Annotated in this window: 61 protein-coding genes, 3 tRNA genes, 1 other RNA gene and 1 pseudogene (1 of these 66 cut by a window edge); 36 read left to right on the top strand and 30 right to left on the bottom strand. The window is 71.9% G+C overall.

All coding sequences use genetic code 11. The annotated features are described in order from the left end of the window. The first annotated feature begins 170 nt into the window (after positions 1 to 170). Positions 171 to 554 (top strand): nuclear transport factor 2 family protein, encoded by a 384-nt coding sequence (locus CHF16_RS32370; protein WP_245869630.1) that lies wholly within the window; start codon positions 171 to 173, stop codon positions 552 to 554. On the opposite strand, the gene CHF16_RS32375 is transcribed toward CHF16_RS32370, so the two are convergent. Continuing rightward, complete coding sequence (locus tag CHF16_RS32375) at positions 551 to 1,339, bottom strand: SDR family NAD(P)-dependent oxidoreductase (protein WP_089329974.1); 789 nt, start codon at positions 1,337 to 1,339, stop codon at positions 551 to 553. The two genes, CHF16_RS32370 and CHF16_RS32375, sit on opposite strands and share 4 nt — an antisense overlap. Before the next feature lie 29 nt (positions 1,340 to 1,368). Continuing rightward, positions 1,369 to 2,145: an alpha/beta fold hydrolase gene (locus CHF16_RS32380; RefSeq protein WP_089329975.1), complete on the bottom strand. Its 777-nt coding sequence runs from the start codon at positions 2,143 to 2,145 to the stop codon at positions 1,369 to 1,371. Between the two features lie 102 nt (positions 2,146 to 2,247). Between CHF16_RS32380 and CHF16_RS32385 the strand changes: the two genes are divergently transcribed. Beyond that, complete coding sequence (locus tag CHF16_RS32385) at positions 2,248 to 3,102, top strand: helix-turn-helix transcriptional regulator (protein WP_089329976.1); 855 nt, start codon at positions 2,248 to 2,250, stop codon at positions 3,100 to 3,102. On the opposite strand, the gene CHF16_RS32390 is transcribed toward CHF16_RS32385, so the two are convergent. Beyond that, positions 3,103 to 4,245 (bottom strand): methyltransferase, encoded by a 1,143-nt coding sequence (locus CHF16_RS32390; protein ID WP_089329977.1) that lies wholly within the window; start codon positions 4,243 to 4,245, stop codon positions 3,103 to 3,105. 18 nt (positions 4,246 to 4,263) lie between these two features. On the opposite strand from CHF16_RS32390, the gene CHF16_RS32395 reads away from it, so the two are divergent. Next, positions 4,264 to 4,635, top strand: coding sequence for a YrdB family protein (locus CHF16_RS32395; RefSeq protein WP_245869631.1), 372 nt, complete (start codon positions 4,264 to 4,266; stop codon positions 4,633 to 4,635). Here CHF16_RS32395 and CHF16_RS32400 read toward each other — a convergent pair. Next, complete coding sequence (locus CHF16_RS32400; protein ID WP_089329979.1) at positions 4,632 to 5,501, bottom strand: helix-turn-helix domain-containing protein; 870 nt, start codon at positions 5,499 to 5,501, stop codon at positions 4,632 to 4,634. The genes CHF16_RS32395 and CHF16_RS32400 overlap by 4 nt on opposite strands. Before the next feature lie 115 nt (positions 5,502 to 5,616). On the opposite strand from CHF16_RS32400, the gene CHF16_RS32405 reads away from it, so the two are divergent. Continuing rightward, positions 5,617 to 7,011, top strand: a complete 1,395-nt coding sequence (locus CHF16_RS32405; protein ID WP_089329980.1) for an MFS transporter — start codon at positions 5,617 to 5,619, stop codon at positions 7,009 to 7,011. A gap of 11 nt (positions 7,012 to 7,022) precedes the next feature. Next, positions 7,023 to 7,778, top strand: coding sequence for an SDR family NAD(P)-dependent oxidoreductase (locus CHF16_RS32410; RefSeq protein WP_089329981.1), 756 nt, complete (start codon positions 7,023 to 7,025; stop codon positions 7,776 to 7,778). 56 nt (positions 7,779 to 7,834) lie between these two features. On the opposite strand, the gene CHF16_RS32415 is transcribed toward CHF16_RS32410, so the two are convergent. After that, entirely contained in the window at positions 7,835 to 8,197 is a 363-nt protein-coding gene (locus CHF16_RS32415) for a nuclear transport factor 2 family protein (protein ID WP_089329982.1), read from the bottom strand. Between the two features lie 213 nt (positions 8,198 to 8,410). Between CHF16_RS32415 and CHF16_RS32420 the strand changes: the two genes are divergently transcribed. From CHF16_RS32420 to dnaN, 3 genes are all read left to right on the top strand, one after another. Next, entirely contained in the window at positions 8,411 to 9,883 is a 1,473-nt protein-coding gene (locus tag CHF16_RS32420; protein WP_089329983.1) for an AlkA N-terminal domain-containing protein, read from the top strand. A 20-nt stretch (positions 9,884 to 9,903) separates the two neighbouring features. After that, on the top strand, positions 9,904 to 10,416 hold the full coding sequence (locus tag CHF16_RS32425; protein WP_089329984.1) for a methylated-DNA--[protein]-cysteine S-methyltransferase: 513 nt from the start codon (positions 9,904 to 9,906) through the stop codon (positions 10,414 to 10,416). Positions 10,417 to 10,483: 67 nt separating this feature from the next. Further along, on the top strand, positions 10,484 to 11,635 hold the full coding sequence (gene dnaN / locus CHF16_RS32430) for a DNA polymerase III subunit beta (RefSeq protein ID WP_089329985.1): 1,152 nt from the start codon (positions 10,484 to 10,486) through the stop codon (positions 11,633 to 11,635). Here dnaN and CHF16_RS32435 read toward each other — a convergent pair. Both CHF16_RS32435 and CHF16_RS32440 read right to left on the bottom strand, forming a co-directional pair. Then, complete coding sequence (locus CHF16_RS32435; protein ID WP_218826948.1) at positions 11,602 to 12,558, bottom strand: hypothetical protein; 957 nt, start codon at positions 12,556 to 12,558, stop codon at positions 11,602 to 11,604. The genes dnaN and CHF16_RS32435 overlap by 34 nt on opposite strands. A gap of 181 nt (positions 12,559 to 12,739) precedes the next feature. Beyond that, positions 12,740 to 13,303: a helix-turn-helix domain-containing protein gene (locus CHF16_RS32440; RefSeq protein WP_089329987.1), complete on the bottom strand. Its 564-nt coding sequence runs from the start codon at positions 13,301 to 13,303 to the stop codon at positions 12,740 to 12,742. A 214-nt stretch (positions 13,304 to 13,517) separates the two neighbouring features. Between CHF16_RS32440 and CHF16_RS32445 the strand changes: the two genes are divergently transcribed. Beyond that, positions 13,518 to 14,183, top strand: coding sequence for a B3/B4 domain-containing protein (locus CHF16_RS32445; protein ID WP_089329988.1), 666 nt, complete (start codon positions 13,518 to 13,520; stop codon positions 14,181 to 14,183). Continuing rightward, complete coding sequence (locus tag CHF16_RS32450; RefSeq protein ID WP_089329989.1) at positions 14,183 to 15,046, top strand: EamA family transporter; 864 nt, start codon at positions 14,183 to 14,185, stop codon at positions 15,044 to 15,046. The genes CHF16_RS32445 and CHF16_RS32450 overlap by 1 nt, the downstream gene beginning before the upstream one ends. Before the next feature lie 87 nt (positions 15,047 to 15,133). Here CHF16_RS32450 and CHF16_RS40580 read toward each other — a convergent pair. Then, positions 15,134 to 15,210: transfer RNA gene (locus tag CHF16_RS40580), tRNA-Ser, on the bottom strand. Positions 15,211 to 15,843: 633 nt separating this feature from the next. Between CHF16_RS40580 and CHF16_RS39800 the strand changes: the two genes are divergently transcribed. Beyond that, positions 15,844 to 17,073: a hypothetical protein gene (locus CHF16_RS39800; protein ID WP_143228202.1), complete on the top strand. Its 1,230-nt coding sequence runs from the start codon at positions 15,844 to 15,846 to the stop codon at positions 17,071 to 17,073. A gap of 302 nt (positions 17,074 to 17,375) precedes the next feature. On the opposite strand, the gene CHF16_RS32455 is transcribed toward CHF16_RS39800, so the two are convergent. Beyond that, complete coding sequence (locus CHF16_RS32455) at positions 17,376 to 18,212, bottom strand: hypothetical protein (RefSeq protein WP_089329990.1); 837 nt, start codon at positions 18,210 to 18,212, stop codon at positions 17,376 to 17,378. A 344-nt stretch (positions 18,213 to 18,556) separates the two neighbouring features. Then, on the bottom strand, positions 18,557 to 19,222 hold the full coding sequence (locus CHF16_RS39805; RefSeq protein ID WP_143228203.1) for a hypothetical protein: 666 nt from the start codon (positions 19,220 to 19,222) through the stop codon (positions 18,557 to 18,559). Between the two features lie 20 nt (positions 19,223 to 19,242). Between CHF16_RS39805 and CHF16_RS32460 the strand changes: the two genes are divergently transcribed. Continuing rightward, positions 19,243 to 19,764 carry a tyrosine-type recombinase/integrase gene (locus CHF16_RS32460; protein ID WP_089329991.1) on the top strand — a complete coding sequence of 174 codons (522 nt, stop codon included), beginning with the start codon at positions 19,243 to 19,245 and terminating at the stop codon, positions 19,762 to 19,764. Between the two features lie 87 nt (positions 19,765 to 19,851). Here CHF16_RS32460 and CHF16_RS32465 read toward each other — a convergent pair. The 3 genes from CHF16_RS32465 to CHF16_RS32475 all read right to left on the bottom strand — a co-directional run bounded on the left by CHF16_RS32465 (position 19,852) and on the right by CHF16_RS32475 (position 20,919). Beyond that, positions 19,852 to 19,939: transfer RNA gene (locus CHF16_RS32465), tRNA-Ser, on the bottom strand. A 10-nt stretch (positions 19,940 to 19,949) separates the two neighbouring features. Then, complete coding sequence (gene tadA, locus CHF16_RS32470) at positions 19,950 to 20,387, bottom strand: tRNA adenosine(34) deaminase TadA (RefSeq protein WP_089330043.1); 438 nt, start codon at positions 20,385 to 20,387, stop codon at positions 19,950 to 19,952. A gap of 94 nt (positions 20,388 to 20,481) precedes the next feature. Continuing rightward, entirely contained in the window at positions 20,482 to 20,919 is a 438-nt protein-coding gene (locus tag CHF16_RS32475; protein ID WP_089329992.1) for a tRNA adenosine deaminase-associated protein, read from the bottom strand. Between the two features lie 185 nt (positions 20,920 to 21,104). Between CHF16_RS32475 and CHF16_RS32480 the strand changes: the two genes are divergently transcribed. Next, positions 21,105 to 22,430: an alkaline phosphatase family protein gene (locus CHF16_RS32480; protein ID WP_089329993.1), complete on the top strand. Its 1,326-nt coding sequence runs from the start codon at positions 21,105 to 21,107 to the stop codon at positions 22,428 to 22,430. 30 nt (positions 22,431 to 22,460) lie between these two features. On the opposite strand, the gene CHF16_RS32485 is transcribed toward CHF16_RS32480, so the two are convergent. Next, on the bottom strand, positions 22,461 to 22,946 hold the full coding sequence (locus CHF16_RS32485; protein WP_089329994.1) for a tRNA adenosine deaminase-associated protein: 486 nt from the start codon (positions 22,944 to 22,946) through the stop codon (positions 22,461 to 22,463). Between the two features lie 155 nt (positions 22,947 to 23,101). Then, complete coding sequence (locus CHF16_RS32490; RefSeq protein ID WP_089329995.1) at positions 23,102 to 23,314, bottom strand: hypothetical protein; 213 nt, start codon at positions 23,312 to 23,314, stop codon at positions 23,102 to 23,104. A gap of 324 nt (positions 23,315 to 23,638) precedes the next feature. Between CHF16_RS32490 and upp the strand changes: the two genes are divergently transcribed. From upp to CHF16_RS32520, 7 genes and pseudogenes are all read left to right on the top strand, one after another. After that, a complete protein-coding gene (upp, locus tag CHF16_RS32495) occupies positions 23,639 to 24,277 on the top strand; it encodes a uracil phosphoribosyltransferase (RefSeq protein ID WP_089329996.1) in 639 nt (212 codons plus the stop codon). A 198-nt stretch (positions 24,278 to 24,475) separates the two neighbouring features. Next, complete coding sequence (locus tag CHF16_RS32500; RefSeq protein WP_089329997.1) at positions 24,476 to 24,730, top strand: hypothetical protein; 255 nt, start codon at positions 24,476 to 24,478, stop codon at positions 24,728 to 24,730. Positions 24,731 to 24,834: 104 nt separating this feature from the next. Continuing rightward, a complete protein-coding gene (locus tag CHF16_RS40585) occupies positions 24,835 to 24,993 on the top strand; it encodes a hypothetical protein (protein ID WP_179271812.1) in 159 nt (52 codons plus the stop codon). A 7-nt stretch (positions 24,994 to 25,000) separates the two neighbouring features. After that, positions 25,001 to 25,507: pseudogene (locus CHF16_RS32505) on the top strand (PH domain-containing protein); the annotation flags it as partial. A gap of 480 nt (positions 25,508 to 25,987) precedes the next feature. Beyond that, entirely contained in the window at positions 25,988 to 27,469 is a 1,482-nt protein-coding gene (locus CHF16_RS32510; RefSeq protein WP_089329999.1) for a helix-turn-helix domain-containing protein, read from the top strand. Positions 27,470 to 27,596: 127 nt separating this feature from the next. After that, entirely contained in the window at positions 27,597 to 28,304 is a 708-nt protein-coding gene (locus tag CHF16_RS32515; protein WP_089330000.1) for a FadR/GntR family transcriptional regulator, read from the top strand. Between the two features lie 222 nt (positions 28,305 to 28,526). After that, entirely contained in the window at positions 28,527 to 29,783 is a 1,257-nt protein-coding gene (locus CHF16_RS32520) for a CynX/NimT family MFS transporter (RefSeq protein ID WP_089330001.1), read from the top strand. 7 nt (positions 29,784 to 29,790) lie between these two features. Here the strand turns inward: CHF16_RS32520 and CHF16_RS32525 are convergent, their stop codons facing one another. After that, on the bottom strand, positions 29,791 to 30,099 hold the full coding sequence (locus CHF16_RS32525) for a type II toxin-antitoxin system VapB family antitoxin (protein ID WP_089330002.1): 309 nt from the start codon (positions 30,097 to 30,099) through the stop codon (positions 29,791 to 29,793). A gap of 110 nt (positions 30,100 to 30,209) precedes the next feature. Further along, on the bottom strand, positions 30,210 to 30,680 hold the full coding sequence (locus tag CHF16_RS32530) for a pyridoxamine 5'-phosphate oxidase family protein (RefSeq protein ID WP_089330003.1): 471 nt from the start codon (positions 30,678 to 30,680) through the stop codon (positions 30,210 to 30,212). Between CHF16_RS32530 and CHF16_RS32535 the strand changes: the two genes are divergently transcribed. Next, positions 30,679 to 31,161, top strand: coding sequence for a MarR family winged helix-turn-helix transcriptional regulator (locus tag CHF16_RS32535; protein ID WP_089330004.1), 483 nt, complete (start codon positions 30,679 to 30,681; stop codon positions 31,159 to 31,161). The two genes, CHF16_RS32530 and CHF16_RS32535, sit on opposite strands and share 2 nt — an antisense overlap. Before the next feature lie 106 nt (positions 31,162 to 31,267). Here CHF16_RS32535 and CHF16_RS32540 read toward each other — a convergent pair. Together CHF16_RS32540 and CHF16_RS32545 are read right to left on the bottom strand one after the other, a co-directional pair. Beyond that, positions 31,268 to 31,352: transfer RNA gene (locus tag CHF16_RS32540), tRNA-Ser, on the bottom strand. Positions 31,353 to 31,362: 10 nt separating this feature from the next. Beyond that, a complete protein-coding gene (locus tag CHF16_RS32545; RefSeq protein WP_089330005.1) occupies positions 31,363 to 31,707 on the bottom strand; it encodes a DUF952 domain-containing protein in 345 nt (114 codons plus the stop codon). A 59-nt stretch (positions 31,708 to 31,766) separates the two neighbouring features. Between CHF16_RS32545 and ffs the strand changes: the two genes are divergently transcribed. The 5 genes from ffs to CHF16_RS32570 all read left to right on the top strand — a co-directional run bounded on the left by ffs (position 31,767) and on the right by CHF16_RS32570 (position 36,015). Beyond that, an RNA gene (gene ffs / locus CHF16_RS32550) (signal recognition particle sRNA small type) lies at positions 31,767 to 31,862 on the top strand. Positions 31,863 to 31,900: 38 nt separating this feature from the next. Further along, complete coding sequence (locus tag CHF16_RS32555) at positions 31,901 to 34,084, top strand: DNA polymerase III subunit gamma and tau (RefSeq protein WP_089330006.1); 2,184 nt, start codon at positions 31,901 to 31,903, stop codon at positions 34,082 to 34,084. A gap of 285 nt (positions 34,085 to 34,369) precedes the next feature. Further along, positions 34,370 to 34,753 (top strand): YbaB/EbfC family nucleoid-associated protein, encoded by a 384-nt coding sequence (locus tag CHF16_RS32560; protein WP_245869637.1) that lies wholly within the window; start codon positions 34,370 to 34,372, stop codon positions 34,751 to 34,753. A 100-nt stretch (positions 34,754 to 34,853) separates the two neighbouring features. Beyond that, positions 34,854 to 35,453, top strand: a complete 600-nt coding sequence (gene recR / locus CHF16_RS32565) for a recombination mediator RecR (protein ID WP_089330008.1) — start codon at positions 34,854 to 34,856, stop codon at positions 35,451 to 35,453. Continuing rightward, the gene (locus CHF16_RS32570) at positions 35,446 to 36,015 is read left to right on the top strand and encodes a DUF5063 domain-containing protein (RefSeq protein WP_089330009.1); all 570 of its coding nucleotides are present in this window, start codon (positions 35,446 to 35,448) and stop codon (positions 36,013 to 36,015) included. Before recR ends, CHF16_RS32570 begins: the two co-directional genes overlap by 8 nt. A gap of 26 nt (positions 36,016 to 36,041) precedes the next feature. Here CHF16_RS32570 and CHF16_RS32575 read toward each other — a convergent pair whose 3' ends face one another. From CHF16_RS32575 to CHF16_RS32600, 6 genes are all read right to left on the bottom strand, one after another. Then, positions 36,042 to 36,359, bottom strand: a complete 318-nt coding sequence (locus CHF16_RS32575; RefSeq protein ID WP_143228204.1) for a hypothetical protein — start codon at positions 36,357 to 36,359, stop codon at positions 36,042 to 36,044. 436 nt (positions 36,360 to 36,795) lie between these two features. Next, a complete protein-coding gene (locus tag CHF16_RS32580; RefSeq protein ID WP_179271813.1) occupies positions 36,796 to 37,602 on the bottom strand; it encodes a mannitol dehydrogenase family protein in 807 nt (268 codons plus the stop codon). Beyond that, the gene (locus tag CHF16_RS32585) at positions 37,499 to 38,407 is read right to left on the bottom strand and encodes an ATP-grasp domain-containing protein (protein WP_089330012.1); all 909 of its coding nucleotides are present in this window, start codon (positions 38,405 to 38,407) and stop codon (positions 37,499 to 37,501) included. Before CHF16_RS32585 ends, CHF16_RS32580 begins: the two co-directional genes overlap by 104 nt. Continuing rightward, entirely contained in the window at positions 38,404 to 38,667 is a 264-nt protein-coding gene (locus CHF16_RS32590) for an ATP-grasp domain-containing protein (RefSeq protein ID WP_143228206.1), read from the bottom strand. Before CHF16_RS32590 ends, CHF16_RS32585 begins: the two co-directional genes overlap by 4 nt. A gap of 24 nt (positions 38,668 to 38,691) precedes the next feature. Next, positions 38,692 to 39,315: an ATP-grasp domain-containing protein gene (locus CHF16_RS32595; protein WP_089330014.1), complete on the bottom strand. Its 624-nt coding sequence runs from the start codon at positions 39,313 to 39,315 to the stop codon at positions 38,692 to 38,694. Between the two features lie 211 nt (positions 39,316 to 39,526). Next, complete coding sequence (locus tag CHF16_RS32600) at positions 39,527 to 40,192, bottom strand: response regulator transcription factor (RefSeq protein ID WP_089330015.1); 666 nt, start codon at positions 40,190 to 40,192, stop codon at positions 39,527 to 39,529. Between the two features lie 113 nt (positions 40,193 to 40,305). Here CHF16_RS32600 and CHF16_RS41985 point away from each other — a divergent pair, with 113 nt between their 5' ends. From CHF16_RS41985 to CHF16_RS32625, 6 genes are all read left to right on the top strand, one after another. After that, positions 40,306 to 40,428: a hypothetical protein gene (locus tag CHF16_RS41985; RefSeq protein WP_281259426.1), complete on the top strand. Its 123-nt coding sequence runs from the start codon at positions 40,306 to 40,308 to the stop codon at positions 40,426 to 40,428. Positions 40,429 to 40,491: 63 nt separating this feature from the next. Continuing rightward, positions 40,492 to 40,833, top strand: coding sequence for an ArsR/SmtB family transcription factor (locus CHF16_RS32605; RefSeq protein WP_089330044.1), 342 nt, complete (start codon positions 40,492 to 40,494; stop codon positions 40,831 to 40,833). Between the two features lie 95 nt (positions 40,834 to 40,928). Continuing rightward, positions 40,929 to 41,819, top strand: a complete 891-nt coding sequence (locus tag CHF16_RS32610; protein ID WP_218826949.1) for a TIGR03620 family F420-dependent LLM class oxidoreductase — start codon at positions 40,929 to 40,931, stop codon at positions 41,817 to 41,819. Positions 41,820 to 41,925: 106 nt separating this feature from the next. Further along, the gene (locus tag CHF16_RS32615; RefSeq protein WP_089330016.1) at positions 41,926 to 43,200 is read left to right on the top strand and encodes an aspartate kinase; all 1,275 of its coding nucleotides are present in this window, start codon (positions 41,926 to 41,928) and stop codon (positions 43,198 to 43,200) included. Between the two features lie 186 nt (positions 43,201 to 43,386). Further along, entirely contained in the window at positions 43,387 to 44,463 is a 1,077-nt protein-coding gene (locus CHF16_RS32620; RefSeq protein ID WP_089330017.1) for an aspartate-semialdehyde dehydrogenase, read from the top strand. Between the two features lie 138 nt (positions 44,464 to 44,601). Further along, a complete protein-coding gene (locus CHF16_RS32625) occupies positions 44,602 to 45,270 on the top strand; it encodes a TetR/AcrR family transcriptional regulator (protein WP_089330018.1) in 669 nt (222 codons plus the stop codon). A gap of 57 nt (positions 45,271 to 45,327) precedes the next feature. On the opposite strand, the gene CHF16_RS41045 is transcribed toward CHF16_RS32625, so the two are convergent. From CHF16_RS41045 to CHF16_RS32640, 3 genes are all read right to left on the bottom strand, one after another. Then, the gene (locus CHF16_RS41045; protein WP_218826950.1) at positions 45,328 to 46,131 is read right to left on the bottom strand and encodes a hypothetical protein; all 804 of its coding nucleotides are present in this window, start codon (positions 46,129 to 46,131) and stop codon (positions 45,328 to 45,330) included. Positions 46,132 to 46,276: 145 nt separating this feature from the next. Next, a complete protein-coding gene (locus CHF16_RS32635; RefSeq protein ID WP_089330019.1) occupies positions 46,277 to 48,040 on the bottom strand; it encodes a S9 family peptidase in 1,764 nt (587 codons plus the stop codon). 91 nt (positions 48,041 to 48,131) lie between these two features. Continuing rightward, positions 48,132 to 48,884, bottom strand: a complete 753-nt coding sequence (locus CHF16_RS32640) for a MerR family transcriptional regulator (protein ID WP_089330020.1) — start codon at positions 48,882 to 48,884, stop codon at positions 48,132 to 48,134. A 125-nt stretch (positions 48,885 to 49,009) separates the two neighbouring features. Here CHF16_RS32640 and CHF16_RS32645 point away from each other — a divergent pair, with 125 nt between their 5' ends. Next, positions 49,010 to 49,234, top strand: coding sequence for a hypothetical protein (locus CHF16_RS32645; protein WP_089330021.1), 225 nt, complete (start codon positions 49,010 to 49,012; stop codon positions 49,232 to 49,234). Between the two features lie 164 nt (positions 49,235 to 49,398). On the opposite strand, the gene CHF16_RS32650 is transcribed toward CHF16_RS32645, so the two are convergent. Beyond that, complete coding sequence (locus tag CHF16_RS32650) at positions 49,399 to 50,331, bottom strand: LysR substrate-binding domain-containing protein (RefSeq protein WP_089330022.1); 933 nt, start codon at positions 50,329 to 50,331, stop codon at positions 49,399 to 49,401. A gap of 88 nt (positions 50,332 to 50,419) precedes the next feature. Here CHF16_RS32650 and CHF16_RS32655 point away from each other — a divergent pair, with 88 nt between their 5' ends. The 3 genes from CHF16_RS32655 (at position 50,420) to CHF16_RS32665 (ending at position 52,957) form a co-directional block, all read left to right on the top strand. Continuing rightward, positions 50,420 to 51,523, top strand: coding sequence for a pyridoxal-phosphate dependent enzyme (locus tag CHF16_RS32655; protein WP_089330023.1), 1,104 nt, complete (start codon positions 50,420 to 50,422; stop codon positions 51,521 to 51,523). Positions 51,524 to 51,627: 104 nt separating this feature from the next. Continuing rightward, positions 51,628 to 52,398: a MerR family transcriptional regulator gene (locus CHF16_RS32660; protein ID WP_089330024.1), complete on the top strand. Its 771-nt coding sequence runs from the start codon at positions 51,628 to 51,630 to the stop codon at positions 52,396 to 52,398. 88 nt (positions 52,399 to 52,486) lie between these two features. Continuing rightward, positions 52,487 to 52,957 carry a PucR-like N-terminal domain-containing protein gene (locus tag CHF16_RS32665; protein ID WP_089330025.1) on the top strand — a complete coding sequence of 157 codons (471 nt, stop codon included), beginning with the start codon at positions 52,487 to 52,489 and terminating at the stop codon, positions 52,955 to 52,957. 91 nt (positions 52,958 to 53,048) lie between these two features. Here CHF16_RS32665 and CHF16_RS32670 read toward each other — a convergent pair whose 3' ends face one another. Beyond that, positions 53,049 to 54,145 carry the 3' portion of a catalase gene (locus CHF16_RS32670; RefSeq protein WP_089330026.1) on the bottom strand. The gene runs 559 nt beyond the window's last position, so 1,097 of the gene's 1,656 nt are visible here — the last part of the coding sequence; the start codon falls outside the window, past its right edge; its stop codon occupies positions 53,049 to 53,051.

Consider the following 54,145-nt stretch of genomic DNA (forward strand, 5'->3'; position numbering starts at 1 on the left):
AGGTTCTTCTTCGTCGATGAACCCATCTACCGGAGACCTCACTACTTAGAGATCACGACACACCGTCACACACCCGACTTCGAGACACGCCCTAGTGGGTTGTTGGCGCCGCCAACGGTATGTAGTGTTGGTTGTGCCAATGTTGGACAAGCCAATGAATGAGGTTCGCCGTGGACGATCGTCAGCAGCTTTCCGTGCTGGTCAGCCGCCTGGGGCGGTGGCTGGACGACAAGAGCCCCGGCGACGGGCGCGCTCTATTCACCGAGGACGCGGAGGTGCACACCCCCGGCGGCGTGTCCAAGGGTGTGGACGCTCTCGTCGCGCAGGCGCGCCGCAACCACCAGGTGCCGACCCAGCACTTCATCACCAACCCCCTAGTTGAGGTGGACGGCGACCGAGCCGAGGTCAGCGCGAACCTTTTCGTCGTCTTCGTCCATGAGGGCGGGCCGCGGCTGCTGGGTGAGCGCTACGAGCTGAAGGCCGTCCGTACGCCGGACGGCTGGCGCGTCTCCCGGGTCGAGGCCCGCCCTGTGTGGGACGTAGCGCTCGCCTAAGGGGAGGTGAGTTCGTCCGAGAGCGCGCGCAGGCGGGCACGGGCTTCGAGGTCGTATGCCTGGTCGTTCGCACGGGCTTCCTTGAGGACGTCGAAGAAGCGGCCGGAGACGTCGTCCAGTGCCGGGTCGGTGACGAGGCGATGCGTCGCCTCCAGGCCCTCCTCCAGGGTGCTGACCGGCGACGAGACCATCTTGGTCGGCATGAGCGTGGCCGGGTGCAGGGCGTTCGCGGTGACGCCCGTCCCGGCCAGCTCGCCGGCGAGGTCGAACGTGAACATGATCTGGGCGAGCTTGCTCTGGCAGTACGCCCCGAAGCTCCGGTAGTGGCGGGTGAGCATGACGTCGTCGAAGTCGATCGCCTGCTGGCCGATGCTGCTGACGTTCACGATGCGGGCCGGCGCCGACGAGACCAGGGTCGGCAGCAGCAGGCGGGTCAGCAGGTAGCCGGACAGGTAGTTCACCGCGAACGTCAGCTCGTGGCCGTCCGCGCTCGGCTGCCACGAGTCGGGTCCGCCGATGCCCGCGTTGTTGACCAGCACGTCCAGGCGGGGATGGTCGGCGCGGACGGCCTCGGCGAGCGCCCGCGTCTGGGCGAGCGACGACAGGTCGGCCCGGTACCAGGACGCCCGGCCGCCGATCTCCCGCAGGGTCGCCTCGCCGCGCCGGTCGTCCCGCCCGTGGACGAGCACCGTCGCGCCGTCGGCGGCCAGCCGGGCGGCGAGGGCGCGACCGAGGCCGTCGGTCGCGCCCGTGATGAGGATGGTCTGCTGCTCGATGGGACGCATGCTCCCCATCGTGCCCGGCGGTCCTCCTGCTAAGGGCGGTCGAGGAAGTCCCGGACGAGCCGCACGAACTCGTCCGGCTGCTCCATCATCACGACGTGCCCGGCGTCCAGTTCGGTGTATTCGCTGTCCGTGATGCCTTTCGCCAGCTCCCGGTGGTTCTCGACCGGGACGGTCTGGTCGGCGGTGCAGCCGATCACCAGCGTCGGCGCCTCGATCTTCGTCAGCAGGTTCCGGATGTCGACGCGCCGGACCAGGTCGAGCTGGCGCAGCATCCCGTCCGTGGGGCGCATGAAGCCGTGGAGCTGCTCGGCGCCGTCCTCCCCGATCCGGTTCAGGAACGCCGGGCTGGCGGAGGTGACCGTCCCGAGCCTGGCGAACCCCTCGGGGCTGCCGGTGAGCGTCAGCCACAGGGACATGAGCTGGCGGAGGTACACGTCCTCGCTGTTCGCGAACCCCGCGACGGGGATCAGGCGCCGGACGAGGTCGGGGCGCAGCGCGGCCGCCGCGGTGGCGGTCGGCGCGCCCAGCGAGAAGCCGAGCAGGTCGACCGGGGCGGGGCCGAGGTCCTCGATCACGGCGATGACCTGGTTCGCGAGCGCCTCGATGGTCAGCGGCGCGCCGTCGTCACTGGCGGGATCGGATCCCGCCAGGTCGGGCAGGACCACGGTGCGCCGGTCGGTGAAGCGGTCGGTGATCGCGTCCCACATGACCGAACCGGGGCCGACCCCGTGGACGAGGACGAGGGGAGGGCCGGAGCCCTCCGTCCGGTAGGCGATGGTGGCGTTTCCAACGGTCAGGTTCGTCATGCCTCTGACACTGCCCCCGCGCGCGGCGGATGAGGAGCGGACCGCCCTGGCTAGGACAAGCGGTCCCAGGCTCGGACGGGTGGGAGCGTGGACCATGGAGGCATGGACATGAACCGCCGCGACCTCGCCGACTTCCTCCGCCGCTCGCGGGAGCGGCTGCGGCCGCGGGACGTCGGCCTGGCGGAGGGCCCGCGGCGGCGCACGCCGGGGCTGCGCCGCGAGGAGGTGTCGCAGCTCGCGGGCATGTCCGCGGACTACTACATGCGCCTTGAGCAGGCCCGCAGCCCGCAGCCGTCCGCCCAGCTCCTCGGCGCGCTCGCCCGCGCGCTGCGGCTCACCGCGGACGAGCGCGACCACCTGTACGTCCTCGCAGGTCACCGGCCGCCCGCCGGGCCCTTCGCCGGCGACCACGTCCGGCCGGGCCTGCTGTACCTCCTCGACCGGCTGACCGAGACGCCCGCGCAGATCCTCGGCGACCTCGGCGACCTGCTCGCGCAGAACGCCCTGGCGGAGGCCCTGTTCGGCTGCGTCTGCACCGTGAAGGGATCCGACCGCAACATCGTCTGGCGGTGGTTCACCGACCCGTTCGTCCGAGAGGCGTACCCGCCGGAGGAACGCGACCGCTACAGCCGCCTGCACGTCGCCGACCTGCGCGCGGCCGTCGCGCGGCGCGGTTCCGACGAGGCGGCGCGGGCGCTCGTCCGGCGGCTCCGCGAGGCGAGCGGCGAGTTCGCCGAGCTGTGGGACCTGCACGAGGTCGCCGTCCGCCGCACGAGCCGGATGAGGGTGGTGCACCCGCAGGTCGGGCCGATCGAGTTCGACGCGGAGGTCCTGCTCACGCCGGCCGAGGACCAGCGCCTCGTCGCCTACACCCCGCCGCCGGGCAGTTCGACGCCGGACGCCCTCGCCCTGCTGCGCGTCATCGGCCCCGAGACCGCCCACCGCAGCCACATCTAGCTAGGCGGATGGCTGGGCGGAGGTGCTCCGCAGGCGCCAGAGGGACGTCGTCTCGGCGGCGCGGGCCGCGTGGAGCGGGTCATCCGGGTCGGCGGCGCGCGGGTGGACGGGCCGGGTGTCGAGCCTGCCCGCCACCTCCAGGTCGGACGCGCCGAACAGCGCGCGGAGCTCGTCGCGGGTGCGGAGCCCGAGGTGCTCGGCCAGGTCCGAAAGGATCAGCCAGCCTTCGCCGCCGGGTTCGAGATGGTCGGCGAGGCCGGTGAGGAAGCCGCGCAGCATCCGCCCGCCCGGGTCGTAGACGGCGTGTTCGAGGGGCGAGCTGGGCTTGGCGGGCACCCACGGCGGGTTGCACACGATGAGCCCGGCCCGTCCCGGCGGGAACAGGTCGGCTCGGACGACCTCGACCTGCTTCCCGACCTCCAGCCGGTCGACGTTCTCCTGGGCGCAGGCAAGCGCGCGCGGGTCGAGGTCGGTGGCGACGACGCGTTCCGCGCCGCGACGAGCCAGGACCGCCGCCAGTACGCCCGTACCGGTGCCGATGTCGAACGCCGTCGTCGTGGACGGGAGCGGCGCCTCGTTGACCAGATCGACGTACTCCCCTCTCACCGGGGAGAAGACGCCGTAGTGCGGGTGTATCCGGTCACCGCCCAGCGCAGGGACGGGCACGCCCTTCGTACGCCATTCGTGTGCGCCGATCAGCCCGAGCAACTCGCGCAGTGACGTCACGTAGGGCTGGTCATCCGGCCCGTACGCCTCCGTACAGGCGTCCTGGACGGACGGTGCTCGACGCAGCGGGATCACATGCCCCGGGTCGAGCGGTATGAGCAGCATGCCGAGCGTCCGCGCGCGCTGGGCCCGTGCCTGGCGGTGGAGGTGGAACGCCTGCACCTGGGAGGGTTCCGGCTTGCGCCTGGGACGGCGCGGCGGCCGGTCGATCCGGCGCGCCATCGCACCGAGGAGCTGCCGCGCGTTCTGGAAGTCGCCGCGCCACAGCAGGGCGGTGCCTTCGCAGGCCAGCCGGTAGGCGTCGTCGGCGCGGGTCTCGTCGTCGGCGACCACGACGCGGCGGGGCGGCGCCGCGCTCTCCGAACGCCAGCGGACGCGATGGTCCCGGCCGTCCTCCCGCCAGGAGATCTCGTCCACCCCTGTACCGTATCCGGCGTGCGTCTACCTGGGCCATTGCATGTGCTGAACGAGGGGCTCGCCTTCGTTCTGGAGGTCGCGGCCATCGTCGCGCTGGCCTGGTGGGGCTTCACCACGGGCGGCAACGTCGTCGTCGACATCGTCCTCGGCATCGGGACACCGGTGGCCGCGATGGTCCTGTGGGGTCTGTTCGCCGCGCCGCGCGCCCGGTTCAAGGTCGCGTTGCCGTTCGTCCTCTTGGCCAAGGCCGTCGTCTTCAGCGCGGGTGCACTGGCGTTCTACGGCGTGGGCCATACGACGGTGGCCATCGTGTTCGCCGTTGTGGCTTTCCTCAACACCGCACTGGCCACGTTGGACCGCGAAGCCCACTTTCGTTCGGCCGCCGATTAGGGCTCTTCCGTGGCCAGGTCGGCGCTGGAGCGGCAGGTGGTCGTCTCGGCCAGCTTGCGCAGGGCGGCCTCGGACGACGACCCCGGCTCGGCGGCGTAGAGCATCAGGCGGCTCAGGTCCGGGTCGCCGGGCAGGTGCAGGGTCTCGAACGGCAGGACGAGCCGTCCGGCCTCCGGGTGGTCGATGCGGGCCTCGCCGTGCGTCAGGTCCGACACGTGGTGCGCCGACCACATCCGGTGGAAGTCGGGGCTGCGCTCGCGCAGGCAGTCGATGACCGCGCGCAGGTTCGGGTCGTCCGGGTCCTGGCCGGAGCGGTACCGCAGGTAGGCGGCGTTGCGCCGGGCCACCGTCGGCCAGTTGTCGCCCAGCCGCGCCTTGTAGTCGGGGTTGAGATGGATCTGGTGCGACCAGGTCCGCTCGTCCGGCGGGACGTTCGCCAGGTCGACGAACACGGCGGCGGTGAGCCGGTTCCACGCGACCACGTTCGTGTAGTGCCCGACCACGTACGCGGGCGCGTGTGTGAACGAGTCCAGCAGGTGCTGGAGGGGCGCCCGTAGGCGCGGCTGCGCGGTGAGGGGCGCGCGGCGCGGTGGGTGCGCGAGCCGGTGCAGGTGGGCGTGCTCGTCGCCGTCCAGCCGCAGCGCCCGCGAGATCGCGTCCAGGACGTCGGCGGACACACCGTCCGCAGTCCCCTGCTCCAGCCGGATGTAGTACGCGACGCTGACTCCGGCGAGCTGCGCCAGCTCCTCCCGCCGCAGGCCGGGGACGCGGCGCCGCGTCCCGTAGGTGGGCAGGCCGGCGTCCTCGGGCCGCAGCCGCGCCCTGCGCGACTTGAGGAACTCTCCCAGCTCGCCGTTCCGTGCCATGCCGCAGAGGCTATCCAGCCCGGGGAAGCCCGATTCGGCCTGGAGCCTGCTACTGGGAGTGGTACGAACGAGCGGGGTCTGGGTAGGCGCGCCCGCCGCAGCGAGGGTCTCTTGCATGACCGCATTGACCACCGCCGTGTCCGCCCCTTCGGGGCGGATGTCGTCGCGGCACAAGCTGGTACTGACCCTTCTTCTGGGCGCGCAGTTCATGCTCGCCATCGACTTCTCCATCCTCAACGTGGCGCTGCCGGTCGTCGGCAGTGGCCTGGGCTTCGGGCTGGACGAGCTGCAGTGGATCGCCACGGCGTTCGCCCTTCCCGCCGCCGGGTTCACGCTGCTGTTCGGCCGGGTGGCCGACCTGTTCGGACGGCGCCGAATGCTGCTCGCGGGCATGGCCCTCCTGGCCGGAGGGTCGCTGATCGGCGGGATGGCCGCGTCGCCGGCGATGCTGCTGACCGGCCGGGTCCTGCAGGGGCTCGCCACGGCGATCGCCACACCGGCGGCCCTGTCGCTGATCACGACGTCGTTCCCGGAGGGCCCGCTCCGGACGCGCGCGCTCGGGCTGAGCGGCGCCCTCATGTCCGCCGGGTTCACGGTCGGCGCGATCCTCGGCGGCGTCCTCACCGACCTGCTGAGCTGGCGCTGGGCGTTCCTGATCAACGTGCCGGTCGCGGTGCTGATCCTCGCCGTGACGCCCGCCGTCATCGCGGAGAGCCGGTCCCGGGACGGGGCCAGGCTGGACGTCCCGGGGGCGGTGACCGTGACCGGCGGGCTGCTCGCCCTCGTCTACGGGATCACCTCCGCCGGCTCGTCCGGCTGGGGCTCGCCGCCCGCGCTCGGCGCCCTCGCCGCCGCCGCGCTGCTGCTCGTCGCGTTCGTCCTAGTCGAGCGGCGCGCGACGGCTCCGCTCGCGCCGCTGCGGGTGCTGACCCGCCGGACGGTCGCCTGGGGCAACGTGGCCGGGTTCGTCGCCTTCGCCACCGAGACGTCGCTGGTGTTCCTGATGACCCTCTACCTCCAGAAGGTCCTGGACTTCTCGCCGCTCGCGACCGGGCTCGCGCTCGGCGTGCTCGGCGCCGGGACGTTCGCCGGCGGCGTCGCCGCTCCCCGGATCATGGGCCGGCTCGGCGGCCGGGCGACGCTGGTCGCCGGGCTCGTCCTGCAGGCCGCCGCGACCGCCGCGCTGCTCGGCCTCGGCGAGTCGCGCGGCTCCCTCGGCCTGCTGCTCGCCGCGACCGCGATAGGCGGGTTCGGGAACCTCGTCGCGATCGTCGCGTTCATGGGAACCGCGACGTCCGGGCTGCCGGACGCCGAGCAGGGCCTCGCGACCGGCCTCGCCACGATGACGCAGCAGGTCGCCATCACCCTCGGCATCCCGGTGATGAGCGCGGTCGCCACGGCGCACGCGTCCGTCCTCGGCGGCCTGCGCCTCGCTACCGCCGTGAACGCCCTGATCGCCCTCGCGGGCGCGGCCCTCGTCGGGTCGTTCCTGCGCCGCCCCGCCCGGTGAAGGAGACCGCCATGGACCTCGAACTCGACGGCAGGGTCTACCTCGTCACCGGTGCGTCCGCCGGGATCGGCGCGGCCACCGCCCGGCTGCTCGCGAGCGAGGGCGCCCGCGTCGTCGGCATCGCCCGCTCGTCCGCCGACGTGGCCGCCGACCTCACCGACCCCGCCGCCGCGCAGCGGGCCGTGGACGCGGCCCTGGAGCGGCACGGGCGGCTGGACGGCCTGGTCAACAACGCGGGCGCCCTCGAATCCCGGATCGGCTTCCTGGACGTGACCGATGAGCAGTGGCACGCGACGTTCGAGCTGAACTTCCACGCCGCCGTGCGCATGGCCCGCGCCGCGCTGCCCGCCCTGATCGACCAGGGAGCGGGGAGCATCGTGCACGTCTCCAGCGAAGCCGGGAGATTTCCCGACACTCCGCTGGTCGACTATGCCGCGTCCAAGACGGCGCTTCTGTCGGTGTCCAAGACGCTGGCGGGGGAGTTCGGCCGCTGCGGCATCCGCTCCAACGTTGTCACGCCCGGCCCCACGCGCACGAGGCTCTGGGACGAGCCAGGAGGGTTCGCCGACCAACTGGCCGCCCAGTACGGCCTTCCGGTGGAGGAGGCGATCGAAAGGTTCGTCCAGGAGGAACGGAGGCTTCCAACAGGACGCCTTGGCACGCCCCAGGACGTCGCCCGTGTCATCGCCTATCTGCTCTCACCGCTGGCCGCTCAGGTAACGGGCGCTGAATGGACGGTAGACGGCGGAGCACTACGCCAACTCTGAGGAACGGTGACGACAGTGTGCCGGACGCCGTGCGGGCGTCCGGCACACTCCCTCGTTCAGGCCGGGACCTTGTCGAGGAACCCCGTCACCCGGTCGAACCGGCCGTCGTCCCCGAAGACGGCCACATCGAAGCCGGCGGCGATCGCCTCCCCGCCCTCCGGGCCGAGCTCCCAGGTGAAGCGGGCCACGTTGTGGTGCGCGTCCACCGGGCCCGCCGGACGGAACACCAGCCCGGGGAACTGCTGCTGCGCGGCGCCGATGAACGCGTCGATGGCGTCCCGCCCCTCGGCCACCCCGAGCGGGTCGACATAGGCCGGGTTCTCCGTCCACAGTTCGTCGATCGCGGCGCGGCGCGCGGCCGGGTCCTTCTCGTTCCAGATCGCCAGGTAGCGCTCGACCCGCTGCTGAACATCGCTCATGTCATGACTCCCGTCTGATCGACCGGGTTCGTTCCCCCGGCGACCCTCACGCTGCCAGCGCGCGAGCGGAAGATCGATTACGTGGGAGGTCATGTACCCGCGACGTCATGCCCGCCCTCACCCGACCGCGACCGCGGCGACCGCGGCCCGCCGGTGACCATGATGTCGTTTTCTCGCTAGTGGAGGGCCATCGCCATCGTCGATGCTGGAGGCATGCACGATGACGTGGAGAGGTGCGTGCGGGCCGTCCAGTCGAAGGACGCCCGCTTCGACGGGTGGTTCTTCACCGGGGTGGTGACGACCGGTATCTACTGCCGTCCCAGCTGCCCGGTGGTCCCGCCCAAGCCGGAGAACATGCGCTTCTACCCCAGTGCCGCCGCCGCGCAGCAGGCGGGCTTCCGGGCCTGCAAGCGCTGCCGGCCCGACACCTCCCCCGGCTCGCCCGAGTGGAACCACAGGGCGGACGTCGTCGCGCGGGCCATGCGCCTCATCGCGGACGGTGTCGTCGACCGGGAGGGCGTACCGGGCCTCGCCGGACGCCTCGGCTACAGCACGCGCCAGATCGAGCGGCAGCTCAACGCCGAACTGGGCGCGGGCCCGCTCGCCCTGGCACGGGCCCAGCGCGCGCAGACGGCGCGGCTCCTCATCGAAACGACGTCCCTGCCGATGGGGGACGTCGCGTTCGCGGCGGGGTTCGCGAGCATCCGGGCCTTCAACGACACCGTCCGGGAAGTGTTCGCGCTCACGCCCACCGCACTGCGCGACCGTGTCGCCAAGGGGCATCCCCCGGCCGGGTCCGGGGTCCTCGCCCTGCGGCTGCCGTTCCGTGCACCGCTCTGCCCGGACAACCTCTTCGGCCACCTCACCGCCACCGCGGTCCCGGGCGTGGAGGAGTGGCGCGACGGCGCGTTCCGCCGCGCCATGCGGCTGCCCCACGGGCACGGCATCGCGACCCTGCGGCCCCAGCCCGACCACGTCGCCTGCACGCTCAGCCTCAGCGACCTGCGCGACCTGACCATCGCGATCAGCCGCTGCCGCTGGATGCTCGACCTGGACGCCGACCCCGTCGCCGTGGACGACCTGCTCCGCACCGACCCCGTCCTGGCACCGCTGGTCGACAAGGCCCCCGGACGGCGCGTCCCCCGCACCGTGGACGGGCCCGAGTTCGCCGTGCGGGCCGTCCTGGGGCAGCAGGTCTCCACTGCCGCCGCCCGCACCCATGCTGGACGCCTGGTCACCGCCTATGGCGACCCCATAGACGACCCGGGCGGCGGTCTCACGCACCTGTTCCCGACACCGTCCGCACTGGCGGGGCTCGACCCGGAGACGCTCGCCTTCCCCAAGACCCGGCGCACCACCCTCACCACCCTGGTCAGCGCACTCGCGGACGGCGACATCGACCTCGGTGTGGGGAGCGACTGGGAGGAGGCCCGCGCGCGCCTGGCCGCCCTACCCGGCTTCGGCCCGTGGACCGTCGAGACCATCGCGATGCGCGCCCTCGGTGACCCGGACGCGTTCATCCCGAGCGACCTGGGGATCAGAGCCGCCGCCAAGTACCTGGACCTCCCCTCGACCCCCGCCGCCCTCGCCAGGCGCGCCGCTCCATGGCGCCCTTGGCGCGCGTATGCCGTCCAGTACCTGTGGGCGACGAGCGACCATCCCATCAACCTGCTTCCCGCGCACTGAACAGCACATTGAGGAACCTCATGACTTCACACATCGTCCTGGACAGCCCCGTCGGCCCCCTCACCCTGGTGGCCGAGGACGGTGGCCTGTCCGGGCTCTACATGGAGAAGCAGCGGCACCTTCCGTCCGAGGGGACCTTCGGCGCGCCCGGCGACCCGGACACCGAACCCTTCGCGACCGCCGCCAGGCAGCTCGACGCGTACTTCGCCGGAGAACTCACCGAGTTCGACGTCCCGCTCAACCTGCGCGGGACGCCTTTCCAGCAGCGCGTCTGGGCGGCGCTCCAGGAGATCCCCTACGGCCGGACCACGACGTACGGCGAACTCGCCGCCGAGATCGGCAGCCCGACGGCGTCCCGCGCGGTCGGCCTCGCGAACGGGCGCAACCCGGTCAGCGTGATCGTCCCCTGCCACCGCGTCGTCGGCTCCACCGGCTCCCTGACCGGCTACGGGGGCGGCCTCGACCGCAAGCGCCACCTCCTCGACTTCGAACTCAGGACGCGCACCGCCGCGAGCGAGGCGACCCTCTTCTGACGTGTCCTGTCAGACCCGCGGGTTACGGTGCGAGACGTACACGCTCACCGTGGGAAGGCTGATCGAGGTGGAGTTCCGAGTCGAACGGCAGACGCTCGCCGACGCCGTGGCGTGGGCGGCGCGGACGCTCCCGACGCGTCCCGCCCTCCCCGTCCTGGCGGGCATGCTCATCGAGGTGACCGACAAGGGCGAGCTCACCCTCGCCGGGTTCGACTACGAGGTGTCGGCGCACGCGCGCGAGGACGCCGACGTCGCCGAGCCGGGCAGGGTGCTCGTCCCCGGCAGGCTGCTGTCGGACATCGTCCGCAACCTCCCGCCGCACCCCGTGGAGGTGTTCACCAAGGGCTCGGAGGTCGTGGTCCGCTGCGGCCCCGCAGAGTTCGGCCTGCTGACGCTGCCCGTCGAGGACTACCCCACCCTGCCCGAGGCGCCCGCGCGCGCCGGCACCCTCCCGGGCGACCTGTTCGCCGCCGCGGTCGCCCAGGTCACCCCGGCCGCCGGGCGCGACGACACGCTGCCCATGCTCACCGGCGTCCGCATCGACATCGAGGGCGACACGATGTGGCTGGCCTGCACCGACCGCTACCGCATCGCCGCACGCGAGCTCACCTGGTCGCCCGACGACCCCGCCTTCACCGCGGGCGTCGTCGTGCCCGCCCGCACCCTCGCCGACACCGCCAAGGCGATCAGGCGCGGCGCGGAGGTCGCGATCAGCCTCGGCGGCTCGGGCGACAGCCTCATCGGCGTCTCCGGCGGCGGCCGCAGCATGACCAGCCGCCTGCTGGACGACCAGTACATCAACTACCGGTCCCGGCTCACCGGCACCTGGACGTCCGTCGCCGAGATCCGCGTCGCGCCGTTCGTCGAGGCGATCAAGCGCGCCGCCCTGGTGACCGAGCGCGGTACCCCGATCCGGCTGGCCTTCACCGCCGACGAGGTCCGCATCCGCGCCGCCACCGGCGACTCCGCCCGCGCCAACGAGGCCCTGCCCGCGTCCCTCACCGGCGACGACATCGACATCGCGTTCGCCCCGCAGTTCCTCCTGGACGGCCTCGCGGGCATCGACACCGAGTACGCCCGCCTCGAATGCGCGGGCCCCACCAAGGCCGCCCTGCTCACCGCCATCCCCGACAAGAAGGACGACGAGGACGCCCCCGCCGAGACCGGGGCCGACACCGGGTACCGCTACCTGGCCATGCCCGTCCGCCTGACCTCCTGACCCGGCTCACCCTTCCCCTCCGGCACGGACCGCAGGACGGCGGCCATCAGCGCCACGCCTACGACGATGCCCACCAGGTGCTCGACGACCGCCACCGGCATGTACTCGGCGCTGATGAAGCCGCCGGGCCGGAGGATCACCATCGGCAGCTTCCAGGCGCTCCACGCGAACAGCGACCCCGAAGCCGCGAAGGCCAAGGCCATCGGGATCCATCGCGGCAGCCGGGCGGGCCGGCCGCGCGTGAGCGCCCGGACGCTCCACGCGCCGAGCAGCGCCCACAGCGCCGAGCTGCCGTTCAGCAGCCGCCCGTTCAGATCCCAGTGATCGCGGTGGGCGGGGTCGAGACCGGTCGTCCCGCCCAGCGCCCAGTACGACCAGAGCAACCCCAGCGCGCAGGCCGCCGCGCCCGCCACCACGACCACCGGCGACGGACGACCGGGCCTGTCACCCACCCATCCGGTGAAGGCCCTCGGCCACCGCTCCCGCAGATAGACCGGCACCGCCACGGCCAGCCCGGCGGCCATTCCGGTGAAGCCGACCGTGAGGAAGACCGTCTCCCACTGCGGGACCGAGGCGGAGTCGCCCGAGTCCGACCCGCCCCCGCCCGAGTCGGCCCCGAACGCGCCGAGCACCCCGCTGAGCAGCGCGTACGGGAGCATCGGAACCAGGAAGCCCGACCCCACCCAGGAGAAGAAGACGACCGGAACTGCCGGGAGCCGCCGCCCCCACGGCTGAGCCAACGCCAGCCCCAGCGCGATGCCGGTCACCGCCATCACCACGGTGACGGTGTTCAGCGCCACCCAGCCGGAGGTACCGAAGTCGTCCGGACGGTGCCCCAGCAAGGCCGCCGCGACCCACACCACCTTGACGACGAGATACAGCGCCATGCTGGTGGCCGCGCCGTAGCCGGCGAGCCTGCCCACCGTGCTCCACCGCGTGCCCGCCCGAAAATCTGCCGCACCGTGCATCCGGACTCCCCGCTCAGACCCGACCGTTAACGGCGAGCCTTCAGGAGCCGCCCGTCCCGCAGGACCCGCCACGGGACGAAATGCAGCGGATCCGCTCCCCCGCCCGGGGGAGGCGAGCCGGGGCCGTGCCCGGGGGCTAAAGGTCCAGGACGGCGAGGATGAAGCGCACCTCGCCATCTCCCGCGTTGCCGTACGAGTGGGGACGGTCGCCGACGAACACGGCCGCCGCCCCCTCCTCGACGAGGTCCGTACGGCCGTCCACCCCGAGCGTCAGCGTGCCCTGCCGCACGTAGACGATCTCCTTGGTGCCGGGCACGTGCGCGTCGCTCTCGCGTGTCTCGCCGGGTTGCAGCACCCAGTCCCACAGCTCCAGCGACGGCCTCGGGTCGCTCCCGGCCAGCAGCGTCCCCGTCCCGCCGTGCTCGCCCTGCCACAGGACGACATGCCGCTCCGGCCGGAACATCCGCACCGGCGGCTCCTCCTCCACCTGCACGAGCCGCGTCAGCGGGACGCCGAGCGCGTCCGAGATGCGGATGAGCGTGCCCAGGTTCGGGTTGCCGCGCCCCTGCTCCAGCCCGACCAGAACGCCCTTGCTGACCCCGGCGCGTCCGGCCAGCTCGTCCAGGCTCCACCCGTGACCGGCCCGCAGCGCGCGCACGGTCCGCGCGACGGCCTCCCCGATCGCCTCCTGCTCGCTCAAGCGTCCTCCCGGCCCGGTCCGCATCGTCTTCGCCCCACCGCGCCCCAGTCTCCCGCAGAGCCGCTCCAATGCCGTCCCCGCCGGCCGGGCGCGCATCACGTCCACAGGGGCTCGACCGCAGCCTGACGGCGCCGCGCGTTAGTTGGGCGAGGCACCGGCCGGTCGGTATAGTGGTATGGCTGTTTCATTAAAGTGACCGCATGGGGGTTCGAGGATGTTGGAGCAGGTCGTCGTCGACGAAGCCGTGCGGGAGTTGCGTCCCGACTTCGCCGTGCTCGTGATGACCGCCGAAGGGCTGGTGAACGGGCCCGGGGACGCGGAGTCGGAGGGGTGGCTGGCCGAGGCGGCGGCGAAGGCCGACCCCGCGGACCCGCACGTCGAGGCGTGGCGCGAGGCGTACCGGGCGTTCGGCGCCAAGCCGCAGCGGACGCGCCCGTCGGTGGACGCCCTGCTCCGCCGGGCGGACGCGCTCCCGTCCATCAACAAGGTCGTGGACGCCTACAACGCCGTGAGCGTCGAGTACGCGCTGCCGATCGGCGGCGAGGACCTCGACGCCTACCGGGGCCCGGCGCGGCTGGTCCGGGCGGCGGGCGACGAGCCGTTCGACGTGGTCGCGGGCGGGGAGCCCGCCGTGGAGCACCCGAACGCGGGCGAGGTCGTGTGGCGCGACGACGCCGGCGTGACGTGCCGCCGGTGGAACTGGCGCCAGTGCGTCCGGACGCGCCTGACCGAGGACACCAAGAACGGCCTGTTCCTCCTGGAGAGTCTGGCGCCGTACCCGATGGACCGGCTGGCCGAGGCGGGCGACCGGCTCGCGGGGCTGCTCCGCACGATCTCACCGGACGTGCGGATCGGAAGCCGGCTGCTCGGCGGGCGGTGATGGTCACCGTCCTCGCACTGAGCGCGGCGCTCGCCTACGGGGTCGCCGACTTCCTCGGCGGCGCCGTCGCGCGCAAGTCCACGGCGCTGAAGGCGCTGATCTGGTGCGTCCCGGTCGGGCTCGCGGTGGTGCTGGCCGCCGCCCTGCTCACCGGCGGCGGCGCGAGCCCCGGGCCGCTGGCGTGGGGCTTCGCGGCCGGGATCAGCGGCGGCGCCGGCCTGATCGCGTTCTACCGCGCCCTGGCGCGCGGCCCGATGAGCGTGGTGGCGCCGGTGTCGGCCCTCGCGGCGGCGGTGCTGCCGGTCGCGGTCGGCATCGCGAAGGGCGAGCGGCTCGACGCGTCCGTCCTCGCCGGGGTCCTGCTGTGCCTCATCGCGATCGGGCTGGTCAGCATGGAGGCCGGGGACGGCCGGGAGACCGCCTCGGGCAGCCTGCTGGACTCCGGCCCCATCATGGCCGCCGTCTCCGGAACCTGCTTCGGCGTGTTCTTCGTCCTGCTGGAGACGGCGGGGGACGGCAGCGGCCTGTGGCCCATCGTCGGCGCCCGGGTCGGCAACCTGGTCATCGTGGCCGCGGCGGTGCTGTTCCTGGTCGGACGCGGCCGTGACCTCGGGCCGCGCGTGTCCGGGCGCACACTGATCGGGCTGGCGATGCTGTCCGGGAGCCTGGACGCGGGCGCGAACGTCCTGTACTTCCTCGCGGTGCACGAGGGCATGCTGAGCCTGGCCGCCGTCCTCACCTCGCTCTACCCGGCGATCACGGTGCTGCTGGCGCGGATCGCCTACAGCGAGCGGCTGCGCGCCGTCCAGCGCGTGGGCCTCCTCGTCGCCGCGGCCGGCGTGGCCCTGGTCACGGCCGGCTGACCCACCAGAACGGGCACGACGCCACGAGAAGCACGAGAACACGAGAAAGGGCCGCGACGCCATGTCGCGGCCCTTCGTTGCGAGCGGTGGTGGTGGGATTCGAACCCACGGAAGGTTGCCCTTCACACGCTTTCGAGGTCTGCGGTTCTCCGTCCACCTAAGATCGCCGGAGTACTCCCGCACCCACCCAAGCCCTGGTCAACCCCACGCAGAACCAACCGCCGCCCGTGGCCAGACGCCCATGAACGTCCCCGAACGGACCCCCAGTCGGCGACCAACTGAGACTAGATCTGAGACTGATCGACACCCGCTCCGGCTCCAGATGAGCTAAGCCAACGGATCTACAGTCAGCACCGCTGAACTCTCCTGACCTGCATCCTCCCGCGTTCTGACCAATGCCCCCGCCTGCCCGCTATACCGAGACGCTCTCCACCTGCTCAGGACGAATTGGCCGGGTGGACCGCGTCCCGCTGGGGCTAGGAGACTCCTTGGAAGACATGCCGCCGGACGGATGCGCTGACCTGTGTCTTCAACGAGTTCGGCCAGGAAAGCGGCTACCTGCTGGTATTTCGCTATAGGTGCTTTCGTCCCCCTTCAGGGAGATCCATCAGTGTCCTGTGGTCGCAGTGTCTCGCTAACCAGCCAGTCAAGTTCGGTAGATCGATAGGCACTGGCTGATTTCGCAATAGTCGGAAAACGGCAGCCAGTTTCTCAACGGAAGCGGAGCGGTTCTTCAGGTGTCGCCTAAAGGTAGAGCCTCGCGGCGGTCCAGCCCTCCCCTCCGGTAACGTAAAGGCATGAGCGACGAAGTGCCGGCTACTACCTCCAGCGACGCGAGCAACTCACAGCCGGCGGCCATACGAGGCCCCCATGCCTGGCTGAACTGGCAGGCATGGCGCGTCGGGCAACCGCGCCGTGTCAACTCACGCACGCATACCTCGGAAGTTCGACCGCTCTGGGAGGAGTTCGGCCTCTACTCTGACGTCCGGATCAGCGGCGCCCTTCGTCTCGGCCCATATGAGATTCTCCAGGGGTTTCCACCTGAACACGGCGTGCCTGGTGCCCGACTGATGCTTGTTCTGCGGGCTCATGATCACTTGCTCGACGCCATGCCTGAGGCACGAGGGTACGAAGAGCAGGAAATCACGGTTTATGCAGGCGGAGACTTGGGCGAACAGATTGCCTCACTTTTGGCGCTGGCACTCGCACGGCGCGTTCGGTCTGGCGGCGTCACTCGGATCGCCTTTGAAGATGACCCTCACGGACAGCCTATGGCGATCCATCACTACGCCCCGACCCTCGAAGCGCGCCGTCTTCGGCAGATGCTCCCGGCTGCATGTGATGATACGCGGTTGGCGGATGCCGAGTGCTACCTCAACACCTTCGCGGGCGTGGCATCTCCTGATGCGGTGGCCATCATGCGCGCAGCTCGTCAATACGCCGATGCGCTGTGGTGGGCCGACCTGGACCCTCGAATCAGCTGGATCAAGTTGTTCGGGGCGCTGGAAGCCGCCGCTGACCGCTGGGACGTAGGAGTTCGGCCCGACTCAATAGTGCAGCTGGAGCGGCGGCACAAGGGTATGTATAACAGGCTGTCGAAGAAGGTGCCCGATGCGCTGCCGCTTGTAGCAAAGTCGATCTCAGGTACCCTCGGCGCCGAGGGCAAGCTTATTGATTTTGCCCTCACTTACGCGCCTCCTCCACCTGCAACGCGTCCCGAGTTTGGACTTATGGATTGGGACAATCTCGAAGTCGCGCTCCGCGTGCTTTACGATCACCGCTCTCGCGATTTGCATGGCGGCATCCCATTTCCGGAGCCACTGTGCAGCCCGCCCCTCACCGATAGCAACGACTACGCCGCTGAAGCCTTTCCGGGGATGGGTGCCACTAGTGGGGGAGGCAGTTGGCCAGCTGATCGACTGCCGATGTACCTGCACACCTTCGCCTACATCACCGGTGAAGTCCTGCGTAGTTGGTGGCTTGGCTTGCCGACTGACACGAAGCCGGAACAGGTCCACACCCGCTGACGACCGGCCAAGGGCTACTCCCGACGATCTTCCGTTCGCCCTCCGGTAGCATTCAAGATGCGTTGAAAATGGCAGTCGTTAACGCAATGCGCGTGCCGAATGCCTAGAAGTGCTTTCCGGCGTTTCGAGAACCACTCTCGAAGGTCCAGACGTTGAGGACCCCGAACCAGCAGAACCGTCGTGGGCGCCTTGCCTCGCTGATCACTTGCGAAATCCTCCTCCTTTGAACGGAAAGGGTCCCGTCCTGTGCTTTCCAAAAGCCTTGTGAGACTTGGGTGCCGTGAACGCCTGGGATTAGATTCTCATGGCTGATTCGCCCATTGGAGTAGGCGAGCAAACCATCCAGGGCGGCGGACGCGACCCTCGCACACGGCCATCTCATCTTCGAAGCAATTAATGACCGGAATTGGATAGTGAAAGAACTGTGACCGGCTCTGAAAGCCGTCTTCGCGCCACTCGTAGCGAACTCCGATTGAACCAACGTATGCTGCCATCGCATAACGGACGAACCGGCTGACATCTCTGTCGAGTTCCACGTAATCTGGACTGATCGACAGGCCGCTTTTGTAGAGCTTATGGATCGTGTCGGTTGTGATCAGAGCCATGTGTGCGTCTGGCATATCCGTGGCGCCGTTCAGAAAATTACGGAGAGAGATGGGCACCGGAAGGCCTGCACGCACCATGCGGCAACCGAAGTGCTTACCGTAGTACCGCGCGAGGTTGAGTGCGGACTCCTCCCATTCAGATCCGAATACCTGTTGAAGCTCAATTCCCGGCATTGGGCGCAGCCAGGTTTCGCCGACATAGCGCGAGTAGACATCGTATGCCTTGTCGAAGGGCTTGGACTGACTGGTATTACATGGTTCACACAGAGACTTCGGGAATTTGATCACTCCATAGCGATCCCGTTTTACTCCGCTCTTTCCTCTAATTTCTCGCGTGTTACCGTCCCCGGTCCCCCAGAGAAGAAGACTTCCGTCACCCATGAGACGGGTCAGATCGGTGCGCTTGAACTTGTGTTCACCTGTAGTGGCCGGTTGTTCTTGACACCACCAACACATCTCGGGTGCCGGGACTTGGAGATGCGCGAGCGCATCGGGCCCCAGCAGGGGGCGCCGCTCGGAGGTCCGGTCTGACATGTCTCCATTGAACACCTTCGGCAGGAGCGCGTCCCAATGATTATTGGGACGCGAGCCGAACCACCCTGCGGGGGAAAGAGAACCTCGTGTGCGCCCGGTAGTCGCTGCCAGTGGTCGTAAGCCTGTGTTGCGGCACTCCCTGCTGGACTTCCGGACCACGACCAGGATGTCCAGCCTCCAACGGTCGGGCAACCACTTGCCCGGCCACCCAACGATGGGAGCCCAACCGATCCGAGGACAAGCCGACCCGGAGCGCAGTGAAACGACCACCGTAAGTGGCGCGTCAGTAACTTAACCCTGGCCCCGCATGGCACGCAGCCATACGCAGTAATCGTCACCCATAGCTAGCTCTCGTCCAGCGCAGTCTTCCTATGCAGTGAGGCGAGATGCCCAAGGATCTCCCTGATCTCCCGTGCGGTCTCGACATAAGTCAGAGCTTCACCCGGTGTCGGGGTGTGTTGGCCATGTGCTACGGAGTTTCTAAGTGCGCGCAGTTCTCTGATCGGCTTGAGGATACTGCCTGGGATTATGCGACGTTCGACCATCAAGAGGACCATGTTGGTAGGCTGCACTCTTGCGCTACGCCCCATGCGTTCAGGAGCATCGGCTCGGCTTATATTTTCCAGATCGTGGAGTTGGAAGAGAACATGTATCGAACGTTCAACCTCCGACCACGCTTGCATCACTGCGCCTGAAGGGGCCTCCTGCACCAACAGAAGAAGCCCTGCATCAGGATTGGCCTGGAGTTGCTGCTCGTCCGCTGGTCTGGCGGGCTCTAGTCCTCGTGGTTTCTGGCTTGCATCTTCCGGAGCGGCGAGACCTTCGACCTGTTCTTCAACCTCAGCAAGCTGCTCGCCGAACGTGAGAGTGCCGCCGAGGCCTTCATAAGACGTCAACCTGCTGATGGCTGCCCTAATGGGACGGCGAAACATCAGCACCGCGATCAGTCCGAAGAGTGGCCAATCAAGCAACTCTCCCATGACTTTGATGACGAACTCTTGCCACGGCATGACCACAAGGATGCCGCAACATGGGCACCTGGGGAGGGGGTTCGCCCGTATTGCGCGTTCTTGACCAGGAGGTCCGGGCGGAGACCGGGCGAACCAAGTCGAAGGCCGGACGCCGAATGATCGGGCCACCCGCGCCGCTCCTGGAGCTTCTCAAGGCGCACAAGGCTCAGCAGGACGCCGAGCGTGAGCACGCGCGGCAACTCTGGGCCGACAAGGGATACGTCTTCACCAAGCCAGACGGGGAGCCGCTCAACCCCTTCACGGACTATCACGAATGGAAAGACCTCCTCGTGACGGCTGGCCTCCGCGAGGCTCGGTTGCACGACGCTCGGCACACGGCCGCGACGGTCCTCCTCATCCTGGGAGTGCCGACGCCGACCGCGATGGCCATCATGGGATGGTCGAGCGCCTCCATGGCCAAGCGGTACCAGCACATGAGCGACGTCATCCGGAGCGACGTCGCGGAGCGCGTGGCGGGGCTCCTCTGGGAGCCGACCGAGGACCAGGACGACGACCCTGAAGGGGGCCAGGAGACGGCCTAGCGGCATCAACTGAGACTAGAAAGCGCAGAGGGCGGGACCGTCGGTCCCGCCCTCTAGACGTTTGGCCAGATGAACAGCCATCTGGGGTGGCGGTGGTGGTGGGATTCGAACCCACGGAAGGTTGCCCTTCACACGCTTTCGAGGCGTGCGCCCTCGTCCACTAGGCGACACCACCGCGGGAGAGCCTACCCGACTCTGCGGCGCGCGAAGAACTCGATAAGCGGTGCGGCGCACTCCTCGGCCATCAGTTCGGCGATCACCTCGGGCCGGTGGTTGAGGCGGCGGTCCCGGACGACGTCCCACAGCGAGCCGATCGCGCCCGCCTTCGCGTCGACCGCCCCGTACACGATCCGGTCGACGCGCGCCTGGACGGACGCCCCCGCGCACATCGTGCAGGGCTCCAGCGTGACGACCAGCGTGCAGCCGGACAGCCGCCACGTCCCGAGGGACGCCGCCGCCTCCCGCATGGCGACGATCTCCGCGTGCCCGGTCGGGTCGGCGGACGCCTCGCGGTCGTTGCGGCCGGTGCCGATGACCTCGCGGGACGCGTCGAGCACGACCGCGCCGACGGGGATCTCCCCGGCCTCGCCCGCGGCGCGCGCCTCGTCCAGCGCCCGCAGCATCGCCGGGACGTACCGCGCGAGCACGGGGTCGGTCACCCCGCCCGCCGGCTCGGTCGCGTTCGGCTCGGTCGCGTTCGGCTCTGAGGCGCTCGGCTCAGTCACGGAGGCGGTCGAATTCCTCGCCGAAGCCGGCCTGCTCGGCGACCGCGAGGAGCGCGTCGCCGGGCAGCGCGCGCTCGCCGAGGTCGGCGAGCCGCTTGGCCTCGACGCCGAGGTCCTCCAGCAGTTCCGGGTCGCCGCCGGAGTCGCCGTCGGGGACCTCACCGACGAGCTGCTGGAACAGCGAGCCGAGCCCGTCCTCGCGGACGGTGGACACGTAGGCGCGGGGCTCGTCCTGCCCGTCCAGCCGGACGACCGCGAACCAGTCGTCGTCCTGCTCGATCAGCAGCAGCACCGGGTCGCCGTAGGACTCGACGGCCGCCTCGCGCATCAGGTCGGCGATGTCGTCGACATGGTCCGCCTCGGCGAGCGCGGCCTCGGCGCCGACCCAGCCCTGCGGGGTGCGCGCGAAAACGGCGGCGAAGTAGGACACGTGCTCATTGTGACCCACGGGGATGTCGCGGTCACACCCTCGTGCGCGGTCGGATCCGGACACCGGTCCCCGCGGACGGTTGTGAATAAACTTCGGGTTCTGTCCGGTGGCGGACGGCCGCCGTCCTTCCCGCGCGTCCCGGAAGTCCGGATACTGCACAGCGGTCCCCATCCGGGAGGAACGCCATGAGCGCGGACGAACTGAGCAGGCGCGGGTTTCTGGCGGGAACGGCGGGCGCCGCGGCGATCCTGGCGGCGGGCGCCGCCGGAGGCTCCTCCACCGAGGCCCATGCCGCCCAGCTCGCCGCGGCGAAACGGGCACCCGTCGGCGAACTCCCCGACCCGGAGGAGTCCGGCATCGACCACATCGTGGTCGTGATGATGGAGAACCGGTCCTTCGACCACTACATGGGCTGGCTCCCGGGCGCGGACGGCCGCCAGGCCGGGCTCACCTTCACCGACGCCGACGGCAACGAGCACGCCACCCACCACCTGAAGGCGCCGTGGGGCTGCGGGTTCCAGGACCCCGACCACTCCTACGCGGGCGGACGCGTCGAGTACAACGACGGCAAATGCGACGGATGGCTGCGGGCCGGGAACAACGACGTGTTCTCCATCGGCTACTACGAGGCCCCCGACCTCGGCTTCCACGGCCGCGCCGCCCTCGACTGGACGGTCTGCGACCGCTACTTCCCCGCGATCATGTCGTCCACGTTCCCCAACCGGATCTACCAGCACGCGGCGCAGACCGACCGGATCTCCAACGCGCTGACGATCTCCGAGACCACCACCATCTGGGACAGGCTGAAGGCCAAGGGCGTCTCGTGCCGCTACTACTTCAGCGACGTCCCGTTCACCGCGCTCTGGGGGCTCCGCCACCTCGACATCAGCCGGAGCATCTGGGAATTCCGCGCCGACGCCCGCGCCGGGCGGCTGCCCGCGGTCAGCTTCGTCGAGCCCGGCTTCCTCGGCGAGATCTTCCTGCCGGGCATGTCCGAGGACGAGCACCCGCTCGCCGACATCCGGTTCGGACAGGCGTTCCTCAACGAGGTCTACACCGCGCTCGTCACCTCGCCGAACTGGCCGCGCACCCTCTTCGTGATCAACTACGACGAGTGGGGCGGGTTCTTCGACCACGTCCCGCCGCCCACCGGCCCCGACCCGCGGCCCGACCTCGGCACCGGGCTGCGCGGCTTCCGCGTCCCGTGCCTGCTGATCTCGCCGCGCGCGCGGCGCGGCGCCATCGCGCACGAGGTGTACGACCACACGTCCGTGCTGAAGGCGATCGAGTGGCGCTGGGGCCTGGAGCCGCTGACCGTGCGGGACGCCGCCGCCCGCAACATCGCCGAGGTGCTCGACTTCACCAGCCCGCCCGACACGCGCGCGCCCCGCTACGACGCCAAGCGCCCCATCAGCCTCGGCTGCCTGGACCCGGGCCACAGCCACACGGGCGACGACTGGGCCGGCCTGTACGACTACGCCCGCACCCACGGCTTCCCGGCGTCCGCCTGACCGCGCACGCACCGGGCCGGCCGCGGGGGATCAGGGGACGGCGTCGAGGGCGCGCTCGAAGGCCTGGGCGAAGCCGATCCGGCCCGCGATGCTGAGCAGCATCTCGTCCGGGTACAGCTCCAGGTCGCCGGAGATCGCGCCGAGCTCCATCTCGTCCAGCCCCAGGTCGGCGAAGATCGACATGTCGCCGACCGGGAGGACCTGGTCGAGCTCCTCGTCGTCGGGGATCGGGATGTCCAGGTAGTCGAGCACCTGGCCGGCCAGCGGCCAGTCGACCGAGGCCGTGACGTCCGACAGGAACACCATGACGTCATCGCCGAGGAGCCGGATCGCGACGAAGAAGTCGTCGCCGACCGAGACCAGCCCGACCGTGCCGCCGAGGCTCGGCTGCTGCCGCAGGGCGTGGATCAGCCCCGCGAGGTCCTCGGTCAGCGCCACCGGGAGGATCTCGGCCTCCCAGCGCTCGTCTTCCCGGTACACCACGACGGCGAAGTCCGTCGCGTCCACATCCGTCATTTCCACCCCACCGGCGCGTCTCCTGCCAGGGCATGGTCGCAGATGCGGCGCGCAGACGCGTGCCCCACCGTCAAACTCGGCGCCGTCCCCGGCGGTCAAACCGGGAGCAGACGCCACGTACTGGTACCTGGCGCCAAGAACCTATCCAATCCGCATCAATTGATGCGGAAGGTGCGCCGGCGCAGGGCCGCGTGGATCCGCGCGCGGCGGGACCGGTGCGGCGTCACCCGGGCGCGCAGCTCGCGGGCCTCCGCCAGCTCGCGCAGGAACACGGCGCGGCGCCGCAGATGCTCGCGCACCTGCTCGGGGGAGATGTCGCCCTGCGGGCCGGGGCGCGCGGGGGGCTCCTTGCCTGTGACTTCGGTCACCGCGGCGTCCGATGCGGGGGAAGCGGCCTTGGGGGCGGCCTCAGAGGCGCTCTCGCAGGAGGCGGTGCCGGGAGCGGGGGCGGCGGGTTCGGAGGGTCGGGGAGCGGTGGGGGCGGGCGGGGGCGCGGCCTCCTGCGACGGGCCCGGCGGTCCGGCCGGACGGCGGGAGGCGGGCGCGCCGGACGCGGATTCGCGCGGTCCCGCGGGTCCCCTCGGCTGGTGCTCGCTCTCGCTGTTCATACCGCCATACTGCCCAGCTCAGCGGCGTCCTATCCTAGATCGGCAGGGTCCGGCCGACTCGTCCGGGTGGGCTACGGTGACCCCATGCAGACCCTCGCCGTCGACCACCCCCTCGTCGCGCACAAGCTCACCACGCTGCGGGACGTCCGCACCGACTCCCCCACCTTCCGGCGCCTGGCGGACGAGCTGGTCACCCTGCTCGCCTACGAGGCCACCCGCGACGTCCGCGTGGCCGAGGCCACCGTCCGGACCCCGCTCGTCGAGACGCACGGCGTCCAGCTGGCGAGCCCGAAGCCGCTCGTCGTGCCGATCCTGCGCGCCGGGCTCGGGATGCTGGACGGGATGACCCGGCTGCTCCCCACCGCCGAGGTCGGGTTCCTCGGCATGATCCGCGACGAGGGCACGCTGCAGGCCCAGACGTACGCGACCCGCCTGCCCGACGACCTGTCCGGGCGGCAGTGCTACGTCCTGGACCCGATGCTCGCCACCGGCGGGACGCTCGCCGCCGCGATCCGGCTGCTGATCGACCGCGGCGCCGACCACGTCACCGCGATCTGCCTGCTCGCCGCGCCCGAGGGCCTGCGGTACCTGGAGGAGGCGTTCGCCGACATCTCCGCGCCGATCCGGGTGGTCACCGCCGCGATCGACTCGCACCTCGACGAGCAGGGCTTCATCATGCCCGGCCTCGGGGACGCGGGGGACCGCCTGTACGGCGTCGTCTGACCCGCCCCGGCCGGGCGCGGCCGCCCGCGCCGGAACCCCGCCGGCACCGGCGAAGCCGACGTGACCTGCGATGTTCGATCCCCCGCGCAGGGGGTACCACTCGGAGGACGGAACGCGTGCGCGTTCCCTCCGCCGTCCCGGCACAGGGGACCGTCAACGGACCGGGCGGCGCGAGCTAGTTCGAGTCGAGGTCACACGATGGCTCACCACGGGGACGATCTGCCGCGCTACGCCGCGATCGGCGAGCGGCTCACCGAGGAGTTCGACGGGGTGCACGGCGCCGACACGGTGGAGAGGTGCGTCTCCGCCGCCCGCTACGGCGCCGAAGAGGTGACGGGGTCGGCGCCGACCGACCTCGTGGAGCGCATCGCGCGCCGCCACCTGGAGGTGCTCGCGACCGTCGCGGCCGAGAAGCGCCGCAAGGCGAGGTCATCGCTGGACAACGCGCCATAGCCGAAGTCCGGTGGCGGCAACGCGCCACTTCCCTTGCTTTGCCGGTCGGACACGCTGTGCGAAACTGAACCGGGGTCCGTGGGTCGACGCTCCGGGAGGCAGCCGTGCCCGCAAAGAAGTACATGACATGGGCCGCCGTGGCCTTCGTGGCGTTCTACGTCATCCAGCAGCCGGACGGCGCGGCGCGGTCGGTCGAGACGGCGGCCAACGGCATCGCGTCCGCCGCAGGTTCCCTGGCCACCTTCGTCAACGCACTCGCCTGAGGCCCGGATGAGACTCGTCACCCCCGGAGACTCCGCCCCCGCGTCCGTCAACAAGTACCTCCTCCCGCACGAGAACCAGGTGATCACGGTGCGCCGGCATCCGGCCGTGCTGATGGTCCCGGTCGGGCTCCTCCTCGGCGGCCTGATCGTCGCGGGCGTGCTGAGCAACACCGTCGCCGACGCCGGGGCGGTGATCAGCTGGATCTGGTGGGGCTGGCTGATCCTGCTCGCCTGGTTCGTGTGGCGCGTCGCGGAGTGGTCGGTCGACTACTTCGTCATCACCAACCAGCGGATGCTGCTGACCACCGGGCTCATCACCCGCAAGGTCGCGATGATGCCGCTGGCCAAGGTCACCGACATGAGCTTCAAGCGGACGATCGCGGGCCGCATGCTCGGCTACGGCGAGTTCATCCTGGAGTCCGCCGGCCAGGACCAGGCGCTCACCAATGTCGACTACCTGCCCTACCCCGAGCAGCTGTACCTCGAAGTCTGCGAGATGATCTTCCCCAACAAGAACCCGGAGCCGGTGGAGAAGACCCTCCCGCCGCCCCCGCCGCCGCGCCGGCCGAAGAAGACCGAGGACGTCCCCGCGGCGCCCGGCCCCCAGGACGGCCCCGAGCCCGAGGCGTGACCCCGTCGCCGGCGCATGCGGGACGGCCCTGAGACGGCCTGGTGACGGCCGTGGGGCGGCCCTGGGATCGGCCGTCGGGATGGCCGGAAAGCGCGGCGGACTGGTCAATATCGGCGGTGGCCGAGATCTTGTCGGCCCGTTCGGATACCGTCGGAGAGGTGACAGACGTCGCGACCGCCGGACGACCGGCCGGTACGAACCGGCGCCCCACCGCGTCCCCGCGGCGTGCGCCCGACGGCCGGACGGGTCCGCACCGGCGGCCCCCTTTTCGCACCGCTTCCTTGCTCTCGATGTGCGATAACGCGCAATGTGCAATCATGTCGGCACCCCAGCCGCCTGTTTACTTCCGCTAAGTGAGTCCACATGCCGGGTCCAGGCAATGTCGGCGAACGTGTCCGCAACCTGCGGCTGACCAGACGCTTGTCGCAGGCACAGCTCGCCGGTCACGACCTTTCCGACAGCTACATCTCGTTGATCGAGTCGGGCAAGCGCACGCCGACCCCGACGGTGCTGCGCATGCTGGCCGAGCGCCTCGGCTGCACCCCGGAGTACCTCGCCGAGGGGGTGGAGCCCGAGCAGCGCGCCCATCTGGAGGTCCGGGAGCGGCACGCGCACCTCGCGCTGCTGCGCGGCGACGCTGCCACCGCCGAGGCCGGCTTCGACGAGGTGATCGCCCGCAGCGACGACCCGGACCTCACGTCCCGCGCCCGCTGGGGGCGCGCCCGCGCCCTGGAGGAGCTGGGCCGGACGGACGCGGCGATCGCGCTGTTCGAGGAGCTGCGCGAGCAGGCCGAACGCGACCCGGGCCGGGCCAGCTGGCTGCCGCCCGTGATCGCGCTCGCCCGGTGCTACCACACCGTCGGCGACCTGGGGCAGGCCATCGCGCTCGGCGAGCGCGCCATCGAGCGGCTCGGGCAGCTCGGGCTCGGCGTGGGCACCGAGTTCACCGAGGCCGGGCGCATCCTGCTGCTCGCCTATGTGGACCGCTCTGATCCGGCGCGCGCGCACGACCTCGGCCGCCGCCTGCTCCACCCGGACGACTCGGTCGAGTCCGAGCCGGTCAGCGTCCACTACCAGCGGGCCAGCATGCGCGCGCTGGAACAGGGCACCGTCGGCGACTCCCTGTACTTCGCCGACCAGGCGCTGGCGGCGCGTACCGACGCCACGCCCGTGCAGAGCCAGGCCCGTCTCGCCCTTGCCGGGGCCAAGGCCCTGCTCCGGGGCGTCGAGCCGTTCTCGGCCGTCGTCGCGCCCGGTGCCATGCCGCCCGCCGGGTTCGGCGTCGAACGTCCGCGCGCCGAAGGCTCGTGCGAGGCCGCGCAGGAGGCCCTGACCCTCCTCCAGGCGACGACGGATCTCGAAGGTGACGAGTTCACCGAGAGCACCATTGCCAAGGCGCGCGCGCTGGTCCTCGTCGGCGAGCTGGACGAAGCGATCGCCACGCTGGAGCAGTTCCTCAACACCGGCCTCGCCCTCGCCCCTCCGTCGAGCAGCCACAGCGTGACCCCGCAGCCCGGCAGCGACCTCGCGGGCCGCACGCAGAAGAGCGTGCTGGCCAGGCTCGTCCTCGCGCGCGCACGCGTGGCCCAGGGCGACCACACGGCCGCGCAGGTGGTGCTGCGCGCCGCGTCCGAGCAGCTCGCGATGCTGGCCCCGGGCCGTCCGGCGGCGCATCTCTACCGGGAACTGGGCGAACTGTTCGAGCTCGTCCAGGACAGCGAGAGCGCGGCGGGCGCCTACCGCCAGGCCCTCCAGGCCGCGGGGCTCTCCGCGTCGCAGCTCGTCCCGGCGCCCGGCACCCGTGCTCCGTCCCTCCACGGCCAGCACGAGGACCCGGGCCGCTGACGGCGGACATCCCGAGGGCGTCGACCGCGCGACGGTTGTGACGGATCTCCCGTCGAACGGGAACACACACGGCCTGATCTCCCTTTACCCTTAAACGTAGGATGACTGGGCGACCGGAGGTGGGGCGATGACGTTGCGCACGGCTCGGCGGTCCTCCCTGGTCGACCAGGTGATCGCGCAGCTCCGGGATGAGATCGTCGGCGGGAGCTGGCCGGTCGGCGCCAAGATCCCGCCGGAGCCGGTGCTCGCGGAATCGCTGGGCGTCGGCCGCAACACCGTCCGCGAGGCCGTCCGCGCGCTCACCCACGCGGGCCTCCTGGAGAGCAGGCAGGGCGACGGGACGTACGTGCGCGCGACGAGCGAGCTGTCCGGGGCCGTCCGGCGGCGCCTGGAGCGGGCGGAGCTCATCGAGATCCTGGAGGTCCGGCGCGGGCTGGAGGTGGAGGCCGCGCGGCTCGCCGCGACCCGCCGCACCGAGGCCGACATCGCCGCCATCGCGGTCGCCCTGGCCCGCCGCGACGCCGCGCTGGCCGCCGGAGCGCACGAGACGTTCGTCGAGGCGGACCTCGCCTTCCACACGGCCGTGGTCGAGGCCACCCACAACCGCGTCCTGACGGACCTGTACCGCGACTTCAGCGCCGCGCTGCGGGCCAGCATCGGGACCGCCGGCGCCCTCCTGGAGCACACGGACGTCCCGCACGGCCCCATCGCCGCCGCCGTCGAGCGCGGCGACGCGGACGCCGCGACCCGCGCCACCCACGCCTGCCTCGACCAGATCCTCGCCACCGCGCTCTCCGGCCACCGGCCGGGCCGCGAGGCCGTGCATGAGCCCTGACCCCCGTGATCCGGACCGCCGCGGCGGCGCCATGACGCGGCCGGTGTGTCCGGGGCACCGCGAAGCCTCCACCTGACGAGCGCCCGACCGGGCGGTTCCACCGTGCGTCGGCATGCGCACGCCCGGGCGCGCCCACCCCGAGACGCCCACCCCGAGACGAACGACGACGAAGACGTGCCCGGCGCCCCGCGCCGGCGCGGAGATGACGATGAGCAAGGTGAGATGAACGGTTCTGCGACGACTCCGGTTTCCCGGGCCACGGCCGTCTGGTCGCTGGTCGGGCTGGTCCTGCTGACGGTCAACCTGCGGGCGGCGATCACCGGGATCGCCCCCGTGCTCGGCGAGCTGCGGGACGCCTTCGGGCTGTCGGGCACCGAGGTGGGCGTCCTCACCACGCTGCCGGTGCTGTGCCTGGGCGTCTTCGCGGCGGCGGCGCCGCTCGTGGCGCGCCGGTTCGGCGCCGAGACCGCCATCGCCGGGTCCCTCGTGCTGATCACCGCGGGGATCGTGCTGCGCGTGGTGCAGTCCCCGGTGCCGCTGTTCGTGGGAACGGTCCTGGCGGGTGCGGGGATCGCGATGGGCAACGTCCTCATGCCGGCCGTCATCAAGCGCGCGTTCCCGACCCGCGTGGGCTCGCTCACTGGCCTCGCCATGATGCTGATGGCGGCCAGCGGCGCCGTCGCGGCAGGGCTCGCGGTGCCGCTCGCCGACGCCGGCGGATGGCGGCTCGCGCTCGCCGTCTGGGCCGTCCCGTCCCTGGTCGCCGTGCTGGTCTGGGGGCCGCTCGCGCTCCGCGTCCGCCGCGGGCCGGCCGCCGCGGCACCGCCCGCCGCCGCCCCGCGCGGCGAGGGCTCGCTGCTGCGCTCTCCGACCGCCTGGCACGTCGCGGCCTTCATGGGGCTGGCCTCGCTGATGTTCTACGTCCTGATGTCGTGGCTGCCGGAGATCATGCAGGACGCCGGGGTCGCGCCCGCCGCCGCCGGGATGATGGTCTCCACGATGCTGATCGTCGGGATCCCGCTCGGCTTCGTCGTCCCGGTGTTCGCGGCGCGGCTGCGCGACCAGCGGCCCCTGGTCGTCGCCGTCGCGGCCACCATGGTGGTGGGCATCGGCGGGCTGATGCTCGTCCCGTCCGCGGGCTGGACGTGGGTGATCGTCCTCGGCCTCGGCACCGGCAGCGCGTTCCCGCTGGCGTACACGCTGCTCAGCCTGCGCTCGCCGAGCCCGTCCGTGGCGGCGGCGCTGTCCGGGATGGCGCAGACGGGCGGCTACCTCCTCGCGGCCGCCGGCCCGCTCGCGGTCGGTGTGCTGCACGACGCCACGGGCGGCTGGAACGTTCCCCTCGCCCTCCTGCTCGCGCTGGTCGTGCCGGAGATCGTGTTCGGGCTGCTGGCGGCGCGCCCGGGGTTCGTCCGTCCGGCGCGCCCGCGCCCCGCCCCGAAGCACGCCCGCGTTCTGGAGCCCGCCCGTACCCGCTGACCGGGCGTCAGCCGATGTCGACGGCGTCCAGGTCGAGGACGCGCGCGTGCAGGACGAGCCGCTGGTGCAGCGCGGCCCGCAGCGCCCGGTGCAGGCCGTCCTCCAGGTACAGCTCGCCGTGCCACTGGACGACGTGCGGGAACAGGTCGCCGTAGAACGTGGAGTCCTTGGAGAGCAGCGACTGGAGGTCCATCTCCCGCTTGGTGCTGACGAGCTGGTCGAGGCGGACCTGGCGGGGCGGGATCTTGGCCCAGTCCCGGGACGAGAGCCCGTGGTCCGGATAGGGCCTTCCGTCGCCGACCGCCTTGAAGATCACCCTTCGAGTCTACGGCGTCCACCCCACCCGGAGAAGGCGGCTCAACAACATGCGTCACTCGACTTACGGCATCTGTAAACCAGTTACCGCGCAGGTCAACCGACCCGTGACTAAGTTCCGTACGCGCGCCTCCATGATCCTTTCAGCGTGCTCAGGCGCCATGGGGCCATCCTCAGGACGGTGATCTGCGGGTCCATGAAGTCGGCGGCGCCGAGCATGCGGGGGTCGTAGCCGAGCGGGTGCTCGGCCGCCTCGAACAGCTTCCACACCGTGCGGCGGGTCTCCGCATCGTCGGCGAACTCGGCCTCACATTCGGCGACCGCGACCTCCTGTGCGGGGTCCCAGTACGAGCACGACGCGTACGGGCGGTGGCGGATGTGCGCGGCCTTGGGCGAGGCCGGACGCGTGAAGGCCCACCCGGCGAGAGCGCCGTCGCGGAGTTCCCAGTACGGGTGGACGACGCGCGAGCGCGGGCGGTCCCGGCGGTCGACGGTCGCCAGCGAGCACCACACGATCCGGTGCGCGATGGAGATGAACTCCTGGACCAGCGCGGCCGGCGGCCTGCTAGATTCCACAACCATGGTTGTGCATATTAGGGCGGAAGACCTGGAGTTGTCACTCCTCGCCCTCTTCGCCGGCTGGGCCATGGCCGACCGGATACAGCGGAGCCTCGCCGCGGAGGGCTTCGGCGACCTGCGGACGAACGACGGCGTGGTGATCCAGCACGTGGTCGCCGGGCCGCTCTCGATCACGGCGCTCGCCGAGCGGATGGGGATCACCCAGCAGGCCGCCTCGAAGGCCGTCGCCGATCTGGAGGCCCGCGGCGTCCTCGAACGGCGGCGCTCCCCCGGCGACGCGCGGACCAAGCACCTGCACCTCACCGAGCGCGGCGAGGCCGCGGTGCGCGCGGCCCGGACCCTGCGCGCCGACCTCGACGCCGAGCTGGCGGCGGAGTTCGGTGAGGAGCGCATCGCGGACGCGCGGGCACTGCTGGTCGCGATCCTCGGGCATCTCGACGCGGGCGAGGCCATCCGGCGCCGCCGCGTCCGCCCTCCGACCTAGCCACCGGCCGCCGGGCGCACACTGGGGCGGGACCGGGTGGACGCGAAACGACGAAGGCTCCGGCCGCAGTGCGGTCGGAGCCTTCGGTCGTCCTTACGGACCGGTGCGGAGGATGCGAGATTCGAACTCGCGAGCGCTTGCACGCAACACGCTTTCCAAGCGTGCGCCCTAGGCCACTAGGCGAATCCTCCACGGGAAAGCCTACCGGGTTCCGGGGAGTGACCTGACATCAATAACGGCGGAGACCGGGATCGGTCCGTAGACGTGCGGGAAGACCGCGTCCCCGACGGGCTCGTAGCGGACGGGCGCGTCCAGGCGGGACACGTCGATGACCAGCAGAACCAGGTCGTCCCGGTCGATACCGGAGTAGAAGCGGGCGAGGACGCCGTCCACCTGGGACATGTCGGACGAGCAGTGGATGAAGCCCTCCTCGTCCAGCGTCCGGCCCACCGTGGACATGGTGTACGACACACCGGCGGCGCGGGCGGATTCCCAGTGGGTGCGTTCGGCGATGTGCAGGAGGGTGTCCTGGGATGCGGCGGGCATGCGGCGGAGACTACGCCGGAAGCGTGGCAATCCACGGCCGGGGATGCCATAGACTCTGAGGAGACCCCTCGCATGGCGTCACCCTGTGAACCTCCCCAGGGCCGGAAGGCAGCAAGGATAAACAGGCTCTGGCGGGTGTGCGGGGGGTCCTTTCGCTTCTGACGCTCTGCTTCTCCAGGAGGGCGGACCCCCGATGAGTCTGGCGCTGTACCGCAAGTACCGGCCAGCGACGTTCGCCGAGCTGAAGGGACAGGAGCACGTCGCGGAGCCGTTGCAGCAGGCCCTGCGCAACGGCCGGATCAACCACGCGTACCTGTTCAGCGGTCCGCGCGGGTGCGGGAAGACCTCCAGCGCCCGGATCCTCGCCCGCTCCCTGAACTGCGAACAGGGTCCGACGCCCGATCCGTGCGGGAAGTGCGACTCGTGCGTCGCCCTCGGCCCGTCCGGGACGGGCCACATCGACGTCATCGAGATCGACGCCGCGTCCCACGGCGGTGTCGACGACGCCCGCGACCTGCGGGAGCGCGCGTTCTTCGCGCCGGTGTCGGCGCGCTTCAAGGTGTACATCATCGACGAGGCGCACATGGTCACCCGGGAGGGCTTCAACGCGCTGCTGAAGCTGGTCGAGGAGCCGCCGCCGCACCTGAAGTTCGTGTTCGCGACGACCGAGCCGGAGAAGGTCATCGGGACGATCCGCTCCCGGACCCACCACTACCCGTTCCGGCTGATCCCGCCCGGCGTGCTGCAGGAGCTCGTCGAGGAGATCCTGAAGGCGGAGGACGTCCCCTACGAGACGTCCGCGCTGCCGCTGGCGGTGCGGGCCGGCGCCGGGTCCGCCCGCGACACGCTGTCGATCCTGGACCAGCTGCTCGCCGGGTCGGACGAGAAGGGCATCACCTACGCGCGGGCCGTCTCGCTGCTCGGCTACACCGACTCCGCCCTGCTGGACGAGGTCATCGCGGCCTTCGCGGCCCGCGACGGCGCCGCCGTCTTCGCCGCGATCGACCGGGTGATCGAGAGCGGGCAGGACCCGCGCCGGTTCACCGCCGACCTGCTGGAGCGCGTCCGCGACCTGGTGATCCTGTCGAACGTCCCGGAGGCGGGCGGGACGGGGCTGCTGAACGTCCCGCCGGACGAGCTGGAGGCGATGCGGCGGCAGTCGTCCTCCATGGGCCCGGGGGAGCTGACCCGCGCCGCCGACCTGCTGCACACCGGCCTCACCGAGATGCGCGGCGCCACGTCCCCGCGGCTGCTGCTCGAACTGATCTGCGCGCGCATCCTGCTGCCCGCGGCCTACGAGGACGAGGCGTCGCTGTTCGCCCGCCTCGACCGCCTGGAGCGGCAGGCAACCCAGGGCGGCCTGGCCGGGCCCGCGCCCGCCTTCGGGGGAGGCGTCGCGGGTTTCGGTGGCGCGCAGGGAACCGACACCCCGCCCGCCCAGGGGGGCGACCCCACTTCCAGTGTCACGCCCCGCCCCGCCCCCGCGCCGCCCGAACACGGTTCTGTGGAAAACCGCCGCACCGCGAGCGCGCCCGCCGCGCCCGAGCGTCCGGCAGAACCCCGCCAGGCACCGCCCGAGTCACCTGCGTCACCCGGGCCGTCCGGGCCGAGGCCGTCTGCGCAGCCCGCGGCACCCCGGCCGGCCGCTCAACCGGCGCCGCAGCCCGCGGCGCCGCAGGGCCAGGCTCCCGCCGCCGGGGGAATGGACTTCGGGACCGTCCAGCGGCTCTGGCCGGACGTCGTCGAGGCGGTCAAGCAAAAGAGCCGCGCCACCTGGATGACGATCATGTCCGGGGTCCAGCCGGTGTCACTGGACGGCAAGGTCCTCACCCTGGGCTTCGACGCCGAGGGGCGCAGGCTGGGCTTCGTCAACGGCGGCCGCGAGACCGTCCTCCGCGAGGTCTTCAAGGAGCGGATGGGCGTCGACTGGCGCATCGAGACCGTCGTCGGAGGCGGAGGCGGAGGCGGTGGCGGTGGTGGCGGAGGCGGCCGTCCCGCCAACCCTGGGCCCGGCGGCGGACGGCCGGGCGGAGGCTTCGGCAACGCGCAGTCCTCCGGTTCCGGCGGATCCCCGTCCGGCGGCTTCGGCGACGCGGCGCCTCAGCAGCAGTCCCCGCCCCAGGCGGCCCGGCCCAACCCCGTCCCGCGCCCGTCGGACGGCGGCGGCGCGGCGCGCCAGGCCGACCCGGGCCCGCTGCCCCCTCCGCCGGATGAGCCCCCGCCGCCCCCCGAACCCGCGCCGCCCATCGACGAGAGCGACGAGGTCGACCCCGAAGGCGACGCCGACGCCGACGGCACCGAGGCGGAGATGAGCGGCATGGCCCTCATCCAGCGCGAACTCGGTGGCCAGATCATCCGCGAGATCGACAACTCCTGACCGCGCGGCACCCCGCACCCCGCCCGTACCGCGCCCGCACCGCAGCGATCTCCGTGCTGGCGTGTGAGCGATACCACTCCGCCCGCGGGCCCGCGCGGACCGCCCGCAGGTTTGGCGCGGATCCAGCGTGGGAGCACTCCGGCCAAGATCGTGACCGGCGTACTTACCGCATCATGGCGTGAACCCGTAGTCTCGTGGGACGGACGTCCGGCGGCTGGCTGAGCGCCAGAGAGCAGGCCCTCGGGGGCCGGAAGTGGGGAGTGCACCGTGGAACCCGGTGGTCAGTTGAACATGCAGGAGCTGCTGCAGCAGGCGCAGGCCATGCAGCAGCAGCTCTTCACCGCGCAGCGCGAGCTCGCGGAGGCCGAGGTGCAGGGCACCGCGGGCGGCGGGCTCGTCACGGCGACGGTCAACGGGCAGGGCGAGGTCACGGGCCTGGCGATCGATCCGGAGGCCATCGACGCCGGCGACCCGGCCGACACGGCGGAGACGATCGCCGATCTCGTCCTCGCCGCGATCCGGGACGCCGGGCGCGCGGTGCAGGAGCTCCAGCAGGAGAAGATGGGTCCGCTCGCGCAGGGCCTCGGCGGCATGCCCGGCGGCGGCATGCCCGGGGGCGGCCTGCCCGGCGGGTTCCCGGGGCTCGGCGGCGGCGGCCAGGGCTCCTGAACGCGGACGAGCGCGGACGACCGGGACACCGACGGTCAGCACGACCAGCACGACGCAGGGCGACCAGGACGACCAGCACGACTAGGAAAGGAGGGGTCCGTTGTACGAAGGGGTGGTCCAGAACCTCATCGACGAGCTGGGCAGGCTGCCCGGTGTCGGCCCCAAGAGCGCGCAGCGGATCGCCTTCCACCTGCTCGCCGCCGACCCGGCCGACGTCGAACGGCTCGGGAAGGCGCTCAAGGAGGTCAAGGACAAGGTCCGCTTCTGCCGGACGTGCGGGAACGTCGCGGAGGAGGAGGAGTGCCGGATCTGCCGGGACGCCCGCCGCGACCCCCATGTCATCTGCGTGGTGGAGGAGTCCAAGGACGTCGTCGCGATCGAGAAGACCCGCGAGTTCCGCGGCACCTACCACGTGCTCGGCGGAGCGATCAGCCCGATCGAGGGCGTCGGCCCGGACGACCTGCGCATCCGCGAGCTGATGCAGCGGCTCGCGGACGGGACGGTCACCGAGCTGATCCTCGCCACCGACCCCAACCTGGAGGGCGAGGCGACCGCGACGTACCTCGCCCGGCTCGTCAAGCCCATGGGCCTGACCGTCACCCGTCTGGCCAGCGGCCTGCCGGTGGGTGGCGACCTCGAGTACGCGGACGAGGTGACGCTGGGCCGCGCATTCGAAGGACGGAGGCTGCTCGATGTCTGACACCAACAGCCCGCAGGACTGGAACGCCCTCGCCGAGCGCGTGGCGTGCCATGTCGACAACTACCTGAACGGACTGGAGGCGGTCGCCCGCGGCGACGGCGGCACCCACACGATCCCGCTGCTCCTCCTCGAGGTGTCGCAGGTCATCCTGGCGGGCGCGCAGCTCGGCGCGAGCGCCGACGTCATCCTCCCCGACAACTGGGAGCCCGAGGTCGGCGACGACCCCGACCTGGACGCCGTCCGGCAGGGCCTGGCCGAGCGCCTCGTCGCGCTGGACGAGTACGCCGAGGTCTTCGACCCGTACAAGGACACCGAGACCACCGCCTACCGCCTGTCGGACGACCTGGTCGACGTCGCCAGCGACCTCGTCCACGGGCTGCGCCACTACAACCAGGACCGGCCCCTGGAGGCCCTGTGGTGGTGGCAGTACTCCTACTTCAACCACTGGGGCAACCACGCCGGCGCCGCGCTGCGGGCCCTGCACGCCTTCGTCGCCAACGCCCGCCTGGACGTCGCTCCGGAGGCCGAGGCGGAGGCCGCGGAGGCCGCGGCGCCCGCCTGATCCGGCCGACCCGCGAGGCGGCCCGCCTAGCCGGACGCGCCGGGGCTCACCGGCGCGTCCAGCGCCGCCGCGACCACCTCGGCGGCCTTCTCGACGCCGGGCCCGATGGGGCCGCCGCCGGGCCCGGTGGCGACCCCTTCGGGCGCGTCCCAGGCGAACACTTCGAGGTCGTCGTCCCAGACGACGCGGGCGGTGCGGCCCCGGTACCCGACGGCCAGCACGCCGCCCTCCGGAGGTGCCGCGGACATCTGCGGCGCACGCCGCCGCAGCGTCGCGTACAGCGAATGCAGCGGCCCCCTGCGCACCCTCGGCAGGTCGTCGAACGCGCCCATCGGTTCTCCCATCAGCTCGGACACCACGGCGCGCGCCCGCGGCCGGCCCTGGGCCCCGGACGCGCCGGATCACCGGCGGGCGGCACGAACCGGGCGCGCCGCCACTACCCCGCCGCTAGATAGACGCTTTGCCCCACTTCTGGGTGGTCCGCGGAGAAGACCGGAAAACCGGTGAAATCCCCCACCGGCCCGCGCCGGTCGCGCCGCCTCCCGCGGGGGCGCCCGGCGGGACACCCCGGTCTCAGGGCACCGTGTGGCGCAGGCGTCGCGAGACGACCAGCTCCGTGGCGATGCCGAGCCCCGCGCGGACCAGCAGGAACGTCGCGAGGCCCCACACGTCCCACAGCAGCGCGGCGATGACCGGCCCGAGGGCCTCCCCGACCGACAGGGCCGTGTCGAGGGTCGCGACGACCCGGCCGGCCCGCGGCCCCGCGCGGCGCGCCGCCCTCTACCTGGTGCGCCTGGTCCAGGGGGCTCCCGGGCACAGGCACGGATAGGCCGCCAGGACCGCGCGACGCGCGGCGAGCAGCGCACCGGTCACGACCGGCCGGACGAACGGGTCGCGGATCGCCGTGTCGATGGTGCGGTGGCCGCGCAGCCAGCCGAGGTAGGCGGTGAACGCGTGGCCGGTGTTGAAGACGAACAGCTTCTCCCGCAGCCGCGCACCGAACTCGCGGGTGGTGTGGACGCCCGGCAGCGCGGGCGGCGCCAGGCGCAGCGGGAGGGCGTCGACGTCCAGCCGCCGGGCGGCGTCGCCGACGAACTCCGGTACTCCCGGTTCGTGCCAGCTGCCGCGGCTCACGGCCACCCGGGCGACCGCCCCGGCGACCCCGAGCGGGGGCAGCGCCGTCCCGCGGGCCTCCGCGGTGCCGGCGAGCGCGCCGCGGACCCGGCGGGCGCAGTCGGCGTTCCCCACGACCCACACGTCCAGCGGCCGGCCCCGGCGGGCGGCGAGCCCGGGGACCAGGTGCCGCGCGACCTCGGCGACCTTCCCCTCGCCCGCGCTGAGCACGATCAGGTCCGCGTCCGCGACCGCCCGGTCCAGGTCCGCCGTGCCCACGGCCGCGGCGGCGATGCCGCGGACCTCCTCGGGCGGCTCCCCGGCCACGCGTACCCGCCAGCCCCCGGCCGACCGGATGCGGCGGGCCGTCTCACCGGTCCGGCAGCCGAGCAGCACCTCGTGCCCCGCGTTCGAGAACAGCGGGACCAGGTAGCCGCAGCCCAGCTTCCCGGACCCGACTATCACCACGAGCATGGCCATGCCTCCCTTCCAGGTGGCCGAGCAGATGGTCGAAGAGCAGGCCGGTGGCGCCGGGGACGCCCTTGAACCCGGGGAAGGCGTTGACATCGACGATCACCGGGCCGTCCGTGCCGCCGATCATGTCGACGCCGTAGGCGCACAGCCCGAACACGCGCCCGGCGCCGAGCGCCAGGTCCGCCATCTCGGCGTCCGGGCGCAGCGGGCGGCCCAGCTTCTCGGCGAGCGACCGGGCGGGCCAGCGCCGCAGCGTCCCGTGGACGTGCGGCCCGACCACGAACAGCTTGCGGTCCCAGCCGTCGCCCGGGATCCGGTCCTGGACGAGCCAGGGCCCCCGGCCGCCGGCCGGGAAGGCGTCCCCTTGGTCGAGCAGTGTCACTCCCTTGCCGCGACTTCCCAGCGGCGTCTTCGCCACCACCGGCCGGCCGGCGGCGATGCCCGACACGGCCCGCGGGTCGTCGACGACCTGCGCGCGCGGCACCGGAAGGCCGGCCGCGACGAGGCGCCGCCAGGTCTCCACCCGGTCGGCGACCGTCGCCGTGGCCGCCGGTTCGTTGCACCAGGCGGTCCCCGGCGGGGCGCTCGCCCGCGCCGTCACCGCCGTGGCGGGATGGACCGACCGCAGGATGACCAGGTCGGCTCGCGCGAACGCGGCCGGTGGCAGGTCCGGCGCGTCCTGCCAGGTCTCGATGCGGGCGCCCAGGGCGCGGAACATCGCGAGCACTTTCCAGACGATGGAGTGGGGCGTCGGCCTGTTGCCGTGGACCAGGACGATCCGCACCCCGGTTCTGATCGCGGTCACGACGGAATCACCTCCGCGAGACGGGATTCGACGAGGTCGGCGACGGCATCGGGAGCCTCCGCTATCCCCGTGTAGTTCGGAAAGTCGTTGACGTCGACGACCAGCGGCCCGCCGGGGGACGGCAGCACGTCCACGCCGTACAGCTCCAGCCCGAAGGCGTCACGGCAGGCGAGAGCGAGGTCGCGGAGCTCTTCGGTGACCGGCAGTGCCATCGGCTCGTCGCGCCGTCCCGGCCCGAGCAGCGGAGAGGGCCGCCGCACCGCCCACACCCGCGTGCCCGCCCCCTACAGCTTGACGTCGACCCCCGCCACGTCGACGTAGTGCTGGGCGAGGACCATGCCGTCGGGCCAGGGCAGCCGCTCCAGATCGCGCGGGGAGTCCACCCGGACGATCCCATCGCCGTTGTCGCCGTAGGGCGGCTTCAGCAGCAGCGGCCAGGCCGCGGCGGGAAGACCGGCCAGCGAGGCGGGACGGTCGGTGAGGAACGTCCGCGGGGTGGGCACCCCGGCGCGGGCGAGCAGCAGTACGGCGTGCGGTTTGTCGCGCACCGCCTGGATCGCCTCCCAGCGGTTGACCGTGGAGGCGCCGTCGAGCTGCGCTCGGCACAGCAGCGACAGGGCGAACGGGTCGCGGGTGCGCGGCACCACGAGATCGCCCGGCCGCGGCGCCGGCGGGTCCCGCCGCCCGTCCGGCGGCGCGCCGCTTCTCGCCTGCACTGCGCCGCCGCCCGCCTGCACTGCGCCGCTGCCCGCCTGCACTGTGCCGCCGTCCGTCCGCACCTCGGTGACGAGGCGGTCCACCGGGGCCGCCGAGACCGGCACCCCGCGACCGCGCAGCGCGTCGACCAGGGCGCGTGGCATGAGCTGGCCCAGGTAGCGCGAGTCGGTCAGTACCAGCACGCGGTTCATCGACCACCCCTCTCAGCGGCTCACGTGACGGCGGGCCGAAGACGGACCGTCCGGGACCTGTCCTCCGCCTGAACGCCGGGGAAAGGAGGAAGGCCATCACTCAGCCTGTGGCGGCCCATGTGAAAACAGCATGAAAGGAGTGTGAGCGTGTTCTCACGCCTTTCTGATCAGCTTTCCGATCAGAAAGGGAAACGCGTGCGGGACGTACCGCTCAGCCGCACCGGTACCCCATGTCGCGGATCGTCGTGATCACGCCGGGCCCGAGTTTGCGCCGCAGCCGTCCGATGTAGACCGCCACGACGTTCGAACTGGGGCCGACGGTGGGGCCCCAGACGTGGTCGAGGATCTGTTCGGGCGAGACCACCTGCCGCGGGTGCCGCAGCAGCAGATCGAGCAGGGCGAACTCCTTCGCGCTGAGATCGGTCGTGCGCCCGTCCGGGGTCAGCGCCCGGCGGGTGCGCAGATCGAGCGTCAGCCCGTCGACGCCGAGGGTGGTGGGGGCCGCCACCGCGGTCTGCGCGCTGCGGAGCCGCAGCCGGATCCGCGCCAGCAGCTCGTCGAACCGGAACGGCTTGGTCATGTAGTCGTCCGCGCCCCCGTCCAGGCCGGCGACGGTGTCGCCGACCGTGGTGCACGACGACAGGATGATCACGGGGAGGGCGGACCGGACCGCGCGGATCCGCCGGAGCACCTCGAAGCCGTCGCGCCCCGGGAGCCCGATCGTGAGCACGACGAGGTCGTACTGCCCGGAGAGGGCGTGCGTGAGCGCCGTGTCGCCGTCGGTGACGACGGTCGGGTGAAAGCCATGGGTGCGCAGTCCCTTGTGGATGAACCGGGCGATGCGTTCATCGCTCTCGGAAATCAGGATTCTGTTCATGGCCGTCTCCCGTCTCGGTTCGGCTTCGCTCCTCACCAAGGAGAGCGACCCTGGTTTACCCCCGCCGCCGGGATCAATTCCGCCGCTCCGCTGATTTGATTGGCCTATGCGTTTTGCGCTCTTCATGGGCGCCGGGCGCTACCTGGTGGGACGAGCGGCGGCTCATCGGCGCGGAGGAGAACGAGCGCCCCGACCCCGTCCTGCGCCGCATCGAGCAGGGACCGCCCGCGCTGTAGCCGGTCCGGATCGCATCGAGGAACCGCGAAACGTCGTGGCGAGCGCTTAGACTTGTGCTGGCCATGAGCACGCACACGACCCCGTCAACGGACGCCTCCGCCGAGTTGCTTGAGGCGTTCAAGGCGCTGGCCAATCCCGTCCGGCTCCAGATGCTCCAGTGGCTGCGCGACCCGCGGGAGCACTTCCCGGTGGAGACCGGGATCGCCGACCCGGACGAGGTGGGCGTGTGCGTGAGCCACATCCAGGCCAAGACCGGGCTGGCGCAGTCGACCGTCTCGTCCTACATGGCCGCGCTGGAACGGGCCGGCCTGGTCGTCTCGACCCGCGTCGGCAAGTGGACGCACTACCGGCGGGACGAGGAGCGCATCGCCCGCCTCGTCGAAACGCTCGGCCACTCCCTCTGATCGCCAAGGCGAACTCCCCGCGGCCCCCATGGCCAACAACGCATCGAGATTATGCGATACTTCGATTCGTAGACGTCGAGACGGAGGGACCGACCATGAGCGCGATCGAGGGCATGGACCTGGGGCGCTACGGGATCTGGACGTTCGACTTCGAGGAGCAGCCCGCGGGCCTGATCCGGGAGTCCGTCCAGGAACTGGAGGAGGCCGGCTGGCCGGCGGTGTGGATCCCGGAACGGGACGGGCGGGAGGCGATGACGCACGCCGGCTTCCTGCTGGCCTCCACCGAGCGCATCGCCGTCGTCAACGGCATCGCGCGGATCTGGTCGCGCGGGGCCCGCTGGACGCGGGGCGCGGCCGTGCTCCTGGCCGACGCCTACCCCGGACGGCACCTGCTCGGCCTCGGGTTCGGAGGCGAGCCGCACGCGGAGACGACCCCGCTGCGGGCGATGAACGAGTACCTGGACGAGATGGACGCGACGGCGAACGCCAACCCCGAGCCGGCGGCGCCCGTCCGGCGGGTCCTGGCGGCGTACGGGCCGAAGATGCTGGCGATGGCGCGCGACCGGTCCGCGGGCGCCCACACCTACCACGTGACGGTGGAGCACACGGCGCGGGCGCGCGAGGTGCTCGGCGACGGACCGTTCCTCGGCGTCGAGCAGGCGGTGCTCTTCGAGAGCGAACCCCGGAAGGCACGCGAGATCGCGAGGGAGCACCTCAGCGGGTACCTGAAGGAGAAGTACAACATGGCCAAGTTCCTCCGCCTCGGCTACACCGAGGAGGACGTCCGCGAGGGCAGCGACCGGCTCGTCGACGGCCTGGTGGCCTGGGGCGATCTCGACGCGATCGTCCGCAGACTGAACGAGCATCATGAGGCGGGCGCCGACCACGTCGGCGTCCAGGTCATCGGGGTCGGGCCCGGCCGGACGGCGATGCCGGAGTGGCGGCGGCTCGCCGAGGCGCTCGTGCCCGCGCGGGCCGCCGGGTAGCGGCCGCGGCGCGGCGACCCGCAGTTACCTGGTCGTGATGCATCGGAACGGGCTCGGTAGACTCGTCGTCCGGTACGCCTGACCCCGATCCGAGGAGCGCCCACTCGTGGCTCTTGTCGTGCAGAAGTACGGTGGCTCCTCCGTCGCCGACGCCGATGGCGTCAAGCGGGTCGCCCAGCGCATCGTCGCGACGAAGAAGGCGGGCAACGACGTGGTCGTCGTGGTCTCCGCCATGGGCGACACGACGGATGATCTCATCGATATGGCCAAGCAGGTCAGCCCCCTGCCGCCGGGCCGTGAGCTGGACATGCTGCTCACCGCGGGCGAGCGGATCTCGATGGCGCTGCTCGCCATGGCCATCGCGAACCTGGGCCACGAGGCCCGCTCGTTCACCGGCTCCCAGGCCGGTGTGATCACCGACGGTTCGCATGGCAAAGCGAAGATCATCGACGTGACGCCGGGCCGGATCCGCACCGCGCTGGACGAGGGCTCGATCTGCATCGTGGCCGGATTCCAGGGCGTCTCGCAGGGCACCAAGGACATCACCACGCTCGGCCGCGGCGGTTCCGACACCACCGCGGTGGCGCTCGCCGCCGCGCTGGACGCCGACGTGTGCGAGATCTACTCCGACGTCGACGGCGTCTTCACCGCCGACCCGCGCATCGTGCCCGCCGCCCGCAAGATCCCGAAGATCTCCTACGAGGAGATGCTGGAGATGGCGGCGAGCGGCGCGAAGATCCTGCACCTGCGCTGCGTGGAGTACGCGCGCCGCTACAACATCCCGATCCATGTGCGGTCCTCGTTCAGTCAGAAGGAGGGCACGTGGGTCGTCGACAGCAGCGAGATCGAAGGACAGGACATGGAGCAGGCGATCATCTCCGGCGTCGCGCACGACCGGAGCGAGGCCAAGATCACCGTGGTCGGGGTGCCCGACAAGGTCGGTGAGGCCGCCGCGATCTTCTCGGTGCTGTCCGAGGCCGAGATCAACATCGACATGATCGTGCAGAACGTGTCGGCGGCGTCCACCGGGCGCACCGACATCTCGTTCACGCTGCCGTCGACCGACGGGCAGAGCGCGCTGACCGCGCTGAACAAGCTGAAGGAGCGGATCGGCTTCGAGTCGCTGCGCTACGACGACCGGATCGGCAAGGTGTCGCTGATCGGCGCCGGGATGCGCTCGCACCCCGGAGTGACCGCGAACCTGTTCAGCGCGATCGCCGACGCCGGGGTGAACATCGAGATGATCTCCACCTCGGAGATCCGGATCTCGGTCGTCGTCGCGCAGGACGACATCGACACCGCGGTCGCCGCCGCGCACCACGCGTTCGACCTGGACTCCGACCAGGTCGAGGCCGTCGTCTACGGCGGCACCGGCCGCTGACGCCGCGCTTCGGCCGCTGACGCCTGACGCCGCGCTTCGGCCGCTGCCGCCACGCACGGGCCGCGCCGTTCCCTCGCCGGGCGGCGCGGCCTTCCGCGTCTCGGCCGCCCCCGGCGGATCAGCCGTGATTCCAGGTGGTGTGGGCCGTTTTGGGAACCGGGGGTGGGCGGCGGTAGTTCAGTGGGTGTGAGTGCGACGACGGGCTCCGCCTCGGGGCTGCCGACCCTCGTGGTCGCCGGCGCCACCGGGACGGTCGGTGCGGTGCTGCTCGACCTGCTGTCCATCCGCCGGGACGTGTACGGGGAGATCCGCGTCGCCGGGTCGGCGCGGTCCGCCGGGCGCGCGCTCCAGGTGCGCGGCGCGCCGGCGGCGGCGGTGCCGCTCGCGCCCGAGGTCTTCGCGGGCGCCGACGTGGCGCTGTTCGCCGTGCCGCCGGCGGTGGCCGCTGAATGGGCGCCGGTCGCGGCGGCGCACGGAGCCGTGGCGGTCGACGTGTCGCGCGCTTTCCGGACCGCCCGGGACGTCCCGCTCGTGGTCCCCGAGGTGAACCCCGAGCGGGTGCGGGACCGCCCGCGCGGCATCGTCGCGGGCCCCGGCTGCGCGACCCTCACGATGATCGCGGCGGTCGGCGCGCTGCACGAGCGGTACGGGCTCCGGGAGCTGGTCGTCGCGTCCTACCAGGCGGCCTCCGGCGCCGGCCCGGACGGCGTCGACACCCTGTACGCGCAGCTGGAGAAGGTCGGCGGCGACCGGACGCTCGGGCACCGCCCCGGCGCGATGCGCGGCGCGGTCGGCGACCTCGGCCCGTTCCCGGCGCCGCTCGCGCTGAACGTCGTGCCCTGGGCGGGGACGGGCGCCGACGGCGGCTGGACGACCGACGAGCTCGCCCTCCGCGACGAGACCCGCCGCGTCCTCGGCCTGCCCGAGCTGCGGGTGTCGGCGACCTGCGTCCGCGTCCCGGTGGTCATCGGGCACTCGATGGCCGTGCACGCGGTGTTCGAGCAGCGCACCGACCAGCGGGAGGCGCAGGGGATCCTGGCCCGCTCGCCCGGCGTCGTGCTGTGCGACAACCCGGACACGCACGAGTTCCCGACGCCGTCCGACGCCGCCGGCACCGACCCCGTCTGGGCGGGACGCGTCCGCCGCTCGCTCGACGACCCGCACGCCCTCGACCTGTTCCTCTCGGGTGACAACCTCCGCAAGGGGGCCGCGCTCAACGCCGTCCAGACGGCCGAACTGGTCGCCGCCGAATTGACCGCCTGACCCCCGTCCCGTCCCGCCGGGTCGTGTCCCGGCCGGGCGGGACGGCGCCCGAACCCGTGCCGGAGGGCGCCGCAACGGGGCGCGGCGGCGGCCGGGCCATCAGCGCGGACCCCGCGAGAGGGATTTAAGGTGGCATGCGTGACCGAGACGAAGGCCGTGAAGTCCGAGCAGACGCGGGCCGTGATCGTCCAGACGGCGCTGCGCCTGTTCCGGGAGCGCGGATACGAGGCGACGACGATGCGGGCGATCGCCAAGGAGGCGGGCGTCTCGGTCGGCAACGCCTACTACTACTTCGGGTCCAAGGAAGAGCTGATCCAGGCCTACTACGACGAGCTGCAGGACGAGCACGTCGCGGCCTGCCGGGCCGTCCTCGACAGCGAGACGCGGTTCGCGCCCCGGCTGCTCGGCGTGCTCCGGGCCCGGGTCGACACGATGGTCCCGTACCACGAGTTCGCCGGGAAGTTCTTCAAGTTCGCCGCCGAGCCGACCAGCCCGCTCAACCCGTTCAGCGCCGAGTCGGGTCCGGCCCGCGAGTCGGCGGTCGCGATCTACCGCGAGGTCGTGGAGGGCTCCGACCTGAAGATCGACAAGGAGTTCCGCGCCGAGCTGCCGGAACTGCTGTGGATCTACTCGATGGGCATCGTCCTGTACTGGGTGCACGACAGCTCCCCCGGCTGCCGCAAGACCTACCTCCTCGTCGAGCGGACGGTCCCGCTCGTCGACCGGATGGTGTCGATGTCCCGCCTGCCGGGGTTCAAGTCGGTGACCCGGGAGCTGGTGGGCATCATCCGCGAGGTCCGCGCCTGACCGGCGGCCCCGCGGCCCGGCGGCCCTTTGGTTCGGCGGCCTCGCGACCCGGCGGGGTCAGCGGAACGTGATGTCCCAGTGGTCCTTCTCGCGGGCGAAGAGCGCGCCGTCCGGTGAGCGGTAGAGGCGGGAGCCGTCGCCCCGCCGGCCGGCGTACGGGTAGCGCTTGATCGCGGCGTCCACGCAGCGGGTGGGGGAGATGTCCAGTTTGTAGCCGTTGGCGTGGCTGTAGGTGCCGCCCGCGTGGCCCACCTCGGTGCCGCCGGTCACGGTGATTGTGCAGCCGCTCGACCTCGCGAAGCCGATCAGGCCCTTGAGCGTCCCCCACCGGACGCCCTCGAAGGAGGTGCAGGTCCGAATGGTCCGGTCGGAGCAGCCTCCGGTCGAGCGCCAGCGGATGCCGTTGGCGCGCAGCACGAGCTCGGCGAACGCGTGCTCCAGCCGCAGCGAGTCGGGCAGGTCCGGCAGGGCGCCCTGTGCCAGAGCGTCCTGTGCCGGAGCGTCCTGTGCCGGAGCGTCCTGCTTCGGGACGGTCGCCTGGGGCGGCTTCGGCGCGGACAGCAGCGTCGCGGGCTTGTCCGTTGCGGTGGAGGTCGGGGGCGCTGCGGAGGTCGGGGGCGGTACGGAGGGCGGGGGCGGTGCGGTCTGCGGGGGAGCGCCGGCGGGTGCGGCGGCGGGTCGGGAGCGGGGCGGGTCGTCGGTCGCGGACGCGGGACCGGACGGGACGGGGGTGAGGGCCGTAGCGGCGGCGCCCAGGGCCATGACCAGCGCGGTCAGGCGGATGGCGGGGCCGTGCGGCCTCGGTATTCGGTCACCGGAGGCGTGCCGGACGAGCGCATGGGCGTGCCGAAGACATGTCACTGGAATCCCCCCGAGCGGTGTTCTCGTATACCCGGGGGGCGGGCCGGGGCCCGTCTGGCGGCCGGTGGCCGCTCGGAGGGATGCCCGAGGTTCGATCTTGTAAACCGGGGGACGGGCGGCCGCACCGCCCGTCCCCCGGGACGAATCACGACATGCCGAGATGCTTCCGGGCGAAGCCGATCTCGGCGGCCATCTGGGTGATCCGCTCCTCGACGACCAGGGAGCCGTGCCCCGCGTCGTACCGGTACACCTCGTGCGGAAGGTCCAGTTCGGCGAGCCGCGCGAGGTAGTTGTCGATCTGCCGGATCGGGCAGCGCGGGTCGTTCTCCCCGGCCAGCACCAGCACCGGCGCCTTGACCGACTCGACATAGGTGATCGGGGACGACTCGCGGTAGCGGTCCGGCACCTCGTCCGGCGAGCCGCCGAACAGGGAGCGGTCGAACGCCTGGAGGCCCTCCATCTCGTCCTCGTACGCGGCGACGTAGTCGGCGACGGGGACGGCGGCGACCGCGACGCTCCAGTCGTCCGGCTGCGTGCCGATGCCGAGCAGGGTGAGGAAGCCGCCCCACGAGCCGCCCGTCAGGACGAGCCGGGACGGGTCGGCGAGGCCCGACTCCACCGCCCAGTCGCGGACGGCCTTGATGTCCTCCAGCTCGGTGAGCCCGACGCGGCCCTCGATGGCGTCCCGCCATTCCGAGCCGTACCCGGTGGACCCCCGGTAGTTGACCCGGACGACCGCGAACCCGTGGTCGACCCAGGCGGCGGCGGTCGGCACGAACGAGTCGTCGTCCTGCGCGGTCGGCCCGCCGTGGACGTCGAACACCGTCGGGTACGGGCGGTCGCCCTCCGGCTTGCTGACCAGCGCGTGGATGCGGCCGCCGGGGCCGTCCACCCACACGTCCTCGACCGGGACGGACGGCGGGGCGGCCGGCCCGGGCGGGGTGAGCACGACCGCGCCGGTCGAGGCGCGGATCACCGGCGGCTCGGCGGCCGACGACCAGGAGAACTCGACCGTCCCGTCCGGCCGGACGGCGGCGCCGCCGATCACGCCGCGCGGGGTGTCGATCCCGGTCAGCGTGCCGCCGTCCAGGTCGTAGCGGTACAGCTCGTCGCGCGCCTCGTGCGAGTGGGAGATGAGCAGCGCGGTGCCGTCGGGGTACCAGTCGGCGCCGATCTCGCCGGGCAGGTCGAGGACGATCTCGCGTTCGGTGCCGGCGACCGGGTCCCAGATGAGCATCTCGTCGCGGCCGCGCCGCTCGTGGTTGACGAGCAGGCGAGCGTCGCCGTCGACCGGGGCGAACCCGGCGCCGTAGACGCCCTTGCCGGGCCCGTCCCAGAGGTCGGCGACCACGGACCCGTCGGGGCGCAGCACGCGCAGCGCCATGTGCCGGCTGTCGCCGTGCTCGCTGTGGCCGATCGCGATGAGGCTCTCGTCCCTGGACAGGGCGGCGATGTGCGCGTCCTCCGCGTGGTGGTAGAGCACTTCGGGCTCCGCCTCGGGACGGCACAGGTGGATGGTGTTGCCGTCCTCGGTCGTCCGCCCGATGACGGCGAGGCCGCTGCGGCCCAGCGAGAGCCCGGACGGATAGGACGGCTCCAGCCCGGGGACGGCCGGGGCGCTCTCCGTCTCCCCGAACCGGGCGCGGTTCCAGACGCCGAACTCGTCGCCGTCGGTGTCGGCGAACCACCACACCCATTCGCCGGCCGGGTCGATGGTGGCCATCCAGGTGCCGTTTGGGCGGTCGGTCACCTGCCGCTGCGCGCCGGTCCCCCGGTCCCAGGTGTAGATCTCCCACGTCCCGGTCGCGTTCGACCGGTAGATGTTGCGGTCCGGGGCGTCCCTCGCCCAGCGGGGCAGGCTCATCCGGGCGGCGCGGAACCGCGCCTTCCATCGCTCGTCATCGACCATGCCCACCAGTATCGCCGCCGATCAGCGGGGCGGGGCCGCGCCGCCGCGCGTGCCGGGCGGTCCGGTCGGCCGGTCGGGACGGGGCGGCCGGTCAGGAGGTGGACAGCCGGCCGAGGAGCTGGTCGAGGGCGGCGCGGACCTGCCGGTCCATCGCCCGCGCGAACCCGGCCTCGACGGAGACCTGCGCGCCCGGACGCAGCCGCGCGAGCGTCTCGGTGAGCTCGCCGAGGTCCTGCTCGTCGATGTCCTTGACCACGTGCGCGGCGACCAGCCCGACGAACATCGCGGCGAGGTCGTCCATGCTGCGCTGGAGCTCCTTCGCGACCGACAGCACCGCGTCCAGCGGCACCCCGGCCCGGACGAGCGCGACGGTCGCGTCGAGCTGGCGGCGGCTCCAGTGGGTGACGCGGTCGCCGTGCACCTCGATGTGGCCGAGGGCGACGGCCCGCTCGACGGCTTCGGGGCCGACCTCGCCCGGGAACAGCGCGGCCAGTTCCGCCAGCGTCATCGTGACCGGGACCTCGTTCGACCACGGCGTCGTGACGGCCTTCTCGACGCCGAGGACGGTGCCGATGTCGCGGCCCTGCTCCCACGCCGACAGCAGCTCGCGGATGCCCTCCAGGGTGTGGCCGCGTTCCAGCAGGTTCCCGATCATGCGGAGGCGGGCCAGATGGTCCTCGGAGTAGAGCCCGATGCGCCCCTCGCGGCGCGGCGGCGGGAGCAGCTTGCGCTCCTGGTAGTAGCGCAGCGTCCGCACGGGGACGCCGGCCGCCGCCGCGAGCTCGCCGATGCGGTACTCGCGGGCGCCGTCGCCGGGATGCTCGTCCGTCGCCTCTTCGTTCACGGCGTCAGCATAGTTCGCTACGGTTCGCGGCCGATGACGGACGGTCCGGTGCCGGCCGGCGGCGGAACGCGGACGCCGCCGCGCGCGTCTGACCCGCGTTTCGCTCAGGCAGAGAAAGGCCGACCATGCTCAAGAGCCGTTCCGTCGCACTCGCGCTGACCGCCCTGGTCGCCGCCTTCGGGCTGACCGCGTGCGGCCAGAACCGGTGGTGCGAGCACGACGCGACCGACACCAAGGTCAGCGACAGCTACTGCAAGAAGAACACGCCCGGCTACGAGTGGGAGTCGGGCAGCGGCTCCAAGCACAAGTCCAAGCACAAGAAGACGAGCAAGACCAAGACCCGTCACTGAGGCGTCGGGCTAGGGGGTCCGGCGCGCGGGCCTGACCCTGCGCCGCCGGCGCTCCCTGCCGGGCTCGGTACCGGAGTCGGCGGCGATCAGCTCGCGCAGCGAGCGGGGCAGGATGTCAGGCCGCGGCGGTGCCGTGCCCGGGAAAACCCCTGACCCTGGTGGGGTCATCCCTCTGTACGTGAATTCCGGTCCGTGAGTCGGTGCCCGAGCGCCGTCCGGAACGCGCGGACGGCGGGGTGGCCGCCGCCGCCTCGCCGGGACGCGGTGAACAGCCGGCGGGTGCGGTGCCGCGCCGGGAGCCGGACGAGCGGCACCTCCGGCGGCCGTCCCGCCCAGACCAGGCCGGGCAGCAGTGCTGCCGCGTGGCCGTGCTCCACCAGCCGCAGGTGGAGCAGCAGGTCGGTGGACTCGAACCGCACGTCCGGCTCGAACCCGGCCTCCCGGCACAGCCGCGTCGCCCACTGCCGCGACGCCGTACCGGGCGGCTCCAGAACCCACGGCACGTCCGCGGCCTCTCGCAGCCCTGCGCCACCTGTCCCGGCCTCGTCCGTGCCGGGGCCGTTCAGGGCGGGGAGGGCGAGGTGGATCTCGTCCTCCCCGAGTTCCTCGTACTCGACGCCCGCCGGGCGCGGCCCCGGCTCCCCCGGGTACTCCTCGGTGAGCACCAGGTCGAAGTCCCGCGCGAGCAGGGCGGGGAGCGCGCTCTCCGGCTCCCGCTGGGTGATCTCGATGCGCAGTCGCGGGTGGGCGGCGCGGAGCAGGGTCAGCGCGTCCGGGACGAGCGCGAGCGCCGCCGTCTGGAACGCGGCGACCCGCAGCACGCCGGTGATCCCCGCCAGCGACGCCGCGAGGTCGGCCTCCGCGCGTTCGAGCCGCTCCAGCACCGCCTCGGTGTGCGCGACGAGGATCTCCGCCTGCGCGGTCAGCCGGACCCGGCGCCCCACCGGCTCCAGCAGCCGCACCCCCGCCTCCCGCTCCAGGACGGAGAGCTGCTGCGAGATCGACGACGGGCTGTACGACAGGGCCTCCGCCACCGCGGCGAGCGTTCCCCGGTGCTTCAGCTCGCGCAGCAGGCGCAGCCGGTGCAGATCCAGCAAGGCGGGCCCCATTCATCGGCTCGGCTGATGAATATCGCTCGGAAACATTCGCTGGACCGACCATAGCCGCTGCGGCAGCGTGGGCCGCATGGTCACCGCTCCCGCCCGCCAAGGGTTCAGCCGCCCGGCCGCCCGCGCCTGGACCTGCCCGCCCGCGCCCCCCGGCGTCGCCGCCTTCCACCGGACGCTCCCCGGCCATGCCCCGACGCCGCTGGTGGAGCTGCCGTCCCTGGCCGCCGAGCTGGGCGTCCGGCGGCTGTTCGTGAAGGACGAGTCGTCCCGCCTCGGCCTGCCCGCCTTCAAGATCCTCGGCGCTTCGTGGGGGATCTGCCGGGCGCTCCGCGACAGGTACGTGCTGCCGGACGCCTCGCTGGGGCGGCTGCGCGAGTGCGGCCCGGTCCGGCTCGTCACGGCGACGGACGGCAACCACGGCCGCGCCGTGGCCGAGATGGCCCGCCTCCTGGGCGCACCGGCCGACGTCTACGTCCCGTACGGCGTGCATCCGGCCGCGATGGCCGCGATCAAGGCGGCGGGCGCGGGGCTGACCGAGGTCCCCGGGCCCTACGACGAGGCGGTGCGGACGGCGGCGGAGGATGCCGCCGCCGACCCGTCGGCACTGCTCGTCCAGGACACGGCCTGGTCCGGCTATGAACGCGTCCCCCAATGGATCGTGGAGGGCTACTCCACGCTCTTCACCGAGATCGACGAGCAACTGGCCGAGGTGGGCGCCGGATCAGTGGGCCTTGTGGCTGTCCCTGTGGGAGTGGGCTCGCTGGCCCAGGCGGCGGTGACGCACTACAGGTCGGGCCCGACCCGGCCCACCGTGCTCTCCGTGGAGCCCGACGCCGCCCCCTGCGTGCTGACGAGCCTCCACGAGGGCAGGCCGCTGACCATCGAGACCGGTTCGACCGCCATGGCCGGCCTCAACTGCGCCACGCCGTCCAGCCTGGCGTGGCCAGTTTTGCGGGACGGCCTGGATGCGGCCGTCACCGTCACCGACCCCGAGACGGCCCGCGCCGCCCAGGATCTTGCGTACCTCGGTCTGTCCGCGGGCCCGTGCGGTGCCGCATCGCTCGCCGGAGCCCGTAGCGCTCTGGCCTCGGCGAATCGCCGCGACCTGGCACCCGAGCACGCCCAGACGATCGTCCTGCTGAACACCGAGGGCCGGGCCGCGAACCCCTCCCTGCCCTGAGCGGCCGCCGAGCAGACCGCGGGTGTCCGAAATCGGCCTTGTGCATCGGACATTTTCCTGCCGAGCACCCCTGACGCTCACAGTGGGAATTGTTAAGGTGCGGCATGGCCGAGGACGGGCGCGGAAATGCGGACGGGCGCGGGCGCGAGTACCGGGTCGAGGAGCTGGCGGCCGAGGCGGGCATACCGGTCCGGACGCTGCGCTACTACCAGGAGCGGCGGCTGCTGCCCATGCCGCGCAGGCGCGGCCGGATCGCCCTCTACGACGACGCGCACCTGGAGCGCCTGCGCCTGATCGCGGAGCTGCTCGAGCGCGGGCACCGGCTGGACGGCATCGGCGAGCTGCTCGCCGCGGCGGACGCCGGGCGCGGCGTCACCGAGCTGCTCGGCTACGCGTGGGCGGCCGCCACGCCCTGGGCCGACCAGACGCGGGCCGAGGTCGGCATGGACGAACTGGCCGAGGCCTTCGAGGGCGGGCTGACCCCGGAGCTCGTCGCGGAGGCGGCCGAGCTGGGGCACATCACGGTGAGCGGCGACCGGGTCGTGATCAACAGTCCGCGGCTGTTCGACGCCGCCGTGCAGCTCGTGCGCGCCGGGATCCCGCTGCGCTCGATCCTCGCGATGAGCTGGGAGCTGGAGGCGGCCTTCGACCGGATGGCGTTCGGTTTCGTCCAGCTGGTCCGGGGGCATCTCCTCGACCGGCGGGACGGCGGCGATCCGTCCCCGGCCGACCTGGACCGGCTGGACGAGCTGGTCGCGCGGCTGCGCCCGATCGCCAGGACCGTCGCGGGCGAGCACTTCGCCCGCGCGATGGATCGCCGGCTCGCCAAGGACATTTCGGAAATCGGGCAGCGAATCCGGCCTACGCGCCGGTAACATACCCCTACCGCAACCTCGCGGGGTTGGTTACTCTCGGCAAACAGTCCCAGTAAGGACTGGAAACGAGGCGTGAGGGGGTCGCACGATGCCAGGGACGGACGACGGTCGGGCGGCGCTCCACCGGTTCCTCGCCGACCGGGTCGACGAGATCACCGCGGAGGTGGCGGGCGAGGTCGCCGCCCGCGTCCCCGCCTACACCCGGCTGAGCCCGGACGAGATCGCGAACCTCGTCACGGAGGCCATCGCGGTCTACGCGGGCACCCGGGAGCCGCGCGCCGTGCTGCCGGTGTTCCGCGCGCTGGGCGCCGGGGAGGCGTGCGCGGGCCACGACGTCCGCCACTTCGAGTCGGCGCTGCGCACCGCCGCCCGGGTGCTCGTCCGCCGGACGGCCGGCGCGGCGTCCAGCCTCTACCCGCCGACGGCCGAGTTCATCGCGGTCATGCGGACGGCGTTCACCGCCGAGATCGCGATCGTCGAGGCCGCGATCGACGGCCACCGCCGCGCGACCCGCCCGGCCGTGGCACGCCGCCTCTACCCGCTGCTCAGCAACAACTAGCGCCGCCACGCCACGCACCGGCGGCGTGCCGCCCCGCTCATCAGGACGACACGCCGCAGGTCAGCGGCTCGGCTGACGGGTCGGCGGCTCGCTAGCGGTGGACGACGGCCCGCTCGTTCGGGACGCAGTGGGTCATCTTCAGGCCGGTCACGTCGCGCGGCCCGTTCTTGCCGAGGTTCGCCAGGCGCTGCCCGTCCTCGTCGGTGAGGGTCTGGCCGGGCAGCGGGTCCAGGTGCTCGACGTCCTCCGGCTTGATGCCGAGGCCCTCGCCGACGCGCAGCCCGAGGTCGTCCTCGACGAGGAGGAAGTGCCACACCATCCGCTCCTGGACGGGGCGCGCGCACTGCGAGATGAGGTCGATGAAGTTGCGGACGAGGTCGTCGCGCTCCCACTCCTCCATCAGGCAGTAGCGCTGGCCGGCCTGCTTGTAGTCGTTGTTCCGCGCGATGCGCTTGCGGGTCAGCCGTCCCCGGATCTCCGGGCCCTGCTCGTCATGGGTCGGGTACTCGGCCTCGCGCAGCCCGCCCGTGATGGACGGCTCGTAGTTCACGTGCGGGTTCTCGGCCCCGTCCACGTGGTACGCCATCTGGCCGTCGCGCTGGTTCGTCCGAACCGTCGTGCCCTTGGCCTGGTTGACGGGCAGCTGCAGGTAGTTCGGGCCCACCCGGTACCGCTGGGTGTCGCTGTAGGAGAACGTCCGCCCGACGAGCATCTTGTCGTCGGAGAAGTCGAGGCCGTCCACGAGGACGCCGGTGCCGAAGGAGATCTGCTCGTTCTCGGCGAAGTTGTTCTCGACGTTCCGGTCCAGGACGATCCGCCCGACCGGCTTCGGCGGGAAGTCGTTCTCCGGCCACACCTTGGTGTCGTCGAGCGGGTCGAAGTCGAGTTCGGGGTGCTCGTGGTCGTCCATCATCTGCACGACCAGCTCCCACTCCGGGAAGTCGCCGCGCTCGATGGCGTCGTGCAGGTCCTTGGTGGCGTGGCCCAGGTCGCCGGCCTGCACGTTGGCCGCGTCCTCCTCGGTCATGCTCCGCACGCCCTGCTTCGGCATCCAGTGGTACTTGACGAGCTTCGTCTCACCGGCCGCGTTCACCCACTTGTAGGTGTTCACACCGAACCCCTGCATGTGCCGGTAGTCGGCCGGGATGCCGCGCGGGCTGAACACGTGCACGAGCATGTGCATCGACT

The sequence above is a fragment of the Actinomadura meyerae genome, assembly GCF_900188445.1.
Classification (GTDB): Bacteria; Actinomycetota; Actinomycetes; order Streptosporangiales; family Streptosporangiaceae; genus Spirillospora; species Spirillospora meyerae.

Excerpts from the sequence above, each read along its gene's own strand:
- CHF16_RS32515 (WP_089330000.1), top strand. The coding sequence starts at position 27,597 with ATGACGTTGCGCACGGCTCGGCGGTCCTCCCTGGTCGACCAGGTGATC.
- CHF16_RS32535 (WP_089330004.1), top strand. The coding sequence starts at position 30,679 with ATGGTTGTGCATATTAGGGCGGAAGACCTGGAGTTGTCACTCCTCGCC.
- CHF16_RS32380 (WP_089329975.1), bottom strand. The coding sequence starts at position 2,145 with ATGACGAACCTGACCGTTGGAAACGCCACCATCGCCTACCGGACGGAG.
- CHF16_RS32485 (WP_089329994.1), bottom strand. The coding sequence starts at position 22,946 with ATGACGGATGTGGACGCGACGGACTTCGCCGTCGTGGTGTACCGGGAA.
- CHF16_RS32645 (WP_089330021.1), top strand. The coding sequence starts at position 49,010 with ATGCTCAAGAGCCGTTCCGTCGCACTCGCGCTGACCGCCCTGGTCGCC.
- CHF16_RS32545 (WP_089330005.1), bottom strand. The coding sequence starts at position 31,707 with ATGCCCGCCGCATCCCAGGACACCCTCCTGCACATCGCCGAACGCACC.
- CHF16_RS32520 (WP_089330001.1), top strand. The coding sequence starts at position 28,527 with ATGAACGGTTCTGCGACGACTCCGGTTTCCCGGGCCACGGCCGTCTGG.
- CHF16_RS32580 (WP_179271813.1), bottom strand. The coding sequence starts at position 37,602 with ATGCTCGTGGTGATAGTCGGGTCCGGGAAGCTGGGCTGCGGCTACCTG.
- CHF16_RS32405 (WP_089329980.1), top strand. The coding sequence starts at position 5,617 with ATGACCGCATTGACCACCGCCGTGTCCGCCCCTTCGGGGCGGATGTCG.
- CHF16_RS32570 (WP_089330009.1), top strand. The coding sequence starts at position 35,446 with ATGTCTGACACCAACAGCCCGCAGGACTGGAACGCCCTCGCCGAGCGC.
- CHF16_RS32410 (WP_089329981.1), top strand. The coding sequence starts at position 7,023 with ATGGACCTCGAACTCGACGGCAGGGTCTACCTCGTCACCGGTGCGTCC.
- CHF16_RS32510 (WP_089329999.1), top strand. The coding sequence starts at position 25,988 with ATGCCGGGTCCAGGCAATGTCGGCGAACGTGTCCGCAACCTGCGGCTG.
- CHF16_RS32375 (WP_089329974.1), bottom strand. The coding sequence starts at position 1,339 with ATGCGTCCCATCGAGCAGCAGACCATCCTCATCACGGGCGCGACCGAC.
- CHF16_RS32530 (WP_089330003.1), bottom strand. The coding sequence starts at position 30,680 with ATGGTTGTGGAATCTAGCAGGCCGCCGGCCGCGCTGGTCCAGGAGTTC.
- CHF16_RS32595 (WP_089330014.1), bottom strand. The coding sequence starts at position 39,315 with ATGAACCGCGTGCTGGTACTGACCGACTCGCGCTACCTGGGCCAGCTC.
- CHF16_RS32575 (WP_143228204.1), bottom strand. The coding sequence starts at position 36,359 with ATGGGAGAACCGATGGGCGCGTTCGACGACCTGCCGAGGGTGCGCAGG.
- CHF16_RS32425 (WP_089329984.1), top strand. The coding sequence starts at position 9,904 with ATGACTTCACACATCGTCCTGGACAGCCCCGTCGGCCCCCTCACCCTG.
- tadA (WP_089330043.1), bottom strand. The coding sequence starts at position 20,387 with ATGCTGCGGGCGCTGGACGAGGCGCGCGCCGCGGGCGAGGCCGGGGAG.
- CHF16_RS32655 (WP_089330023.1), top strand. The coding sequence starts at position 50,420 with ATGGTCACCGCTCCCGCCCGCCAAGGGTTCAGCCGCCCGGCCGCCCGC.
- CHF16_RS32455 (WP_089329990.1), bottom strand. The coding sequence starts at position 18,212 with ATGTCAGACCGGACCTCCGAGCGGCGCCCCCTGCTGGGGCCCGATGCG.
- CHF16_RS32460 (WP_089329991.1), top strand. The coding sequence starts at position 19,243 with ATGGGCACCTGGGGAGGGGGTTCGCCCGTATTGCGCGTTCTTGACCAG.
- CHF16_RS32500 (WP_089329997.1), top strand. The coding sequence starts at position 24,476 with ATGGCTCACCACGGGGACGATCTGCCGCGCTACGCCGCGATCGGCGAG.
- CHF16_RS39800 (WP_143228202.1), top strand. The coding sequence starts at position 15,844 with ATGAGCGACGAAGTGCCGGCTACTACCTCCAGCGACGCGAGCAACTCA.
- CHF16_RS32385 (WP_089329976.1), top strand. The coding sequence starts at position 2,248 with ATGGACATGAACCGCCGCGACCTCGCCGACTTCCTCCGCCGCTCGCGG.
- CHF16_RS32445 (WP_089329988.1), top strand. The coding sequence starts at position 13,518 with ATGTTGGAGCAGGTCGTCGTCGACGAAGCCGTGCGGGAGTTGCGTCCC.
- CHF16_RS32660 (WP_089330024.1), top strand. The coding sequence starts at position 51,628 with ATGGCCGAGGACGGGCGCGGAAATGCGGACGGGCGCGGGCGCGAGTAC.
- CHF16_RS32665 (WP_089330025.1), top strand. The coding sequence starts at position 52,487 with ATGCCAGGGACGGACGACGGTCGGGCGGCGCTCCACCGGTTCCTCGCC.
- CHF16_RS32480 (WP_089329993.1), top strand. The coding sequence starts at position 21,105 with ATGAGCGCGGACGAACTGAGCAGGCGCGGGTTTCTGGCGGGAACGGCG.
- CHF16_RS32420 (WP_089329983.1), top strand. The coding sequence starts at position 8,411 with ATGCACGATGACGTGGAGAGGTGCGTGCGGGCCGTCCAGTCGAAGGAC.
- CHF16_RS32555 (WP_089330006.1), top strand. The coding sequence starts at position 31,901 with ATGAGTCTGGCGCTGTACCGCAAGTACCGGCCAGCGACGTTCGCCGAG.
- CHF16_RS32450 (WP_089329989.1), top strand. The coding sequence starts at position 14,183 with ATGGTCACCGTCCTCGCACTGAGCGCGGCGCTCGCCTACGGGGTCGCC.
- CHF16_RS32635 (WP_089330019.1), bottom strand. The coding sequence starts at position 48,040 with ATGGTCGATGACGAGCGATGGAAGGCGCGGTTCCGCGCCGCCCGGATG.
- CHF16_RS32415 (WP_089329982.1), bottom strand. The coding sequence starts at position 8,197 with ATGAGCGATGTTCAGCAGCGGGTCGAGCGCTACCTGGCGATCTGGAAC.
- CHF16_RS32610 (WP_218826949.1), top strand. The coding sequence starts at position 40,929 with ATGAGCGCGATCGAGGGCATGGACCTGGGGCGCTACGGGATCTGGACG.
- CHF16_RS32400 (WP_089329979.1), bottom strand. The coding sequence starts at position 5,501 with ATGGCACGGAACGGCGAGCTGGGAGAGTTCCTCAAGTCGCGCAGGGCG.
- CHF16_RS32600 (WP_089330015.1), bottom strand. The coding sequence starts at position 40,192 with ATGAACAGAATCCTGATTTCCGAGAGCGATGAACGCATCGCCCGGTTC.
- upp (WP_089329996.1), top strand. The coding sequence starts at position 23,639 with ATGCAGACCCTCGCCGTCGACCACCCCCTCGTCGCGCACAAGCTCACC.
- CHF16_RS32605 (WP_089330044.1), top strand. The coding sequence starts at position 40,492 with ATGAGCACGCACACGACCCCGTCAACGGACGCCTCCGCCGAGTTGCTT.
- CHF16_RS39805 (WP_143228203.1), bottom strand. The coding sequence starts at position 19,222 with ATGCCGTGGCAAGAGTTCGTCATCAAAGTCATGGGAGAGTTGCTTGAT.